The organism is Ulvibacterium sp. (assembly GCF_965248315.1).
Lineage (GTDB): Bacteria > Bacteroidota > Bacteroidia > Flavobacteriales > Flavobacteriaceae > Ulvibacterium.
On sequence record NZ_CBDFIX010000002.1, the window covers coordinates 4,342,852 to 4,400,522 of the forward strand.

Genomic DNA, 57,671 nt, shown 5'->3' on the forward strand with positions numbered 1-57,671 from the left:
TCGGGATAGGCCGAGTTCACCCCGTCGTTGGAGGCATAGGTCGCCGCGTCGTCGTCATTGGGGGCGATATAGCCGTCGGTGGTCTGGGCCTCCACGTTATCCGGGATGCCGTCGTCGTCCGAGTCGATGTCCAAGTGGTCCGGGTAACCGTCCGAGTCGCTGTCGAGAGGATCGGTCAGCGGGTCGCCGTCGCCGTCAAGGTCGGGATCCTCGGTCGTGTCAAGGATGCCGTCGTTATCGTCGTCAAGGTCGACGCTGTCGGGTACCCCGTCGCCATCGGTGTCCGGGCCGCCGTCCGGATCAAGATAGTCCGGGGTACCGTCGTTGTCCGTGTCGTCGTCGGTGGGATCCCCGTCGTTGTCCGCGTCCTCGTCCGGCGTATCTATACCGTCGCCGTCGTCGTCAAGGTCCCTGTAGTTCACATCCTCCGTGCCGTCCGTGTCCGGTAGGTCGTTGGCGGGGTCGTCGATCTCGTCGTTCACGTCGAAGCCGTCATTGACGTCGCTACCCTCGTAACCGTCGTCAAGACCATCGCCGTCCGTATCGGTGCCCGTATACGCCTGGTCGGGAACACCGTCGAAGTCGAAGTCGTTGCCCTCGTTGTTGTCCGGTACAAGGTCGTTGTCCGTGTCCATGTCAAGGTAGTCCGGCTCGTCGGTGCCGTCGGTGTTCACCGGCGTCAGGCCGTCGGGATAGGCCGAGTTCACCCCGTCGTTGGAGGCATAGGTCGCCGCGTCGTCGTCGTTGGGCGCGATATAGCCGTCGGTGGTCTGGGCCTCGACGTTATCCGGGATGCCGTCGTCGTCCGAGTCGATGTCCAAGTGGTCCGGGTAACCGTCCGAGTCGCTGTCGAGAGGATCGGTCAGCGGGTCGCCGTCGCCGTCAAGGTCGGGATCCTCGGTCGTGTCAAGGATGCCGTCGTTATCGTCGTCAAGGTCGACGCTGTCGGGTACCCCGTCACCATCCGTGTCGGGACAAGCTATAGGTTGTAAATTTAGCCAAATGCCATTTTGAAAATTTTCAGAGGTAGTAAAAAACTCAATAGTAGAGACCGCAGATTGTGAAACCCAAGTAATTCTCTCGGGAGCTTGAATATCACCACCTGTAACATTTTCTACAAAAAAGTCATCGCCGACATTACCACTTATCAAACCTACTGCCAAGGGTGTTGTTTGCTCATACTGTGTGCCATCCAGAGCCTTAATACCATCTCTTTTCATAGCCTGGACTGTAAATGAGTGACTAGCTATAACGTTAACAGGGATAGTGCCGGAAAAAGTAAAAGTCATCGGGAGACCATTTAGTACCGAAAAGGCCGAACCTACGGAAACTGTGCTCCCCCCCGTAAAACTGATAAGAATGCTTCCCGCAGGAAGACCCCATTTAGAACTGATATCGATGTTAGTTGCTGAAAGGCTTCCATCAATGACACCTCCTGGAAATCCAAAATCCGAAGGGGATACTACCTTGAATTCAGGATTGGAGCATCCTGAAATATTAGCAATATCATAATTGTTAGAATCTACAGAAGTATAACCCGTAGTAAAATTCCCTTCACGATCTTCAAAGTTTTTTCCATTGTTGCTTTCCTTATCTTTATCGGAATAGGTGACTAAAACCTCACTATTTGAATCGGACTTTGCAAAAGACAACGTTGGTGGTGCCAAAAGGAGGATAATGGCCAGGTTAAGAGCAAAAGCAAAACCATTTCCTTTTTTTAAGAACGTAGTATTTTCCATAAATGATAGTTTTCTAATTTAAACTAATCACCATGGCTGTAGGAATTAAAAACGTAAGATGTTCGGGGCCGTTTTTAAATAAAATATCTATGCAAGATATATCTAAAAATTCGTTCAACAAATTCTTTGGGAAGCATTCAAGGCATAATATCTTTTAATAACATGTTTATTCGGTAAAACGCAAAAACCAATATTTTTAATTGTTATCTAAATACGTTGAATCTTAAACAAAAGATTACTTTTTTTATCAAAATCGATTAATTGAGTATTTCAGCGATTAAAAATGTATTTGGTATTCGATTTCTATTTGAACCGTTTAATAATTGGATTCCATAAAAAGATGGAATGACGAATAACCTATAATTTTAACTTACTTTTGCCGAAATTTTTCAAATGAGTTTTAAGACCCAAATCCAAAAGCGACGGACTTTTGGGATAATATCACATCCGGATGCCGGAAAAACCACCTTAACGGAAAAGCTTTTACTTTTCGGTGGTGCCATCCAAGAAGCAGGTGCTGTAAAGAGTAACAAGATAAAGAAATCCGCTACTAGCGATTTCATGGAGATTGAACGGCAACGTGGAATTTCTGTGGCTACCTCGGTATTGGCCTTTTTATATAAAGACAAGAAGATAAACATATTGGATACGCCTGGCCACAAGGACTTTGCCGAGGATACTTTTAGGACACTTACCGCAGTGGACAGTGTCATAGTTGTAATAGATGTGGCTAAAGGTGTAGAGGAACAGACCGAAAAATTAGTGGAAGTATGTAGAATGCGGAATATTCCAATTATTGTCTTTATCAATAAATTGGACAGGGAGGGAAAAGACGCCTTCGACCTTTTGGATGAACTTGAACTAAAATTAGGTTTGTCCGTAACCCCACTTAGTTTTCCCATAGGCATGGGTTATGATTTCAAGGGTATTTATAATATTTATGAAAAGAATATTAATCTCTTTAGCGGTGACAATAAGAAGAATATTGAGGATACTATAGCCTTCAATGATATCACAAATCCCGAACTGGAGACTATTATAGGCAGTGAAGCAGCCAAAACCTTACGGGATAATTTGGAACTGGTAGAGGGTGTTTATCCTAACTTTGACAAGGAAAAATATCTGGAAGGCAAGCAGCAACCCGTATTTTTTGGGTCTGCTTTGAATAATTTTGGAGTTCGGGAGCTATTGGATTGTTTTATAGAAATTGCACCTCCTCCAAGGGCCAAAATGGCTGAGGAACGTTTAGTGGACGCCCTTGAACCGGATATGACCGGATTTGTGTTTAAAATTCATGCCAATATGGATCCAAAACACCGGGATCGCTTGGCCTTCATAAAAATTGTTTCGGGCACATTTGAACGCAATAGACCTTATTTGCATGTGCGCAATGGCAAAAAGTTAAAATTCTCTAGCCCAAATGCCTTTTTCGCAGAGAAAAAGGAAATAGTAGACATTTCTTATCCTGGGGATATCGTTGGCTTACATGATACTGGAAATTTCAAAATAGGTGACACCTTAACAGAAGGTGAGAATTTACACTACAAAGGAATTCCAAGTTTTTCACCAGAGCATTTCAGATACATAAACAATGCCGATCCCATGAAAGCCAAGCAATTAAATAAAGGTATCGATCAGTTGATGGATGAAGGGGTAGCACAGTTGTTCACACTTGAAATCAACAATCGTAAGGTAATCGGTACCGTAGGGGCACTTCAATTTGAGGTTATTCAGTATCGTCTGGAACATGAATATGGGGCCAAGTGCACTTACGAAAACTTTCCGGTTCACAAGGCTTGTTGGATTGATCCAAAAAACTCAAAAAGCGAAGAGTTCAAGGAGTTCAGTAGGGTAAAGCAAAAGTTTTTAGCGAAGGACAAAAGAGGTCAACTGGTATTCTTGGCGGATTCCCCATTTTCCTTACAGATGGCCCAACAGAAGTACCCTTCCGTAAAATTACATTTTACTTCAGAGTTTGATTGAAACAAAAAAATCTATGCCTCGCCTGTAGGCCCAAAATTGATGGGAATTGGAGGCTGTTCATAGTCCTTTATAGTCCCATGAGCTTTTTCAAAACGGTTTACATTGTCATTCAGGGCTTTGAGAAATTTCTTTGCATGCTGTGGTGTTAATATAATTCTACTCTTAACTTTTGCTTTGGGCGCCCCCGGCATCATACTTATGAAATCGACCACAAATTCAGAAATCGAATGATTGATTATAGCCAGATTTGAGTAAGTCCCCTCTGCCATTTTTTCGTCCAGCTCTATATTGATCTGTTTTTGCTTTTGCTCTTTTTCGTCCATAACGATAAAAAAATAAACCCCCGATAAAAATGTATCGGGGGTCTTTGGTTTTAGAATTTCAAGGCTTCTTTTCGTGCCATAATTTCATCGTATTCCTCTTTAGAGCCCACGATGATGTTCTCGTAATCTCGCATTCCCGTTCCTGCCGGAATCTTATGTCCAACAATTACATTTTCCTTCAATCCTTCCAAAGTATCTACCTTACCACTTACAGCGGCTTCGTTCAACACTTTTGTGGTTTCCTGGAAAGAAGCCGCAGAAATGAAAGATTTGGTCTGCAAGGATGCACGTGTAATTCCTTGGAGAATCGGGGTAGCGGTGGCAGCAACTGCATCTCGCGCTTCTACCAAGGTCTTGTCAGCTCGCCTTAGAATGCTATTTTCATCCCTCATTTCACGAGCCGTAATTATCTGTCCGGCTTTTAGATTTTCAGATTCTCCAGCATCTACAATCACTTTTTTACCGAAAATGTCATCGTTCTCTTTAATAAAATCTGACTTGTGAACTAACTGGTTCTCCAAGAAGATAGTATCTCCCGGATCTTCGATCCGAACTTTTCGCATCATCTGCCGTACCACTACTTCAAAATGCTTATCGTTGATCTTAACTCCTTGTAAGCGGTATACTTCTTGAACTTCGTTTACCAAGTATTGCTGTACCGCAGAAGGTCCTTTTATAGCCAGAATATCCTCTGGCGTAATAGACCCATCGGATAAAGGCATGCCTGCACGGACATAATCGTTTTCCTGTACCAAAATCTGATTGGACAACTTGACCAAGTATTTCTTGATCTCACCCAATTTAGATTCTATGATAATTTCCCGGTTACCTCTTTTAATCTTACCAAAGGAAACCACACCATCAATCTCGGATACAACTGCCGGATTAGAAGGGTTTCTTGCTTCAAACAATTCGGTTACCCTTGGAAGTCCACCGGTAATATCCCCGGCTTTGGCCGACTTACGTGGTATCTTAACCAAAATCTTACCCTCTTGAATCTTATCCCCATCATCTACCATAATATGGGAACCAACAGGTAGGTTGTACGAACGTAAAACCTCATCCTTATCGTTCTTGATCAACAAAGTGGGAATCAATTTTTTGTTTCTGGATTCGGAAATAACCTTCTCTTGGAAACCGGTTTGTTCATCGATTTCGACTTGATAGGTAACGCCTTGTTCAATATTCTCGTAGGCAATCTTTCCCGGAAATTCCGAGACAATAACACCATTATAAGGATCCCACTGGCAAACAACATCTCCTTTTTTGATATTTGCCCCATTTTTTATGAATAGTTGAGAACCATAAGGAATGTTATTATTACTCAAGGTTATTCCTGTCTTAGCGTCTACTATCTTTATTTCAGAAGTCCTAGAAATCACAATCTCAGCGGCATTGCCATCACTATCCTGACCTTTGACAGTCCTTAGATCCTCAATTTCCGCTGTACCATCAAACTTCGCCATTAATTTATTGTCCTCGGATATGTTTCCGGCAATACCTCCCACGTGGAAAGTACGCAAAGTAAGCTGTGTACCCGGTTCACCAATGGACTGGGCCGCCACTACACCAACAGCCTCCCCACGCTGTACCATTTTATTGGTAGAAAGATTTCTTCCGTAACATTTGGCACAAATTCCTTGGGGAGCCTCACAAGTTAAGGCAGAACGTACCTCTACTTTTTCAACTGGAGATTCTTCAATTTTCTTAATATCGGATTCCATAATTTCCTGACCGGCTTCCAGTAACAACTCTTCGGTCAGCGGGTTATAAACGTCATGTAAGGATACCCTTCCTAAAATACGTTCACCCAAGGATTCTACAACCTCCTCGTTCTTTTTCAAAGCTTCTACTTCAACGCCACGAAGTGTTCCACAATCCTCGATATTGATAATCACATCTTGGGAAACGTCTACCAAACGCCTTGTCAAATATCCGGCATCTGCAGTTTTTAAGGCTGTATCCGCCAACCCTTTACGGGCACCGTGAGTGGATATAAAGTACTCCAATATGGAGAGACCTTCCTTAAAGTTAGAAAGGATGGGGTTCTCGATAATCTCACCACCTCCGGCAGTCGACTTCTTTGGTTTTGCCATTAATCCACGCATTCCGGTAAGCTGGCGTATCTGTTCTTTTGAACCCCTAGCACCGGAATCGAGCATCATGTATACCGAATTAAATCCTTGCTGATCCTCACGGATACGTTTCATGGCCAATTCGGTCAGCATGGCATTCGTGGATGTCCAAACATCAATTACTTGGTTATAACGCTCGTTATTGGTTATAAGCCCCATATTGTAGTTGGCCATAATGGCATCTACCTGACCATTGGCATCGTCGATCATTCCATGTTTTTCCTGTGGGATAATTATATCTCCCAAACTAAAGGAAAGCCCACCCTTAAAGGCAAACTCATATCCCATAGTCTTAATCTTGTCCAGGAATTCAGCCGTTGTAGGAACATCGGTTACGGCAAGAATCTTTCCGATGATGTCCCTCAGTGCCTTTTTGTTCAAAACACTATTTACATATCCGGCCTGCTCAGGTACTTCCATATTAAATAGTACCCTACCTACAGTAGTTTCCACTATTTGATTGACCAATTCCCCTTCTTCATTAAAATCCTTGGTCCTCACCTTTATACCCGCGTTAAGGTCTACCATGCCTTCATTAAAAGCGATTTCAACCTCTTCATCCGAATAAAAAGTGAGTCCTTCTCCTTTTACAGGAACTTCTGGTGTGGACTTTCTCTCCTTGGTCATATAATATAGACCTAATACCATATCCTGGGAAGGCACGGTAATCGGTGAACCATTCGCAGGGTTTAGAATATTATGTGAAGCCAACATTAATAGCTGGGCTTCCAATATGGCCTCTGGGCCCAATGGCAAGTGAACGGCCATTTGGTCTCCATCAAAATCCGCATTAAAGGCCGTACATACCAAGGGGTGAAGACGGATTGCCTTACCCTCAATCAGTTTTGGTTGAAATGCCTGAATACCCAAACGGTGTAAAGTAGGGGCCCTGTTCAATAGCACAGGATGTCCTTTCAATACATTTTCAAGGATATCCCAAACTACGGGTTCTTTTTTATCGATAATCTTTTTAGCAGATTTAACGGTCTTAACTATTCCCCTTTCTATCAATTTACGAATGACAAAGGGCTTGTACAATTCGGCCGCCATATCCTTAGGAAGACCACATTCGTACAATTTCATTTCAGGCCCAACTACGATTACCGAACGTGCGGAGTAATCCACCCGTTTTCCCAAAAGGTTTTGACGGAAACGACCCTGTTTCCCTTTAAGGGAATCCGATAGGGATTTCAATGGTCTATTAGATTCCGTCTTAACCGCGGAAGCCTTTCTTGTATTATCAAAGAGTGAATCAACGGCTTCCTGAAGCATACGCTTCTCATTTCTCAAAATCACCTCAGGGGCCTTGATTTCCACCAACCGCTTCAAACGGTTGTTTCGTATAATTACCCTTCTATAGAGATCATTCAAATCCGAAGTGGCGAAACGACCTCCATCCAATGGTACCAATGGACGTAATTCGGGCGGAATTACCGGAATCACTTTCATTATCATCCACTCCGGCTTATTTTCCCTATTATCCTGGGATTCCCTCAATGCCTCAACGACCTGAAGCCTTTTTAGTGCCTCGGTTTTACGTTGTTTCGATGTTTCGGTATTGGCCTTATGGCGAAGTTCAAAGGATAGCTCCCTTAAATCTATACGCGCCAAAAGGTCAATTAAGCACTCCGCTCCCATTTTTGCAATAAACTTATTGGGATCGGAATCCTCCAAATACTGATTTTCTTGTGGGAGCTCCTCCACAATATTCAAATATTCTTCCTCGGTCAAGAAATCCATTTTTTTGATTTCCTCTCCTTCAGGTCCTTTTGCAATACCAGGTTGTATTACTACGTACCTTTCGTAATAGATAATCATATCTAACTTCTTCGATGGAAGTCCTAGCAGATATCCTATCTTATTAGGCAGGGAACGAAAATACCAGATATGGGCCACAGGCACAACCAAATTGATATGCCCTACCCTGTCTCGGCGAACTTTTTTCTCAGTAACTTCCACACCACAACGGTCACAAACAATACCACGATAGCGGATGCGTTTGTACTTACCGCAGGCACATTCATAGTCTTTTACAGGTCCAAAAATACGCTCACAGAATAGCCCGTCACGTTCTGGTTTGTGCGTTCTGTAGTTAATGGTTTCAGGTTTGAGGACTTCTCCCCTGGATTCAGATAAAATTGCCTCTGGAGAAGCCAAGCCGATTGAAATCTTGTCAAACCTTTTTATTGGATTATTATCTTTTATTCTAGCCATGATATATGGTGATACTTAATTAAAATGTGTGTTCTTAAATCGTTAAATCGATTTGTTTATTCCTCTAATCTTATATCTAGACCCAAACCTTTCAGCTCGTGCATTAATACGTTAAAGGATTCTGGTAAACCAGGTTCTGGCATAGTCTCGCCTTTTACGATAGATTCGTAGGTTTTTGCCCTACCAATTACGTCATCGGATTTGACCGTTAATATCTCCCGCAAGGTGGCTGAAGCACCATACGCCTCTAGGGCCCAAACTTCCATCTCCCCGAAACGCTGACCTCCAAATTGAGCTTTACCGCCCAAAGGTTGCTGCGTAATCAAGGAATAGGGTCCTATTGATCTAGCGTGCATCTTGTCGTCTACCATATGCCCTAATTTCAACATATAGATTACCCCAACGGTAGCCGGTTGATCAAATCGTTGTCCGGTACCTCCATCGTAAAGATATGTATGGCCAAATCTAGGGATACCTGCCTCATCGGTATAACCGTTGATTTCATCCAATGTAGCTCCATCAAAAATAGCAGTGGCGTATTTTTTGCCCAATTTAAGACCGGCCCATCCAAGAACGGTTTCATAGATTTGCCCAATATTCATACGTGATGGTACACCCAGTGGATTCAATACGATGTCCACGGGGGTTCCATCCTCCAAGAAAGGCATATCTTCTTGACGCACTATTCTCGAAACGATACCCTTGTTACCATGACGTCCGGCCATTTTATCCCCAACTTTAAGCTTTCGCTTTTTGGCGATGTATACCTTGGCCAACTTCATAATACCGGCTGGTAATTCGTCCCCAACAGAAATCGTGAATTTATCCCTTCTAAGATTACCTTGAAGATCGTTCAACTTAATCTTATAGTTATGGAGTAAATCCGCAACAGAAGCATTGGTTTCCTTATCCGTGGTCCAGCTTCCTCCAACCAAATGCGCAAAGTCATCTACTGCATTCAACATCTTCATGGTGTATTTCTTCCCCTTTGGAAGAACTTCTTCTCCTAAATCGTTCAAAACACCTTGTGATGTTTTTCCACTAATTAAAGAGAACAGTTTCTCCACCAAAATGTCCTTTAGCTGCTGGAATTTCACTTCATATTCCATTTCTAAATTGGAAATGGCCTCTTTGTCTTCCGAACGTTTACGCTTGTCCTTTATAGAACGTGAGAACAACTTCTTATCGATGACCACCCCGGTCAAAGATGGTGAGGCCTTCAACGACGCATCCTTTACATCACCGGCCTTATCCCCAAAAATAGCACGAAGTAACTTTTCTTCAGGAGTTGGATCGGATTCTCCTTTAGGGGTGATTTTACCAATAAGAATATCTCCAGGCTTTACCTCTGCACCGATACGGATCATCCCATTTTCGTCCAAGTCCTTTGTAGCTTCCTCAGAAACATTGGGTATATCATGGGTTAATTCCTCAGCACCCAACTTGGTGTCCCGTACTTCCAGGGCATACTCATCAACATGGATGGAAGTAAATATGTCCTCCCGTACCACTTTTTCTGAAATTACAATGGCATCTTCAAAGTTATATCCCTTCCAGGGCATAAAGGCAACGGTTAAATTTCGCCCTAGGGCCAATTCCCCGTTTTCCGTGGCATAGCCTTCACAAAGGACCTGCCCCTTTTTGACCTTATCACCTTTGCTTACTATAGGTTTCAGATTAATGCTGGTACCTTGATTGGTCTTTCTAAATTTGACCAATTCGTAGGTCTTTTCATCCTCCGCAAAACTTACCAACCTTTCAGCGTCCGTCCTATTGTATTTAATGGTTATTTTCTGGGCATCTACATATTCTATTACTCCATCCCCTTCAGCATTGATCAAGACCCTGGAGTCCGAAGCCACTTGACGTTCCAATCCTGTACCAACAATGGGAGATTGCGGTTTCAAAAGGGGTACGGCCTGTCGCATCATGTTAGATCCCATTAATGCCCGGTTGGCATCATCATGCTCCAAAAACGGAATCAATGATGCTGAAATTGATGCAATTTGATTGGGCGCAACATCCGTGTAATTCACTTCTGAAGGATCTACCACTGGGAAATCTCCCTCTTCGCGGGCAATGACCTTATCGCTATCTATAGTTCCATTTTCCTTCATGGGAATGTTAGCTTGTGCTATTTTCATTCCTTCTTCTTCTTCCGCACTTAAGTACGTGTACTCCTTGGTATTTACCTTACCGCCTTCAACCTTGCGGTACGGAGTTTCCAAAAAGCCCATTGGATTAACCTTGGCAAAAACTGAAAGTGAAGATATCAAACCAATATTGGGTCCTTCAGGAGTTTCGATAGGGCACAATCTTCCATAGTGAGTGTAGTGTACATCACGTACCTCAAATCCTGCTCTTTCCCTGGAAAGACCTCCTGGTCCCAAAGCGGACAATCTTCTTTTATGCGTTATCTCCGCCAATGGATTTGTTTGATCCATAAATTGGGACAACTGGTTTGTACCAAAGAATGAATTGATAACGGAGGACAACGTTTTTGCATTGATCAAATCAATAGGTGTAAACACTTCATTGTCCCGCACGTTCATCCGCTCTCTAATGGTCCTCGCCATACGAGCAAGACCAACTCCAAATTGGGAAGACAACTGTTCTCCCACGGTGCGGACGCGACGATTGGACAAGTGGTCTATATCATCGATCTCTGCTTTGGAATTGATAAGTTCTATCAGATATTTTATAATGGTAATAATGTCGTCCTTGGTCAAAACCTGTTTGTCCATTCCGATATCAAGACCCAACTTTTTGTTCATTCGGTAACGACCAACCTCTCCTAGGTTATAACGTTGGTCGGAGAAGAACAATTTGTCAATTATACCACGCGCCGTTTCCTCATCGGGCGGCTCCGCGTTACGCAATTGACGGTAAATATGCTCTACGGCTTCCTTTTCGGAGTTAGTAGGGTCCTTTTGCAGCGTATTGTGGATGATGGCGTAATCCGACTGTGCATTGTTCTCTTTATGCAGCAAAATCGTTTTTACGTCGGTATCCAGAATCTCATCTATATGTTCTTTCTCAAGAATGGTATCCCGATCTAAAACAATTTCGTTCCGTTCGATGGAAACCACCTCTCCAGTATCCTCGTCAACGAAATCCTCATGCCAAGTGTTCAATACCCTTGCCGCCAATTTACGGCCCAGAATTTTCTTCAATCCTGCTTTGGAAACCTTAACCTCCTCAGAAAGGTCAAAAATCTCCAGGATATCCTTGTCACGCTCAAATCCAATAGCCCTGAAAAGGGTAGTAACCGGCAATTTTTTCTTTCTATCGATATAGGCATACATAACACCATTGATGTCCGTCGCAAATTCGATCCAAGAACCTTTAAAAGGAATTACCCTTGCCGAGTACAGTTTGGTTCCATTGGCATGGAAAGACTGTCCGAAGAAGACTCCAGGCGAACGGTGAAGCTGTGAAACTACAACTCTTTCCGCACCATTGATCACGAAAGTACCGCTGGGCGTCATATAAGGAATGGTCCCTAAATACACATCTTGTACAATGGTCTCAAAATCCTCGTGTTCCGGATCGGTACAGTATAGTTTTAATCTAGCCTTTAACGGTACGCTATAGGTAAGCCCTCTTTCAATACACTCTTGTATGGAGTATCTTGGGGGATCTATGAAGTAATCCAAAAATTCCAGAACGAACTGGTTTCTGGTGTCCGTTATCGGGAAATTTTCCATAAAGGTGTTATACAGACCTTCGTTACCCCTTTCATCCGATTTGGTCTCAAGTTGAAAAAAATCTTGAAAAGATTTTATCTGGATGTCCAAGAAATCCGGATACTCCGGCGTGTTCTTAGCGGATGCAAAATTTATTCTTTCAGTTTGTTGTGTGAACATCTATGGACAGTATTTGATCGTGAATGATAAATAGGTAGTATATGCCTTCATATACGCCATGTGCATTATGTATAAAAAGGCTTAGGTCTAACCCCGCAAAAGCGGGAAAAGACCTAAACCAATGTGCTATAGTCGCTGCTATTATTTAAGCTCAACTTCCGCTCCTGCTTCTTCCAATGATTTTTTGATTCCTTCGGCTTCGTCTTTGCTAACACCTTCCTTAACGGCTTTAGGTGCGCTATCAACAATATCCTTGGCATCTTTTAATCCTAATCCTGTCAATTCCTTGACCAATTTTACAACGGCAAGCTTAGATCCTCCCGGAGCTTTCAAAATTACATCGAATTCCGTTTTTTCCTCAGCGGCTTCGGCTTCTCCACCTCCAGCACCGGCACCTCCGGCTACAGCTACGGCTGCCGCTGCAGGCTCTATGCCATACTCTTCTTTTAATATATCAGCCAACTCGTTTACCTCTTTTACGGTAAGGTTAACCAACTGTTCTGCGAAATCTTTTAAATCTGCCATTTTTCTATCGTTTAATAAAATTTTAAAATATACTTAGTTTAGTGTGTGCTTACTCTTTTTCGGAAAGTGTCTTAAGGATACCTGCCAACTTACCTCCACCTGACTTAAGGCCAGAAATAACGTTCTTGGCTGGTGACTGTAACAATCCAATGATATCCCCAATAATCTCTTCCTTGGATTTGATGCTCACAAGGGTATCCAACTTATCGTCCCCTATAAAAATAGCCTCTTCAATAAAGGCTCCTTTTAACAAGGGTCGGTCTGATTTCTTCCTGAAGTTTTTAATCAATTTTGCCGGACCGTTTCCAGTCTCGGAAAACATCAAAGAGGTATTCCCCTTTAAAACTTCCGGAAGTTCACCAAATTCCTTATCGGACGCCTCCATTGCCTTGGCAAGCAAGGTGTTCTTAACAACCGACAGCTTTACATTGGCCTTAAAACAAGCCCTACGCAAATCTGAAGTTGTTGAGGCGTTCAATCCTGATATATCCGCCAAGTAAATGGTAGAATTATCGGATAGCTGAGCAGTTAAATCCTGTATTACGTTTGCTTTTTCTTCTCTTGTCATCCTATTAAATTTTAACTCCCAGCTGGATTAAACGGTTTTTGGATCTAATTGTACGCTAGGACTCATAGTACTGGACATATAAATGCTCTTCATATAGACTCCTTTGGCCGCAGCGGGCTTTAGCTTTAACAAGGTATCCAATAATTCCTTGGCATTACCTGCTATTTTATCGGCCGAAAAAGAGGCTTTTCCAATAGCGGCATGAACAATACCGGTCTTATCTACCTTGAAGTCAATTTTACCGGCCTTTACATCAGATACAGCTTTACCAACATCCATAGTGACCGTACCTGTTTTTGGGTTGGGCATTAAACCTCTCGGACCTAAAACCCGTCCTAAAGGGCCTAATTTACCCATAACGCTGGGCATGGTGATGATTACATCGACATCTGTCCAACCACCTTTGATTTTATCCAAATATTCGTTCAATCCCACATAATCTGCTCCTGCCTCCTTGGCGTCTGCTTCCTTATCCGGGGTAACCAACGCCAAAACCTTAACGTCCTTACCGGTACCATGAGGTAGGGTAACCACCCCACGTACCATTTGATTTGCCTTTCTAGGGTCTACCCCTAATCGGACCGCCAAATCTACGGATGCATCAAATTTTGTTTTGGTTATTTCTTTTACCAAAGCGGAGGCCTCTTCCACGGAATAGAGTTTATCCTTATCTATTTTGGCGTGGGCTTCTTTCTGCTTTTTTGTCAACTTTGCCATTTCAATTTCTTTTTAAGATTCAAAAAGGTCTTTTTCCTGATACTTTCATACCCATTGACCGTGCTGTACCGGCAACCATACTCATTGCGGACTCCACGGTAAAGGCATTAAGGTCTACCATTTTGTCTTCGGCGATAGCCTTAACTTGGTCCCAGGTAACACTCCCTAATTTTACTCGGTTAGGTTCGCCAGATCCTTTTTTAATCTTAGCTGCTTCCATCAATTGAACTGCCGCTGGTGGTGTTTTTACGACAAAATCGAACGATTTGTCCTTGTAAACGGTGATAACAACGGGCAATACTTTGCCTGGTTTGTCCTGCGTCCTCGCATTGAACTGCTTACAGAACTCCATGATGTTAACGCCGGCAGCACCTAAGGCGGGTCCAACCGGTGGCGATGGATTCGCAGCACCTCCCCTAACTTGTAGTTTAACTACTTTACCTACTTCTTTTGCCATTGTTTAAAATTAAATTGAAAGCGTGTTCATTGGAAGCAACACAACTTTGAAATATGTAACAATTTTCTTTATATCTTTTCAACTTGCATATAACTGAGTTCCAGTGGGGTTTTTCTTCCGAAAATCTTTACCATAACCTCTAGTTTACGCTTTTCTTCGTTTATTTTTTCTACGGTTCCATTAAATCCGTTAAAAGGACCATCAATAACCTTAACGGTTTCCCCATGGACAAAAGGTATGGCCACACTATCCGTATTTACAGCTAGCTCATCTACCTTACCGAGCATTCTGTTTACCTCGGACTTTCGCAATGGAACAGGATCACCTCCTTTTGTCTCCCCCAAAAACCCTATCACATTGGTGATGGAGCGAATAATATGTATCATCTCCCCGCCTAAGTTGGCCTTAATCATTATGTAGCCCGGAAAATATACCCTTTCCTTATTTATTTTTTTCCCGTTGCGAATTTGGATAACTTTTTCGGTCGGCACGAGAACATCTTCCAGATAGTCGGAAAATCCATGACGCTCTACTTCGCTTTCAATATAGCCTTTGATCTTGTTTTCCTGGCCACTTACCGCCCTAACTACATACCACTTTTTTTCCAGCACTTCCGACATAGCGACCAAATTAGTTTAGAATATTATTGAAATACAATTGAATCAATTTACTAAAGACGGTGTCCACCCCCCAAGTGGCCAAAGCAAAAAGAATGGAAAAAACGGCAACCACCACCATCAAATTAGAAGACTCCGCCCTAGAAGGCAAGGTAACGTTGTTCCTTAGCTCTTCAATCGATTCTTTAATATATGTCAACATACTTCTTCTTTTATCCTGAACGGAAGGAGAGGCTCCCTTCGACTTCGCTCAGGGCAGGCTTCTCGCCTCGTTAATTTTCTGTTTTGACTCTGCACGGGAGGAGAGGCTCGAACTCCCGACACCTGGTTTTGGAGACCAGTGCTCTACCAACTGAGCTACACCCGTTTATAATTGCAGGGAAAGGTGTCCCGCTAAACGCAGAACACCCTTTACCTACACTATAAATTATCTAAAAATTAATCCAATATCTTGGTTACCTGTCCGGCACCTACGGTTCTACCCCCTTCGCGAATGGCGAAACGAAGACCTACGCTCAAAGCGATAGTCTGAATCAATTCAACCGTTATTGTTAGGTTATCGCCAGGCATTACCATTTCTACTCCATCAGGAAGGGCAATGTTACCAGTAACATCCGTTGTTCTTACATAGAATTGTGGACGATAGTTGTTATGGAATGGGGTATGACGCCCACCTTCTTCCTTCTTAAGGATATAGACTTCGGCCTCAAACTTGGCATGTGGTTTAACGGAACCTGGTTTGCAGATTACCATACCACGACTAATTTGGGACTTTTCGATACCTCTTAAAAGGATACCTACATTATCGCCAGCTTCTCCTCTATCCAATATTTTACGGAACATTTCAACACCTGTGATAGTAGAAGTCAGCTTTTCAGCACCCATTCCGATAATCTCAACGGCATCACCGGTATTTGCTATACCAGTCTCTATACGACCTGTAGCAACTGTACCACGACCTGTAATTGTAAATACATCTTCAACAGGCATCAAGAAATCCTTGTCAACATCCCTTTTTGGCAATTCGATCCAAGTATCTACCGCTTCCATCAATTCCATTACGGTGTCTACCCATTTTTGCTCACCATTTAAAGCACCCAAAGCAGAACCTGCAATTACAGGTCCATTATCACCATCGTACTCATAGAAAGAAAGTAATTCCCTTACTTCCATCTCAACCAATTCTATAAGTTCGTCATCATCTACCATATCCACTTTGTTCATGAAAACCACAATCCTTGGAATACCTACCTGACGTCCTAAAAGAATGTGCTCACGAGTTTGCGGCATAGGCCCATCAGTAGCGGCAACAACCAATATGGCTCCATCCATTTGGGCTGCACCTGTAACCATGTTCTTTACATAATCCGCGTGACCTGGACAGTCCACATGTGCATAGTGACGGTTAGCCGTTTGATATTCCACGTGGGATGTATTGATAGTAATACCCCTTTCTTTCTCCTCAGGAGCGTTATCGATAGAATCGAAACTTCTAATTTCAGAAAGTCCTGCGTTTGCCAATACGGTTGTAATAGCGGCAGTCAATGTAGTTTTACCGTGATCTACGTGTCCAATAGTACCTATATTTAAGTGCGGTTTGGAACGATCAAAAGTTTCCTTTGCCATTTTTAATGAATTTAATCTTAGTTATATATTAGTGTACAATTAATATTTTATTGAGCCAACGACGAGATTTGAACTCGTGACCTCTTCCTTACCAAGGAAACGCTCTACCCCTGAGCTACGCCGGCTTATAGGGTTTCTGGCCCGCCTGACCGTCGGGCAGGTTCAAAGTTATAAGTTTCGGGTCTAAAACCACCAACGTTAACTCAGTCTTTCTGTGAGCGGGAGACCGGGTTCGAACCGGCGACATTCAGCTTGGAAGGCTGACGCTCTACCAACTGAGCTACTCCCGCAATATTGTTTCAATCCAAAATTTCAACTCGTTGTTCCCGTTTCCGGACAACGATAGCATCAAAAATAAGCCTCTTATGCCAATTTGGTGGGGAGAGCAGGATTCGAACCTGCGAAGACATAGTCAGCAGATTTACAGTCTGCCCTCGTTGGCCGCTTGAGTATCTCCCCCTATCAATGTTTTAAGACCTTTTGAGCCGATGGAGGGACTCGAACCCACGACCTGCTGATTACAAATCAGCTGCTCTAGCCAGCTGAGCTACATCGGCCTTTTACCCCCTTTTTGCGCATAAAAAAGTCCGCTATTTCTAACGGACTGCAAATGTATATATTTATTTGTTTAATCAAAACAAATTTTGGAAAATTTTAATCAGGCATGAACCCGCAGTTTTTCCTTCCTTTTTTTTAGTTTTCTCTCCAGCGAACTACAGGCAGAATCTACTGCTTCCTCAAAGGATTTACACTGTTTTTTTATCATGAATTTATCCTTTGGCACATGCAGTATTATTTCTGCTATTTTGTTCTCCTTAGTACTTGTATTCTCCACTTTTAAATAAACATCCGAATGTATCACCTTATCGTAAAAAGTATCCAATTTGTTCATTCGGTTTTGAATGAAATCCATTAATTCTCCGTTGGCATTAAAATTTACTGATTGCGTGTTTACTTTCATCTGTTCAAATTTTGTTGTTTTTTATAATTTTTAAACCTGTCCGATCCGTTTTGGCGCGTATAGTTTGCCATTGAACATTTCGGCCAACATCAAGATTTGTAATGACTTACTTCATAGGCATATTATTTTAAGATTGTATATTGATTTATGTTATTTCTTTCCTCTTGGATGAGCTGAAGCATGCACTTGCTTAAGTTCAGCAATACTATTGTGAGTATATACTTGTGTAGATGCCAAACTTGAATGACCCAAAAGCTCTTTTACCGAGTTTAAATCCGCACCTTTGTTCAATAAATGGGTCGCAAAGGTATGCCTTAAGATATGTGGACTCTTTTTTACCTTAGAGGACACCTTACTAAAATATCTATTTATTATTCTATAAACAAGGGTTTCATATATTTTGTTGCCTGTTTTCGATAAAAAGACATAATCCTTGTCCATAATGGTATTCAGTGAATTCCTTTCATGAAAATAGGCAACAAACTGCTGCTTTGTTGAGGGGAGCAATGGAATAATGCGTTCTTTATTCCTTTTGCCTAAAACTTTAAGCGTATTTCCATCCAGGTCCAAATCTTCTATTTTCAGATGAATCAGTTCCGTTCTCCTTATGCCCGAAGTATATAATAATTCAATTATTAATTTGTCCCGGATTCCTTCAAACCCCTCATCAAAAGGAATTTGCATCAACACTTTTATCATTTCATCCTCGGAAAAGGGAACCTCAACTTTTTTAGAAGTTTTCAAAGCCTTATGTTTGGCCAAAGGGTTGGTATCGATATTTCCAGTTCTTTGTAGGAATTTGAAATATGCCTTCAAAGAGGCTACCTTTCTATTAATAGATCGGTTTGAAGTACCCAAATCTACTAAGCTTACTATCCAACCCCTGATCTCTTTATAGTCAACATTGTCACTGTCTTTTAGTCCATACTCGGACATACAAAATGAATTGAACGACTTGATGTCCCTTTCATAGGCGAGGACCGTATGATCGGAGTAGTTCTTTTCCAAATAGAGATAATCAACGAAAGATTGGACGGACATGGAACAAAGTTACTAATTCAACACCGATAGTAGCAAAAACAAAAAATCCCATTAAAAAATGGGATTTTCTTATATTGTACAATAGGGTTAAAAGTTTAGATATCTTCCTTATCCCTGAGGCCTTGTATGTATTGTGCCTTTTGAATCTGCTGCCTCCTTTCTACGGATGGCTTTGTAAATTGCTGTCGCTTACGCAACTGCCTCATTGTACCTGTCTTATCAAACTTACGCTTAAATCGCTTTAGCGCCCTATCTATATTTTCTCCTTCTTTTACTGGTATTATTAACATTGGCTACAACCTCCTTTCTTTAAAGTTTAGGATTGCAAATATAAAGGGAATAGTTGAGTTGTAACAAAACTATTTCAAAATATTTTTTGCTATGACCACTTTCTGTATCTCGGTAGTACCTTCTCCTATGGTACAAAGTTTGGCATCCCTATAAAACTTTTCTACAGGAAAGTCCTTGGTATAGCCATATCCACCATGTATCTGAAGGGCCTCATTGGCTACCTTAACGCACATCTCCGAGGCATACATCTTGGACATGGCACTCCACTGGGTCATTTCCCGACCCTCATTTTTTAGGAATGCGGCCTTATGAAGCAGTAGTTCCGAAGCTTCTATTTCAGTGACCATTTCGGCCAATTTGAAAGATATACCTTGAAATTGGCTTATGGGCTTGCCAAACTGGACTCTTTCTTTGGAATATTTCAGAGCGGCCTCGTAGGCCCCTTTTGCTATTCCTAAGGATAAGGCACCAATGGAAATTCTTCCGCCGTCCAATATCTTCATGGACTGGACAAACCCTGCTCCTACTTCTCCCAATCTATTATCATCCGAGATAATGCAATTATCGAAAATTAGTTCAGCGGTCTCGCTTGCCCGCATCCCCAATTTGTTCTCCTTTTTTCCACTTGAAAAACCGGGTGTACCCTTTTCAACAAAAAAAGCGGTCATTCCTTGGCTATCCCCTTTTTCACCTGTTCTCGCTACTACTACTGCAATATCACCACTTATTCCGTGTGTGATAAAATTTTTTGCGCCGTTCAAAATCCAAGAATCCTTATCCTTTACCGCAGTAGTGGCCATTCCTGCCGCATCAGAGCCTGTGTTGTGTTCGGTAAGGCCCCAGGCCCCTATCCACTCTGCAGTAGCCAATCTAGGTAACCATCTTTGTTTTTGTTCCTCATTTCCGAAGGAAAGGATATGGTTGGTGCATAGCGAATTATGAGCGGCCACGGATAATCCTATTGAAGGGTCCACTTTGGAAATTTCCTCAATAATCGCTACATACTCATGATAGCCCAATCCAGAACCACCATATTGTTCAGGTACCAAAACTCCCATGAAACCCATTTCCCCTGCTTTCTTAAAAACTTCTAAAGGAAAGGTTTGGGACTCGTCCCAATCCATAACATAGGGACGTATGTGTTGCTCGGCAAATTCCTTTGCCGAGGCCGCCACCATTCGCTGGGTTTCCGAAAAATCAAAACCTAAGGTAGACATTGTATCCGTAATCATTCTAGCAATTTTTTATAGCGTCAAATATAATTTAATTCTGTCAATCTTGTCCGATGGAAAATCTTCAATTTTGGTCAATTCGTCAAGAGAACCAATACCTCCGTTCATATTCCTATATTCTACTATATGGAGGGCAACCTTCTTTCTAAGATACACCAATTGAACCATCTCTTCTACGGAGGCCGTATTGATATTTATTTTCTTAATATCAGGTTTCTCTATGACCCTAAAACTTTTTAGGGCGATTTTGGCCACATGGGAATCCAGTCCATATACATCAAATAATTGCTCATCTACCAAAAAGCCACCCAAACGATTTCTGAACTTTACTATGCGTTGCGATAGCTTATCTCCTATTCCATGTACGGATTTTAAGTCTTCAACGGTTGCCTTGTTCAAGTCTTTTATTGTAATTGTATTTTGTTCCTTTTCGGAGTTTTTTGGATTCTTGTTCCTTTCAACAGATTTATAATTGTTATTCTGTGTCCATTCCGGAAATCTAAAGTAAGATGAAATTATTGCCAGCAAGGAATCCGACACCAAAGTTACTTGCTGAAATTCTTCTGATGAGTTTACATATAGGTTTTGCTTTCGAAAAACGTGCAGTCGGTTTATTTCATCCACTGACATTCCCAAAGTATAACCCTTATAATCATTTATAAAATTAGGATTAAAAGGGTACACTTTTACCGAATCCCCTTGCAATGCCTTTTCTTTTAAAACATCAACTTTTGACTGTAACCCGATGTCCGCTGAAAATGTACTTCTAGGTTTAGGTATGGGAAGATGCAGGAATAGTACGTACCCTGCTTGAAGAAGCAGTATAATGAGTAGCAAAAAGAAAACCCCGCTTCGCTCCCTTTTGTTGAACCTGAAGTGGGATTTAAAATCTTTCAATGGGCGGTCTTTATTTTCCTAGTGCTTTTATGGCGTTGAGGTAGGTATTCAATTCTTCCCTTACCCTTGGGGCAAGAAGTACCAATCCAATCATATTTGGCACCATCATTGCAAAAATCATGGCATCTGAAAAACCGATGACCGACCCCAAACTTGCAGCAGCTCCGATGATTACAAAAATACAGAAGATTATCTTATAGGTATACTCGGTTCTCTTGCTTCTTCCAAAAAGATAGGCCCAACCCTGAAAACCATAATAAGACCATGAAATCATAGTACTGAAGGCAAATAGGACCACGGCAATTGTCAGCACATATGGGAACCAGGAAATAACGGATTCAAAAGCTCCGGAAGTCAGTAATATGGCTTGGGAATCGTTTAAGGTTGCATTTGCGGCAGTAACATTTCCGGTAATTATCAAAACCAACGCCGTCATTGTACATACCACCACCGTATCCACGAATGGTTCCAATAAGGCCACCATGCCCTCTGAAGCAGGATATTTTGTTTTTACCGCGGAGTGGGCAATGGAAGCAGATCCCACACCAGCCTCGTTGGAAAATGCGGCACGCCGGAATCCCTGCACCAATACACCCACGGCTCCGCCAAGAACGCCCGTAGGACTGAATGCGCCATTGATAATTTGCATAAACGCGTCTCCGATCATATCGTACTTGGATATTAACACAAATAGGGAAGCTCCCACATAAATGACCACCATAAATGGAACAATTTTATCGGTGACTTTGGCTATCTTTTTGATACCTCCAATAATCACTATACCGACCAATATGGCCATCACTATACCGAACAACCACCCTTTTCCATACCAAAAGGATTGGTCCCCCCCCGTAATATTCTCTACCAATTGGAAAGCCTGGTTTACTTGAAACATGTTTCCCCCACCGAAGGAACCACCTATTACGAAAACTGCGAACAAACCGGCTAAAACTTTTCCAAGTCCCTCTAGCCCCTTAGATTTTAAACCTTTCCGTAAATAATACATGGGACCTCCGTAGACCGTGCCATCAGATTCAATATCCCTATACTTTACACCTAGGGTGCATTCCACAAATTTTGAGGCCATGCCAAGGAGTCCGGCCACGATCATCCAAAAGGTAGCGCCAGCGCCACCAATAGATACGGCTATAGCTACCCCGGCAATATTTCCTAAACCAACGGTTGCTGAAAGTGCTGCGGTGAGTGCCTGAAAATGGGAGACTTCACCACTATGCCCTTCGACTGCCATGGTTTGCAGAACATCATCTCCCGGGGTGGGGTCTCCGGCCATGGAAAGAGGTTCATGATGATCCATCTCATCATATTTTCCCCGGACAATATTTATTGAGGTGAAAAAACCTCTGAAATTGATAAGTTTGAAGTAAAAAGTGAAATAGGTCGCTCCGATTATCAAGGGAAACAAAACCCAATATACCTGTATCTCATCACTAAAGGGAATTCGATAAAAAACAAAGTTCACGAACCAGCCTGTAGCACTCCCAAAAGCTTCATCTATTTTTTGATCTAATCCTTTCTCAACGGTTTCCTGCGCTAACGAAAATAAGGGCAATAAAAAAGCAATCAAGGAAATCGGCCGGTACTTCATAATGCGTATTTTTGGTGAGTTACTTTAACGTAAAGCCAGCAATATCTTAAAAATAATCAACCCAGTCAAATTAATGTCTGTATTGTACTAACGGTCAACCAGGCATTTTCTTACCATTGTATAATTATCCAAGGTCTTTCCTGGTTCAGAGATCAGGCTTATTTTGCTAAAATCGGATGGAAAACTTCTTGGTTAGCATACTAGGACGCTTCTATATGAAACATCTCGTTCAATTTTTGAATCTGTTCCGGCCTTCCCAATACAATCACCTTACTTTTAGGTTGCAGTTGCATATCCGCCTCTGGATTAATTATATATTTCCCATCCGGGTCTATATATCCTATAATGGTACAGCCTGTTTTTCTTCTTAGGTCCAAGTCCCTAAGGGAATTGCAATCCACTTGATCGGCAAAATCCTCTATGGCAACCTCTTCAAGGTTGGTAGTATGCCGGCCTTCCATGGAGAGCTTATCCATAAAAGTGATAAGGTCTGGCATTACTACTAACGAGGCCATATGATCTCCACCGATCTTGTCCGGCATAATGACTTTATTCGCCCCGCCGAGGGTTAACTTTTTTTGTGAAGCCACCTGCGAAGCCCTACTGATTATAAACAAATCCTTATTTAACTGACGTGCGCTAAGCACAACGAAGAGATTGGCCGCATCATCTGGTAAGGCCGCTATTAAATATTGTGCTCGCTCAATGCCTGCCTGATTCAATACTTCATCCTCATTGGCATCCCCTTCAACGAAAAGGACTTCATCTTCATGTTTTTCAATAATTTCCTTATTCCTCTCAATGACCACAAAAGGGCGATTATAGGCTTTTAAACGTTCGGCAGCCTGCATACCATTGCGTCCAAAGCCACAAACAATAACATGATCTTTAAGGCTCTTGATCGTATTTCTCACTTTTTTCTTTTTTAGAATTTGCAACGAATTTCTGCTCAGTATATATTCCGTTATAACGGATAGTCCAAATGCAAATATGAAAACACTGGATACAATTAAAATTACGGTAAAAATCTTTCCTTCGATATCCATGGGCCGTACCTCCGAAAAACCAACCGTTGTTATGGTTATAATGGTCATGTAAAAGGCGTCTATCCAGGAATAATCGGAAACATACCTGTATCCCAAAATACCGAAGAGCAATACCGAGACCATTAGGAAGAGCGACAGATATATTTTGGAACGAAAAAGCTTTATCATAATCAAAGGTCGAAAACCGAAGTTCTTTTAGTATGTACAAGATCCTTTATTCTAAGCCAAAAGGCCACAAAAAGATACAGGGCAAATCCAAAGCCCAGGGTAACAAAAGTAAGGTAGATAAAGGAAGTGCGGACCACTCTAGCGCGGATGCCCAACCTATCGGCGATACGTCTACATACTTCAAAACCTCGCTTTTGAAAATAGTAGAGTATTTGGTAGAACAATTTCATTGGCCTAAAATTAAATATTTCTATTTAATATGGTTGCACCCACCACACAGTCCAGACATTTGTTTTTGGTACAATATTCATTATATAACTGCAATAAGGCCTGACTTTCCAAGGCGTTCCGAGCCTCTATCCCATGGCCGCCAAAGCTTTTGACAATGGTATTTTCCTCCTTTTTCAGTTGTGATGCCAGCACAGTGATTTCTTCATTCACCTCCTTTCCCGTATGTTTTGCATAGCAGAATTTTAGCGGAATTATGGTATTAATGATCAGGAGGTCCACAAATATCTTGGTCAATTTTTTCGTACTCCGTTTTGATTCCTTTCCAAACGTAAAATGAGTATCCCAGTAATCACTTGCAGATATGGTAAAAATGGAATAGATATCCGTTATGCTGCCCGCTTCCATGACCTTACTAAATAGATTGGGATGTTTACCATATAAATTTGCTAGTTGGGACAGGCGTATGGTAGGAAAGTTGGCAGGACGGAGTTTAAAGAATTCTGGCCGCTGAACGCCTTCGTCGTTCAGTTGATATTTCGTTTTTAGATAACCGTACTCTTTGGCTAAATTGGTGTAATGGATGTCCGTAATTGAATCATTTTTCAATAAACCGGCCAAGCCAAAAAAAACACTTTCCAGTTTGAAGGGGTCATTTTGAATTTTTCTAATAACGGAAAAATCCAACACTCTACCTAAACTTAAAAATGACTCGCCATTAATTTTGGATCCAAAGTTTTTGAGCAATAAAGCAAAAAGTACATGCTCCCAGTTGTTCCTTGAATCTTTTAATAAATCTTCTACCAGGATCGATTTATTTTCCAATCGTTCAAAATAAAGCCGATCTAACCAATTCTGGAAAGCAAAAGGCTCGATTTGGTCAATATCCTTTTCACAATTAATAAAACGCTTATGCCTTTTTTTAAAGAGGCCTTGGTAGTTGTTTAAAAGATAAGCAGGAATGGATTGCCTAAGTTCCAAGGTGGGGATTTCACTTTCGTCACTTCGAAAAACGGTAGCGTCGTCTTCCCAAACTACATGAAGGATTACCGTGTTATAGTTGGGATCCCTTTCATGACCATGAACGTACCAGTCGGATGATTTTACATGTATCTCTACATTTCCGGCCCAGAGTTGCCCGCCTATATGAATCTTTGCGTTAAAGAAATCGGGACCTGCCAAATGATTGTGTATCCCAACCTCAAGAATCTCAACTTCCTGATCATTTGAAGTAAGGAGGCCCTTCTTAGGGAGTTTCCTGTACTTCCAAATAAAATGAAGCAAATCTTCTCGCATGGATTCTCATTGATTATGGCTTGAATCTAAAAGCAGCTACGATTGCCGATAATTGGTTATTCTGTCAAATCACCTTCCCATTCCAAAATTCCACCTTCCAAGTTATAGGCATTTTCAATACCGATACTGTTCAGTATGGCACAGGCCTGTCTACTACGATTACCACTTCTACAATACACATAATAGTTCTTTTCCTTGTCCAATTTCTCCAATTCGTCAACGAATTCCTGTCCCAAATAAATATCGATGTTCACTGCGTTTGGGATATAACCTTCTTCTACCTCCTCTGGAGTACGTACATCCAATATAAAGGCATTGTCATCATTTTCAAGTTGTTCTTCCCATTCTTCTTGCGATAGATCCATAGTTCAATTACGTTTTAGATTTTTCAAAAGTAGTTCTTTATCTTAAAAAACGTGTTGCGCTTTTTAACAAAAATTTAGCTTGTCATCCTCTAGAAGGTTGAAAAAAACATATACATTTGTATATACAATTGTTGTAGTGGCATGAATGTAGAAGAAATCATAAAGACCGATCGATCAATCGCATTAAATAGCAGGACGATTATTCACTTTATGCTGGTGAACAATAAAATTAACGAAGAAATATCCATGGCATTAAAACCCTACGATGTTTCGCTTCAGCAATTTAATGTATTGCGTATTTTAAGGGGGCAAAAAGGAAAACCTGCCAACCTTTCCACCTTAAATGAACGTATGGTAACAAAAATGAGTAATACGACACGATTGGTGGACAAATTGTTGTCCAAAGGTTATGCCAACCGCAAAACATGTCGGTCAAATCGGCGTAAAGTAGAGATTACCATAACTAAAAAGGGAGAAGAGGAATTAAAAAAAATGGATTTAGCCATGAATAAAGCCGAAAGAAAGATTCTCCAAAATTTCAACCAAAGGGAATTGGAACAATTAAACACATTATTCAATAAATTTTAACTAAAAGTAGAACACTATTAAAACCAAGATCATGAAAAAAAATGTATTAAGTTTAGCATTGGCTATAGTTTTTGGAGCGTCCGCAACCGCTAGTACTCCCATAGATGGAGAAAAAAAGGAAGTGAAGACCAAGGAAAGTAAAGTTACCTGGAAGGCCTACAAAGTAACCGGATCGCACACGGGAACGGTAGATTTAAAGCAAGGTGCCCTAATGTTCGATGGGGATAAATTAACAGGAGGCGAGTTTGTGGTAAATATGGTTTCTTTGATTTCCACGGACTTGGAAGGGGAATACAAGGGTAAATTGGAAGGCCACTTGAAATCAGACGATTTTTTTGGAGTTGAAACTCACCCTACTTCAAAACTTGTCTTTACCAAGGTGAAGTCCTCCGGTAAAAATTCCTATGAAGTAACAGGCGACCTGACCATTAAGGGAATCACTAAACCTGTAACTTTCGATGTCTCCATTTATGGAAACAAAGCCACCGCTACCCTTAAAGTAGATCGCGCAGAATATGATGTACGTTATGGTTCTGGCAGTTTTTTTGATAACTTAGGGGACAAAACCATTTATGATGAATTCGACCTGGTCGTAGATTTGGAATTTTAATAAACTTGACCTCACATTGAAAACCCGCCTAGGCGGGTTTTTTTATTGTACGATTTGATTTGCAGTTTTAAAAATGATTTTTATATTTGACGCTTAATGAAAAATGTGAACGTAAATACTTGGTGGTGGAACAACTTACGACAACGAGCGTGAGCTGAGCATCATTGTAGTAAAAACTATATAAGGCTTGTCATCACGACAAGCCTTTTTTAATTGAGGAATTTTTGATTTCATTTTAATATAATATAACCCGTATGGAAAACTGAGCGTTCAAAGATTTTTCCACCTTATAGAGACAACATTACAATCGTTAAATCATGATATATTCACTCAAGACGTACAATAAAAAAATCCTGGCGGATACCATTACTCCGGTTAGCGTATACCTAAAGATAAGGGATCGGTTTCCTAATAGCATCCTTTTGGAAAGTAGTGACTACCACGCCAACGATAATAGTTTTTCCTATATCTGTTGCAATCCGATCGCCTCTATTGAGGTGGTCAATGAATTAGTGACAGAGCAATTTCCGGACGGGACCCAGACGAAAATTAAAATTGGTCCGGATACCGATGTGGTGGATATTGTTGATACCTTCAGCAAAAAATTTGAAGGAGAAAATAACAGTTTTAAATTCATCAATAACGGGCTCTTTGGTTATATGGCCTATGATGCCGTGCGCTACTACGAAGATATTGAAGTAACAAAAAAGCAGAACTCCATAGCCATTCCCGATATCTATTATGCCGTTTATCAAAATATAATCGCCATTAACCACTTCAAGAACGAAGCCTATATTTTTGCCCATTGCTACAATACCGAAGATAACACGGCCGAGCTTGAACAAATCCTTAATGTTAAAAATTTTGCATCCTACAATTTTTCCAGGGACGGCAAAGTAGTTTCCAACCTCAAGGACGAGGAGTACAAACAACACGTGGTTTTGGCCAAAAAACATTGCCAGCGCGGTGATGTCTTTCAGCTAGTGCTGTCACGAAGATTTTCACAGGGATTCAGAGGAGATGAATTTAATGTTTACCGGGCCCTGCGATCCGTAAACCCTTCGCCCTATTTGTTTTATTTTGATTATGGCGATTTCAAGATTTTCGGCAGTTCGCCGGAAGCACAGCTTGTTGTAAAAAATGGCAAAGCGGAAATCCATCCCATTGCGGGCACCTTTAAACGTACTGGCAATGATGAACAGGATGCTGTTTTGGCCAAAAAGCTTGTGGAGGATGACAAGGAAAACAGTGAGCATGTAATGTTGGTAGATCTGGCCCGAAACGACCTAAGCCGTAACGGTAACATGGTAAGTGTGGAAAATTATCGCGAGGTACAATACTTCTCCCATGTTATCCACTTGGTTTCCAAAGTGACCGGACAAAAGAAAAACGATATTCCTACCATGAAAGTGGTAGCGGATACCTTTCCTGCCGGAACCCTGAGCGGAGCGCCCAAGCACATGGCCATGCAACTTATAGAAAAATATGAAAAAACGAGTAGGGGTTATTATGGCGGAGCCATTGGTTTTATGGATTTCAACGGAAACTTTAATCACGCCATCATGATTCGGACTTTTTTAAGCAAAAACCATCAATTGCACTTTCAGGCCGGAGCCGGATTGGTGGCTGCATCAGACCCGGATAATGAACTTCAGGAAACCTACAACAAACTCGGTGCTTTGAATAAAGCCCTTGAAATTGCAGAAACTATCTAACTATGGAGAAGATTTTGGTAATAGATAACTACGATAGTTTCACTTACAACCTGGTGCACTATTTAGAGGACCTGGATTGTGAGGTAGTCGTAAAACGAAACGATCAATTAACTTTGGATGAGGTAGAGGCTTTCAAAAAAATAGTTCTATCCCCAGGTCCAGGTATTCCGGATGAAGCTGGACTTTTAAAGGAAGTCATTGCGACCTATGCCCCTACCAAAAGAATTTTCGGAGTTTGCTTGGGACAACAGGCCATTGGAGAAGTTTTTGGCGGTACCCTGGTAAATTTGGAGAAGGTGTATCATGGAGTGGCCACTACAATACAAATTGTTGGGGATGATGCTTTGTTCAGAGGCATTCCCAAAGAAATTGAAGTAGGCAGATATCACTCTTGGGTGGTCCATCCCGATTTACCGGAAAATCTGAAGGCAACTTCCTTCGATGAAAATGGGCAGATCATGTCCCTTCGTCATAAGGAATTCGATGTTTGTGCCGTACAGTTTCATCCAGAATCAGTATTGACCCCCCATGGAAAACAAATTTTAGGAAATTGGCTAAATAGTAACCATAAAACCGCAAGATGAAGGAAATACTAAATAGATTGATAAACCATGACGTTCTTTCAAAGAAGGATGCCAAACAGGTTTTGGTCAACATTGCCAAGGGCGATTATAATACCAGTCAGATAGCGGCATTCTTAACCGTGTACATGATGCGGAGTATAACTATAGAGGAACTGGAAGGTTTTCGGGATGCCCTCCTAGAACTTTGTTTAGCAGTGGATCTATCCGATTACAACCCTATTGATCTTTGCGGTACGGGGGGTGATGGCAAGGACACTTTCAATATCTCTACTTTGGCCTCGTTTGTTACTGCAGGTGCGGGCATAAAAGTTACCAAACATGGTAACTATGGGGTGTCCTCAAAATGCGGTAGCAGCAACGTAATGGAATTTTTGGGTATTCGGTTTAGCAATGAAAAGGATTTTTTGGAAAAGTCCATTGCCGATACCGGTATCTGTGTACTGCATGCACCATTGTTCCATCCGGCCATGAAAAATGTGGCACCGATTCGAAGGGAGTTGGCCGTAAAGACCTTTTTTAATATGTTGGGGCCCATGGTGAACCCCGCTTTCCCTAAAAACCAAATGGTGGGGGTATTTAATCTGGAGCTGGCCCGAATGTACGGATACCTTTATCAGAATACCGATAAAAGATTTACGGTATTGCATGCTTTGGATGGTTATGATGAGATTTCGCTTACGGGTAATACAAAAACCATTTCCAATGGCTCCGAGGGTGTGCTAAGACCTGAGGATTTTGGAGTAAATCCTATAGCATCATCGGAAATTGTAGGAGGAGATAGTGTAGAAGAGTCGGCACAAATATTCATGGATATTTTAAAAGGACAGGGCACCGAAGCCCAAAACAATGTGGTCTGTGCCAATGCCGGTATTGCCATTGCCACGGTTGAAAAAAGTAGCCCTAAGGACGGATTTGAAAAGGCCAAGGAATCGCTTTTAAGCGGTAAGGGGCTAAATACCCTGAAAAAATTACAGGAATTGAGCAAAAATTAAAAATTCGGAAGGACTGACAAAAATGAACATACTTGACAAGATAGTGGCCGATAAAAGAAAAGAGGTCGATTTAAAAAGGACCATGGTCCCAATCTCACAATTGGAAAATAGCTTGCTCTTTGGCAGGGAAACCGATTCTTTGGCTTTGTCACTATCAAAAAGTGAAACGGGTATTATCGCAGAACATAAACGACGATCGCCTTCCAAATCGGTCATCAATCAAAAATTAAGCATTCAGGATGTGGCTCTTGGATATGAGAATGCCAGAGTCTGTGGCATGTCTGTCTTAACCGATGGCAAATATTTTGGAGGCTCCTTGGATGATTTAATTTTGGCTAGGTCCGTGGTAGGACTGCCATTATTGCGTAAGGAATTCATCATAGACGAATATCAAATTCTAGAGGCCAAAGCCTACGGTGCCGATGTCATATTATTGATTGCGGCCATTTTGACAAAGGAGGAAATACAGGCTCTTTCAAAATTTGCCAAAAGTCTTGGTTTGGATGTTCTTTTGGAAGTGCATAATGAAACTGAGCTGCAAAAGTCCCTTATGCCCAGTTTGGATATGTTGGGGGTAAACAATCGAAACCTAAAAACCTTTGAGGTAAGCTTGGACACCAGTAAATCGCTGTCAGAAAAGATTCCCGATGATTTTATAAAGGTTTCGGAAAGCGGCATAAGCAATGTGGAGGCCATTAAAGAGCTTAAAAAATACGGTTACCGAGGCTTTTTGATCGGGGAGAATTTTATGAAAACCGATGATCCGGGTAGGAGTGCCACTGAATTTATCACCAACCTAATTTGAAACTTGTACCCATGAAACTCAAAGTATGTGGAATGAAATATAACCCAGGGGAAGTCGCTGCCTTACGGCCGGACTATTTGGGTTTTATTTTTTGGAAGAAATCCCCCCGCTGCTTTGATGGGGAAATTCCGCAGCTACCGCAGGGTATGCAAAAGGTTGGGGTATTTGTTGATGCCAAGCTTGATGAAGTCGTAGAAAAAATCAAAAAATACCACTTAGAGGCAGTACAATTACACGGTAGTGAAAGTCCTGGATTCTGTAAGGAATTGCAACAACAGAATTTTAAGGAGCCCATCCAGATCATAAAGGTATTTTCTATAAAGAATGACTTCAATTTTGATGAATTAAGGCCCTACGAAAATGTATGCGATTACTATCTTTTTGATACCAAAGGAAAACTCCCCGGCGGCAATGGTTATACCTTTGATTGGAAAGTTTTGAAAAATTATCCCTCTACCAAACCTTATTTTTTAAGTGGTGGTATTGGCCTAGAGGAGGTAGAGTCCCTAAGGGAATTTATGAAACGGCCCGAAGCACAGCATTGCTATGCTATTGATGTCAATAGCAGGTTTGAACTGGAACCGGGACTTAAAAACATTCAGGAGTTGAAAGAATTTAAAAAAAAGATTGATGAAAGATGAAATAAATGCGTCCTCTTCTTTGGGGGAAAGGTCGGTCAATAGCGCCTATCATGCTAATGAAAAAGGATATTACGGAGAATTCGGAGGAGCTTTCATCCCCGAAATGCTCTATCCCAATACGGAAGAATTGCGCCAGAATTATATCCGGATCATGGAAGAACCTTCCTTTAAGCAGGAATTTGACCAGCTACTTAAGGATTACGTGGGCCGGCCTACCCCACTCTATTTTGCGGATAGACTTTCTAAAAAGTATGGTGCCAAAATCTATCTTAAACGAGAAGATCTCTGCCATACCGGTGCACATAAAGTAAACAATACCATTGGACAAATTTTGATGGCCAAAAAACTGGGTAAAAATAGGATCATTGCAGAAACCGGAGCGGGACAACATGGTGTGGCAACGGCAACGGTCTGCGCCCTTATGGGCATTGAATGCGTAGTATATATGGGAGAAATCGATATTGCCCGCCAGGCCCCCAATGTAGCCCGTATGAAGATGCTAGGGGCAAAGGTACGGCCCGCCCTTTCGGGAAGTAGAACGTTAAAGGATGCCACCAATGAGGCCATACGCGATTGGATAAACAATCCCGTGGATACGCATTATATCATTGGTTCCGTCGTTGGACCACATCCCTATCCGGATATGGTGGCTCGGTTCCAATCCGTTATTTCAGAGGAAATCAAATGGCAATTAAAGGAAAAGGAAGGCCGTGAAAATCCAGATTACGTCGTAGCCTGCGTGGGTGGAGGAAGTAATGCGGCCGGTGCCTTTTACCATTATTTGGATGTAAAGGATGTAGGGATCATCGCCGTAGAAGCAGCCGGCAAGGGAATCGATTCGGGTGAAAGTGCTGCTACATCCGCCCTGGGCAAGGTGGGTATTATTCATGGGAGTAAAACCTTGTTGATGCAGACCCAGGATGGACAGATTACTGAGCCCTATTCCATTTCGGCAGGTTTAGACTATCCCGGTGTTGGCCCAATGCACGCCCATTTATTTCGGTCGGGCCGTGGGGAGTTTATCTCCATCACGGATGATGAAGCCATGACAGCGGGTCTGGAGGTATCACAACTGGAAGGAATAATTCCTGCCATTGAGACCTCCCATGCCTTCGCTATTTTTGATTACAAAAAATTTAAGAAGGATGATGTGGTGGTAATCAATTTATCGGGCCGGGGGGACAAGGATTTGAGCACTTATATTGACTACTTTAGACTTTAGAAATTAGATACAAGATTTTCGATAGTATAGTCTTATTTCTTATATCTGAAATCTCTAATCTTGATTATGAACAGAATCAACAAAAAATTAAAAGAAGACGAAAAATTGCTATCCATCTATTTCACGGCCGGTTATCCCCATTTGGACGACACCGTGAAAATTATTGGCGCATTGGAAAAAAATGGGGTGGATATGGTCGAAATCGGTTTGCCCTTCAGCGACCCGTTGGCCGATGGGCCTACCATTCAAGAGAGTTCTACGGCTGCTCTCAAAAATGGCATGACTACTGAAATCCTTTTTGAACAGTTAAAGGACATTAGAGAAACCATTTCAATCCCACTAATCATCATGGGGTATTTTAATCCTGTTCTACAATATGGTGTGGAAGCCTTTTGCAAAAAATGCAGGGAAATAGGAATAGATGGACTTATTCTTCCCGACCTTCCCTTTGATGTGTACCAGGAGGAGTATGAGAACCTTTTTAAAAAATATGGGCTCCTTAATGCCTTTTTGATTACACCCCAGACCAGTGATGAGCGTATCTCCCAAATTGATGGCGCCTCGGAGGGGTTTATTTATATGGTCAGTTCTGCCAGTACCACGGGTGCCAAGCAAGGATTCGGTGCGGAGCAAAAGGACTATTTTGAACGCATTGCTTCCCTACATCTGAAAAACCCGCAGATCGTGGGCTTTGGTATTAGTAATGCAGAGACTTTTACACAGGCTACGGAAAAAGCAAAAGGTGCCATTATTGGTTCCGCCTTCATAAAGCATTTGACCCAAAATGGGATTGATTCCATTGCAGATTTTATAAAATCGATTCGGTGCTAAAGGACTTGATCAACCATTGGAAGATTGTTCTTTTACTATGTCTTACTTTGGGATTGGCTCCTTATTTTCCCGAACCCCACGTTGTAGGGAAAATTAAATGGTTGGCTGGCGGGGGCATCGGAATGGGGGTTATGGACTGGTTTGATGTCCTACTACATGGTTTTCCATTTATGCTTCTATTCAGATGGATTATTTTAAGGTTGAAAAATTGAAGAATGTCCTAGATTTGTAAACGAATTTTCTACTTTTAGAATTCCAATTCACACAAATATTCCATGAAAAAAACAACACTGTTTTTTGTCTTTTTGTCCACCCTATCTATTTTTTCCCAGGATACCCTACAACTTAAATCACAGGTTGGTCACAGCATTGATGAGCTTCGAGAATTTATAGCTATTCCCAATGATGCATTGGACCATGCGGACATTAATCGCAATCTCACTTGGTTGACCAAAGCATTCAATACAAGAGGCTTCAATTCCTCCATTCTTCCTACTGAAGGTGAGTCGTTGTTCTTTGCCGCTCTTCCTATGGAAGACGAAAAACCGACTATCTTGTTCTATATGCATTTTGATGGACAGTCCGTGGACCGGACCAAATGGGATCAACCTGATCCTTACAGAACCGTGCTAAAATCCAAAACTGAAGATGGGTGGCAAACTGAATCCTTTGAAGATCTAAACGAAGACCTCAATTATGATTGGCGATTGTTCGGTAGATCTACTTCGGATGATAAAGGGCCTATTGTAATGCTTTTGAACGCCATAGATCTGTTACAAAAAAACGACGTGGAAATCCTGTTTAATATTAAAGTCATTTTAGATGGTGAAGAGGAGAAGAGTAGCAAGCCGCTGCCCAAGGCGGTAAAGGAATATAGGGAACTCTTGGAAGCGGATTTTTTAGTCATCGCCGATGGACCGGTACATGTTTCGGAAAAGCCGACCTTGGTCTACGGCTGTCGTGGAATTACTACAATGACCTTGACAACCCATGGTCCCATAAAACCACAACATAGCGGACATTATGGCAACTATGCCCCAAATCCCGGCTTTTTGTTAGCAGAACTTCTTGCCAGTATGAAAGATGAAAATGGGAAGGTCTCCATAGCTGGCTATTATGATGGAATTTCTTTGGACGACCCTACGTTGGAGGTCCTAAAAAGCGTCCCGGACATCGCGGAAACTATTAATTCCAATCTGGCCATTAGAACTCCCGAAAAAGTTGGAAGTTTTTATCAGGAATCCCTGCAATACCCTTCCTTAAACATTAGGGGATTGGGATCAGGATGGATCGGGGACAAGGCAAGGACCATTGTGCCCGCCGCCGCCACGGCAGAATTGGACCTGCGACTGGTACCGGAAACCGATGGCAATCGCCTAAAAGATCTCGTCAAAAAACACATTGAACAACAAGGATTCTTTATCACTGACACCGTTCCCTCCAAAAAGCAGCGCGCGGAATACGATAAAATAATGACGGTTCGGGAGGGTTCGGTAACGGATGCATTTCGTACGGACCTTGATAATCCATATGGGACTTTCTTAGCAAACACATTAAAAAATGCTTTTGAGGAGGATGTTGTACAGATTCGCATTATGGGCGGTACGGTGCCCATCGCACCTTTTATCAATGAATTGCAGATCCCGGCCTTTATCGTTCCAATGGTGAACCCTGATAACAATCAGCACAGTCCCAATGAGAACTTGAAAATTGGTCAGCTGGCATACGGTATCAAGGCGTTTTATCAAATATTGAGCACCTCACCTAATTGAACAAGATTCTAGGGCGATTTAACTGCCAGTCATTTTGGTAAGGGAAACTTACGGACCATATCGTTTTAAAATAAAATCGAGTTAATTCATATTACAAAAGTGTTATCGCCCAAAACTAGAAGAAATATTGCGCGCATTATCCCTTTTGGGGTTATTTGGTTGATTTTGGGATTGGTTTTCATAACTGTTGAACAGGTTATAATTGACAGTTCGGGCACTTCTTCTTCCAGTGGTATCCGAGTGGATTTCGAAATTCTTGTTTTCGGTTGCCTGGCCGTAACCGGGGTGGGACTTCTGGTAGGAGCCATTGAACTCTTGTTTTTAAACAAGCTATTTGCAAAAAAGAGCTTTCTAAAAAAAATCCTCTATAAACTTATCATTTACTTTGCATTCTCGTTCCTTGTAATCCTGATATTATTCCCAATCGCTGCCGCTATTGAGCTTAACACCCATGTCCTGGATAACCAAGTATGGAAAAAATATCACGGTTTCCTTAATAGTACTGAGTATTTAAGTACATTATTGCAAATAATGGTTTCCTTGGGTGTCTCACTCATGTATGCCGAAATAAGTGATAATATTGGTCATGGGGTTTTGATCAATTTCTTTACGGGAAAATATCATACGCCCAAGGAAGAGGAAAGAATATTCATGTTCGCCGATATGAAATCGTCCACAGCAATTGCGGAAACGTTGGGCCACATAAAATACTTTGAATTGCTAAAGACCTATTACTATGATCTTTCAAGTGCCATAGTCAATAGTTTTGGAGAGGTATATCAATATGTAGGTGATGAGATTGTAGTGTCTTGGAAATTTGAAAAAGGAATACAAAATAACCATTGTATCCAATGCTTTTTCAATATGAAAAGAGATCTCAAGAAAAAATCGGATTGGTACCAAAAGCATTTCGGCATTTCCCCGGATTTTAAAGCCGGCTTTCATTTTGGAAAAGTAACCACAGGTGAAATAGGTGCGCTTAAGAAAGAAATCATTTTTACTGGTGATGTCATGAATACAACGGCCAGAATACAATCCTTGTGCAATGAGCATGAGATTGATATCATTGTTTCAGACCATCTATTAAGCCATCTGAACCTCGGAAAAGGATTTAAGATCAAATCATTGGGAGAGCATATATTAAAGGGGAAGGAGAAAAAAATTAGGATCAGCGCAGTACATCAAAATACGATATCCTAAATGGTAATCGCTTTTTTAAAATTTAAAGGCAGGCGTTCTTAAAGTTATCGTATCGGGTGAAAGAAAAAAAGCCCCGGTTTCCTTACTCTAGTAATACCCTATTCTGCATTTCTAACAAAAATATTCTCAAAGTATCACAGAAAATTGATGGCTTTGTGAGCTTCCTGTTACGCCATAATCTGATTTTTAGGCAAACTTAAAAACAGAGAAAATGAAAAAGATTTATGTATTACCAATTTTAGCACTACTGCTCTTCACAGCAAGTTGTGAGGATGACGACGAAGCCGTTGCTCCAGAGGAGGAGGTTGAGGTAGTACCGGCAGCGGGTACTATCTCCGGAGGACCTTTTTACTTTTGTGTAGATGGTACTTCGGATTTTGTAAGCGACATTACAATTGACAATACGGATGCCGTTGGTGCCAATAGCACTTGGGTCATTACAGATGATGAAGGGAATATCCTTGGCCTTCCACCGACGTTGGATGATGTAGGCGGCGTTGATTTTGATGGTGCCGGACCCGGGATTTGCTTTATCTGGTACCTGCGCTACGAAGATGGCCTTACAGGTGCGGAGATGGGCATGAATGTGCATAACCTGGAAGGAACCTTTGATCTTTCCAATTCTATAGAAGTAACTCGTAGTCAACCCAATGCGGGAACACTTTCCGGAGGCCCCTATGAATTTACAGTTGACGGCACACCAGATTTTGTAACAGAATTATCCCTGGACGATACGGATGTGGCCGGTACCAATAGTACTTGGGTCATTACAGATGACGAAGGGAATATCCTTGGGCTACCACCTACTCTGGAAGCCGTTAAGGGAGTAGATTTTGATGGAGCCGGGGCCGGAGTTTGTCTTATCTGGTACTTACGCTATGAAGATGGCCTTGTGGGCACAGAAATGGGTATGAATGCCAATGATTTGGAAGGATGCTTTAGCCTTTCCAATTCGATACAAGTAACACGGCTAATGGGTGCCAATGCAGGTGAAATTGCAGGAGGCCCGTATGATTTCTGTGTTGACGGAACCCCTGATTTTGTAGATGGAATTACACTGGATAGCTCTGAGGCGTATGGAAGCGAGAGCTCTTGGGTCATTACAGATGATGAAGGAAACATTCTAGGATTACCACCTACTCTTGAAGCTGTTAAAGGTGTAGATTTTGACGGTGCAGGTCCAGGGGTTTGCCTTATCTGGTATTTACGTTATGAAGGGGAATTGGACGGAGCCGAAGTAGGCATGAACGCCAATGATTTAAAAGGAAACTTTGATCTCTCAAATGCTTTGACCGTGAACCGAAGGAAAACGGAAGCTGGAACCCTTTCCGGTGGCCCCTTTACCTTTAAGGTAGATGGTACTCCTGATATGGTAAGTGGAATTACCTTGGATAACCCTGAAGCTTCAGGAACCAACAGCACTTGGGTAATTACCGATGATACAGGCAAAATTTTAGGTCTTCCACCAACTCTTGAAGCAGTTGAAGGTGTAAACTTTGACGATGCAGGTGTTGGCGTATGCTTTATCTGGTATCTGCGTTATGAAGATGGTTTAAAAGGTGCTGAAATGGGTATGAACGCCAACGATTTGGAAGGATGCTTTGACCTATCCAATTATATTAAAGTAACCCGAGAATTGCCTCACTAAAAACAAGCAAAACAAAATGTTATAAGAAACCCCGCAAATGCTATTTATTTACGGGGTTTCTATGTTTTTGCATTATAAGTAAAAAGAACTAAGCAGAGTTTCTACTTGCATTAATATTTCCATACAGTGATCGGGTCACTATTTTCTCATACAAATCCTTATGGTCCGCATTCTGTCCGATTTTTTGGAGCGCATATTGCTGAATTACCAACAAGGGCAATACGATGTTTTCTCTAATCTTAACGGATTCCCTGGACAATTCTTCGTCCTGCATCAAAATGGTATATCCAGAAATGAGCAGTAACATTTCCTTGGATAGTTTATACTCCTCATGTAGAATATTCCAAAAATCGCGATAAGCCTCATCTTCCTTCATATAACTGGTAAGCTCAAAATAGCATTTGGATAAAGACATCATACTATTGAGCATCAAGGCTTTAAAAAATGGAACTTCCTTATATAGTCTTTTAACCTCACTGATCCTACCATCATCCTTAAGTGTTTTAATTGCCGTTCCCAAACCGAAATAACCCGGTACGTTCTGTTTCAACTGGCTCCAAGAACCTACAAAGGATATGGCCCTAAGATCGGTAAGTTCCAGTTTTTTCTTATTGCCTCTTTTTCCAGGCCTACTCCCAATGTTGGCCTTGGTATAGTATTTTAGGGTACTTCGGTTCTCCAGATATGGGATGAACATCTCATGGTTCTTCAAAGCATCATATTTGGCAAAACTCAATTCCGACAATTCTTCTATCAATTTCCTGGATGCCCTTGAAATAACGTGCTCTTTTCCAAACAGATTATTGGACAATCCAGCAGTAAGCAACTGTTCGGAGTTATGCATAAACTGTTCCTTGTTCCCGTATGTACTTGTAATGGTCTGACCTTGTATGGTAAGCTGTATCTCATGATTGGCAACATCCTTGGTCTGTGCCGCGTAAAACCGGTGGGTCTTGCCCCCTCCCCTTGCCGGAGGGCCCCCACGTCCATCAAAGAAAATGGCTTTGACCCCATTCTTCTTACAAACTTTGGACAAGGTTTCCTTTGTCTTTAAAATGGACCAATTGGCTTTTAAATAACCTCCATCCTTGGTACCATCGGAAAAACCCAACATCATGGTGTGGGTACTGTTCCTGTGCTCTAAATGTGCCCTGTACTGTGGCAAATCAAAAAGCGATTGCATTACGGCCTCAGAATTTTCCATGCCCTTCATAGTCTCAAAAAGGGGAACAATATCAAAATTGATTTTATCCGCGTCCCAACCACACCATCTGAATAATCCATAAACAAACAATACCGAAAAAATGTCCTCCGAATTACTTATGATGTAACGGTTGCAACCTTCCTCCCCATTTTTTTTCTGGATATCGCTCAACTGTGCGATGTTCTGGATAGTATCCTTAACGATTCCGTCGTCAAAGTCGGTAGGTTTCAAAGTCCATTTTTCTTTCAAAAGGATACGTGTAAGTTGTTTCTCCGTAAGCTCATCCAATTCCTCTTTGATCAATCCCTTTTGCTTGAGTACATTTTCCACCACCAGTTTATGCTTGCTATGGTCTTGACGAATATCCAGTGTGGCGAAGTGGGTCTTAAAAATCCGTACTTTATCTATAAAATGGTCCAATTCTTTTACATAGAGGGAATGGTAGTCGTTTATCAAAATTTCACGGATATTAAGTAACGGGCCAATGATATCACCATAGTCTACAGATCTTTGGGAATCGAACATAGCAATGTAAAGATTGTCCCTAAGACTGTTCAACAGCGACCGTAAGCTTTTAAAGCTTAGTTTCTTGCGCAATCGCTTCAAATCATTATAATAGCACTTCATCAACGTAAGGCGAAGTTCATCCGCTACGGCTTTGGTAATATCGGCCGTAACAAAAGGATTACCATCACGATCTCCTCCTGGCCAAAAACCCAATTTCATGATGTTGTAATTGTCAAAATAATCATCTTTAATATTGTTTTTGATATAGGCAAAAAGTTCTCCCATCGCATCATAATACACGTTTCTAAGGATATAAATGATATTCTTGGCCTCATCCAGGGGTGTAGGTTTTTGGGCATTGATCAGTGAAGTAAGCCCCAATTGTTGTAGGGTCAAATCAATATCATTAATACGATCTTCAAGAATTAAGGTGCGTAACTCTTCCATAATATCCAGAACGGCCGGGGTATAGAATTGGGTGGGGTGTGCGGTAAGTACTATCCGCGCACTAAACGTAGATAATTTCTTTGCAATCTTATCCCAGCTTTTATTCTCGTTTACCAATTGAAAATAATCCTTTATGGACAAGGATGTCGTATGTTGGTGCAACTTGGGGAAAGCCGCGTCCTCAACACTGTCATAAAGCACCACTTGTCTTTCTACATATTGGATGATTCGAAACATGAAGTCTATCCTATCCTTTTCGGATTCAACATTGGCATAGTTCTGAAAGAAGGCATCCAGTATTTCCTGTGGTTTTTTTCCGGATTTCAACCCCTTTTCGCATTGTTCAAATAGCAAGGGAATCAACATACCGACGTTTTCAATATTTCGATAGGGAAGATTAAGGAACAGGCTGTTGTAAACATTAAACCTATTGGTGACCGATTTCTTGAACTCCTCTAATTTTTCTGATCGTTGCATAAAATGAATAAATATTGAATTTTGGGTGGTTTACTCATAAAACCAAGACGGTAAATATCAACATTATTGGGCAATTCCCCTTGGATTTCCAATCAAAATAACAAAATAGAACACGGACACCACAAAATGAACAAGGCTGCTTATCAATTGTCAAAAATAGTAACCTAAAAAAATGCCTTGTACTGCAATATTCTAAAATCCAAGGTGTTGAAATCGGGGTTTTCCCTTTTTCTTTGTTTATAGGCCTCCAAACTCCCAACCGCCCGGTTTGCCGCTCCCGAAGGTGCGGTAAGGGATACTGTTTTTATGGTTCTTTGCGTAAGGGGCAACGTAAAGGAATGGATTCTAGGAATCTCATTGGAAATTAGGTTCAATTCCAAATTGAACGTTTTTAGGTGTTTCCGAAAAAAGTATTCCGGTCCATTTTTACTATTACCTCCAGTAAATAAAAGCGTGTTAACATTGGGCAATTCCTTCAAATACCCTATTATATTTCTAAGCTTTATGTTGCTCATCCCTAAGTCCGAGGCATCCAATTTTGCCCTTTCCGCACTTTCAACGATGTCACAAATACCGATTTTTTTATACTTTAAAAAATCCATCCGCTGTTTTATAGCTTCATCCGTAGTCTCGAATTTTAAATCAAGGTGAAAAATGCGATCAAGTATGGGCCAAAGCTGTCCATCCCTACTACCATAGCAAAAATCCACGTCACCTTTCTTTAGATTCCCCATAGTAAATCTAGGAGGTGGCAATGTTCCTACAATGAGCTTTGTGGCCTCTGGGAAAAGGAAAGGTTTATAAGGGTGAGTGTGCAAAAACATGGGTATATCTTAAAAACGAAATGGTTTTTTGTAGGGTCAACTCCCTTGGACAGAGGATTGCATTTATTATCACAATTTCGTAATTTAAGACATAAATTCTTAAAATAGAACTAAATGGGGAAAGGAGATATAAAAACCAGAAGAGGAAAAATAGCGAACCGGTCTCATGGGGCGAGAAGGCCCAGGAAAATCAAAAAACGATTAACGGTGGAGGAAAAAATAGCAGTAACCAAAAAGAAATGACCTAATAATCTATTATAAAGCTAAGGTCTACATTTCCATCCTCGGTAATATCAAGTTCGTAGGTATAGAATCCTATGGGTAAAGGAGTCTCCCCCACAAAATCAATAGGCTGTAGTGTGAAGGTATCTTCACCTGACCTAATTTGGATGAATGCATATTGAAAGGCCGTTTCAAACTCCAAATATCCGGAATAGTCCCCAGCTGACACGTTTTCATAAACTTCTTCTGCATCCGAAACCTGAACTTCATCAAAAGTTATATTGCTGGTATTCCTTATACGGATGTTTACGGCATCAACACCATCATCCCGATCTGTGCAGCTCAAAACTAATAGAGATAATGTTAAAATAAAAAACTGTTTCATCCTTATTTTTTAAAGAGATGTTATAAAGATAAAACGGTTGCTTTGGAAAAATATTCTATCGGACGAACACTGGCTGATCTTCCCTTAAAGTATGCTCCTTGCTATATAGATAATCATCATAATCAAACCCTTTGATATCGTCCAATGTTTTGGCATCCGTATCCGAGATATAGCGGACCATGGAACCGCGGGCCTTTTTTGCAAAAAAGCTGATAACCTTAAGCTTGTCGTTTTTCCAATCTTTAAAAATGGGGGTAACGACAGGAACTTTTAAGGCCCTCTCATCAATAGCCCCAAAATATTCATTGCTGGCCAGGTTGAGGAAGAGTTCGTCATTTTCCATTTTGGAATTAAGGTGAGCGGTCAAGTCCTTTTTCCAGAACTCGTACAAATTCTTTCTTCGGTTTACCCTCAACTGGGTACCCATTTCCAATCTATAGGGCTGTATAAGATCCAAAGGCCTTAGGATACCATATAACCCGGATAGGATACGTAACGTATCCTGTAACTTCTCCAATTTCTCCTCGGGAATGGTATAGGCATCCAACCCTTGATATACATCACCATTAAAGGCATACATCGCAGGACGCGCGTTCTCAGGCGAAAATGGGATTGTGAACTTCTGATTGCGTTCCCAATTCAATTGGGCTAGATTGTCCGAAATATTCATTAGTTTGGACAATGCCCTAGGTCTTTTCTTTTGCAAAACTTTATTAAGCCTTTTGGATTGTTCCAGAAACTGGGGCTCGGTATATCTTTGGCTAGGCAATTTGCTTTCAAAGTCTAGCGATTTAGCGGGGGAAATGACAACTTTCATCTTTTTATATGTTTAGGCACCCTAAAAATAACAATGATTTTTGGGATATTGGCACCTTGTATGTAAAGAGTTTTCGATAGCTCCATTTGGAAAAACAATACTACTACACCTTGAAAAAATATGATAAAAAGAGTGCCCCCGTCAAAGCCAACCCATAAGTATTTATGCTAAACCTCTACTCTGCTTGGAATACCCTTTCCACTTTTCGATACATTGTAACATATCTTCCGGAATTTCGGAATCGAAGCGCATTTGCTTTCCTGTAACCGGGTGCAAAAAGCCCAAGGTCTTGGCATGGAGTGCTTGGCGCGGTAGAACCTTGAAACAATTTTCCACAAACTGTCGATATTTTGTGAACACCGTGCCCTTTAGAATTCGTTCCCCACCATACCTGGCATCGTTGAACAGTGTGTGGCCTATGTGTTTCATATGGACCCTTATCTGATGTGTACGGCCTGTCTCCAATCTACAGGAAACCAAGGTAACATATCCCAAACGTTCCAGCACCTTGTAGTGCGTGACAGCTTCCTTACCTTGATCGCCATCAGGAAATACCTGCATTTGCAATCGATTTTTAGGGTTTCGGCCTATATGACCCTCAATTGTTCCCGTATCATTCTCTACATTGCCCCAAACCAAAGCTATGTACTCCCGCTCGGAGGTTTTATCAAAAAATTGTTTAGCCAGGTGGGTCATGGCCGTTTCAGTCTTGGCCACCACTAGTAGTCCGGAGGTATCCTTGTCTATACGATGCACCAACCCGGGCCGTTCGTTGCTATTTATCGGGAGGTTATCAAAATGATGTATAAGCCCATTGATCAAAGTTCCCGAATAGTTTCCGTGACCTGGGTGGACCACCATTCCAGGAGGCTTGTTCACAACCAATAAAGTCTCATCTTCATAAACAATATTCAGTGGAATATCTTCCGGGACCAAAAGGAATTCATGTGGAGGATGCTCAAAAAGTACTTTTACCACATCTCCGGCCTTTACCTTATAATTCTGCTTTACAATGGACTCGTTTACCCAAATGTTTCCTGTTTTGGCGGCTTGCTGAATTTTGTTTCGTGTGGCATTTTCTATGAAATTCATCAAAAATTTATCCACGCGTAAAGGTTCTTGTCCTTTTGAAGCTACAAATTTATAATGTTCAAATAGTTCGTCCCCTTCAGGTTCGCGGGTACCCTGTTCCTCCATAACTTTTAGTTGGACTCGGCTTGAACCCGCGCACTTTCCGGAATAGTCCCATTTCCGCAGACCAGCTCTATTTTAGAAGTTTTCGGCAATTTATCGCCAGGCTTTATGTCCTTTCCCTTGTGCTTTATGTAGTATACCATATCCTTTCCCAACTGATCAATGTATGTAACCCGTTGCACATCCAAACCTACTGCACGCAGCATAGAAGAAGCGTTTCTTTGTGTTACTTGAATAATATTGGGTACGGTTACCTTTTTGTACCCGGAAGGGTTAACGGTAAAATAAATCTTTCTGTTTTCCTTCACCTTGCTACCTGCTGATGGGTCTTGCTCTATAATGGAAAACCTAGGGTATTCTGGGCTATAGTTCGCAGAATCCAATACTTCATAGCGCAAACCTGATTCTTCCACGGCTTGCCGCATATCCATTACCGACATTTTGGAAAAATCCGGTACAACAACGAATTCCCCATGGTTGGTAGTACTGTTCAACCAACGAAGGCACAAAAAAATTAAGCCTATCAAAACTACCAAGGATAAGCCTATCTGTACCAAAAAGGTTCTACTCCTTAAAAAATCGAAAAAACTTCTCATGGCCAAACAATCGTCGGACAAAGATAGGAAATGAGCCAAAACAAATGGTTTTAACCTTTCAAAAGTTAATGTATTATACATTAAGTATCTTAAAAAACAATCCCGGGCTATGCCATGGAATTGTTTTTTAGTTATTTTGGGTTTTGGAAAACTTGGCCTTTTAAACTTGCATTTGAATTGTATTATGAAAAAGAACATAGCCATTATCATGGGCGGGTATTCGAGCGAGTACCAGATTTCCCTTAAAAGTGGAAATGTAGTTTACGAATATCTGGACAAGACTAAATTTGATGCTTATCGAATCCATATTTTTAAGGATAAGTGGGTCTATGTTGATCATACCGGTAATGAGCTGCCCGTAAACCGGCATGATTTTTCAGTTACAGTGGACAAGGGTCATATTCATTTTGACTGTGTTTTTAACGCTATCCATGGCTCGCCCGGAGAGGATGGCCTTATGCAAGCTTACTTTGAGTTATTGGGTATTCCCCAAACATCTTGCAATCAATACCAATCCGCCTTAACCTTTAACAAACGTGACCTTTTGAGTGTTTTGAAGCCCTACGGCATAAAATCAGCGGCTTCCTTTTACCTGAATTTTGGAGACCCTATAAATGAGGACGTAATTATTCAACGAGTGTCCTTGCCCTGCTTTGTGAAAGCCAACCGTGCGGGAAGTAGCTTTGGTATGTCCAAAGTCTATAAGAAGGAAGATTTAAGACCGGCAATTGAGAAGGCTTATCAAGAAGATGATGAAATTCTTATTGAGGCTTTTTTGGATGGAACAGAGGTTTCCGTGGGTGTGATTACCTATAATGGAAAGACAAAGGTATTGCCTATAACCGAAATAACTACCGAGAATGACTTTTTCGATTATGAGGCCAAGTATGAAGGAAAGTCTCAAGAAATCACACCGGCCAGAATATCCAATGATCAAGAAAAAAGGGTTGTAGAATTGGCCAAGCGCGCCTACGAAGTAATTAATATGAAGGGATTTTCTAGGAGCGAGTTCATTTTTGTGGATGATGAACCCTATATGTTGGAAATGAATACGACCCCCGGACTTACAAAGGAAAGTATTCTTCCAGAGCAAGCTCGCGTTGCAGGAATATCCCTTTCCGCGCTTTTTGAGAGTGCCATAACCGAGGCTTTACGGGAAAATACCTAACTTTAGGCTATGAGACGCGCCATATTTCCGGGATCTTTTGATCCGCTTACTTTGGGCCATTACGATATTATAAAACGGGGCATCACTCTTTTTGACGAAATAATCATTGCCATAGGCATCAACGCAGAAAAGCAATATATGTTCCCTTTGGAACGACGAATGCAGTTTGTCCAAAAAGCCTTTGAAAAAGAATCAAAGATCAGAGTGCATACCTATGAAGGGCTTACCGTAGAGTTCTGTAAAAAGATGAAAGCGGATTTTATTCTAAGAGGGCTTCGCAATCCGGCCGATTTTGAATTTGAAAAGGCTATTGCACATACCAATCGGAAGCTTTCCGAAATTGAGACCGTTTTTCTATTGACCTCATCTGGAAAGTCCTATATAAGTTCTTCTATAGTCCGGGATGTTATCAGAAATAACGGGGATTATACGGGACTAGTACCTGATTCCGTAAGAATCCCGTAGTTTACTTCTTACCTTACATGAGTATATGTATTTATTTTTCTTTAAAAAAGAGATTACTTTCCAAAATATTTTTATGAATTAACAAGAAAATTCTTCATTTTATTATTAATTTTAATTCTCACCCCACCCAAATATTGAATCACAACGCGTTTGGGGGTGTTCACAACAAACCTTTATCAGAATTGGAAAATCGTTCTACTTTAGTAAGAAATTACGACTACATGTTGAAGGGATCCCAAACCTTATCTAGTAATTATTTGATTAAACAGCTGCCCAAAGCTACCGTTTTTGTAGACAAAAGGTTACAAATAGTTCATGCTTCGGATTCTTGGATTACCCACTTTAACTTCAGTAACGATACTGTTTTGGGGAAAAACATCTCCGAACTTTTTGGTGAAATAAGCAAGGATTGGAAAACCGTTTTGAAGGACTGTTTAAAAGGGAAGTCTTCCGAAGTAGGTATAGAACGCTTTTTGGATAATGAAAATGATGAAAAATGGTTTGAGTGGTCCAACATTCCTTGGTATGACGAGAACGAGAATATCGTAGGAGTTATAATTCAAACTGACGATGTTACTGAAAAAGTACATAATGAGTTAAAGCTCAAAAAACTTGAGGTCCTCTTACGTGAAAAGTCGGATATCGCCAAAATTGGGAGCTGGGAGTATGATATGTTAAAGGATGAAATTACTTGGTCCGATATGACGAAGGCTATTCACGAAGTTCCTAAAGACTATATCCCTACCATTGAAAAAGGAATTAACTTCTACAAACAAGGGTATTGCAGGAACACTATTTCCATGGCCGTGAACAAGGCTATAGAAAGTGGTACTTCTTGGAACGAAAAATTACAGATAATAACGGCCAAAGGTAATGAAAAGTGGGTGATAGCGGCTGGAAAACCTGTATTCAAAAATGAGAAGTTAATTGGATTGATAGGTACTTTCCAGGATGTCAACGACCAAGTATTATCTGAAATTAAGACCAAGGAAAACGAGCACCTTCTTAAAACCTTGATTGATCATTTACCCTTAAATGTTTTTATTAAGGACAAGGAATCAAGAAAAGTACTTGTAAATAGAGCGGAATGTGACTATTTAGATGTTAGTGGTCCCGAAGAAGTTCTGGGCAAAACCGATTATGATTTTTACGATGAGGAAACCGCAAATATTACCAGAGAGGATGACCTGCATGTTATGAACTCCAGGACCCCTATTTTGGGGGAGGAAAGGGGAAGTATTAAAAAGAATGGGGATGCCATAACCTTTTTAACTTCTAAGATACCCCTAATTGGAGATGACGGGACCGCCTACGGACTGGTAGGTATAAGTATGGACATTACCAATCTAAAACAAAAAGAGGAAGAGCTCCGGGATTTAATCAATGTAACCTCCTTGCAAAACAAAAAACTGGTCAATTTTGCCCACATCGTATCGCATAATCTAAGGTCGCACACGGCAAATTTCTCCATGTTACTGGACTTTTTGATCCATGAAAAAAGTGAAGAGGAAAAAAAGAATATTATCGGAATGCTGATCGATGCCTCTGATAATCTTTTGGAAACCTTGGAAAACCTAAATGAGGTTGTCGCCATAAGCACCAATACAAATTTGGAAAAGAAACCCATTAATCTTAACGAGAAGATAAAGGTAGTACAACAGAATCTTGCGGCCTTCTTATTGAATAACAATGCTAAAATTGTGAATTCCGTTTCGGATGATGTTTATATAAAAGCGGTACCGGCCTACATTGAAAGTATCTTAATGAATTTCATTACCAATGGCATAAAATATAAGGATCCGGAAAGAAACCCTATAATCAATTTAAGTGCCACCAGCAATAATGGCTATACCATATTGAGCATTGCAGATAACGGAATGGGCATAGATCTTAAAAAGTATGGGGACAAGTTATTTGGAATGTATAAGACATTTCATGACAAAAAGGATTCAAGAGGTATTGGGCTCTATATTACCAAAAATCAAATAGAGGCCATGAACGGAAAAGTAATTGCCTGTAGTGAAGTGGGAAAAGGAACTACGTTTAACATATATTTTAATGAAAAAGATTAACTCCATTTATATTGTAGATGATGATCCCATTACGGTATTTGGTATACGAAAAATGTTGGATTCCATCGCAATCTGTGATAATATCTCCTCCCATGCCAATGGGAAATTGGCTTTGGACGACATAAAAAAAACTCTTAAAAACAAAGGTCAAGTGCCAGAGATTATTTTTTTGGATATCAACATGCCCATAATGGACGGATGGCAGTTTTTGGAAGAGTTCATTTCCCTTCCTTTGGAAAAAAAAGTGCGAATAAATATCGTAACCTCCTCTATAGATCCCTTTGACCATAAAAATTGGGATCTTTACAAATCCAGGACAGATCATATGATCACTTTTAATAACAAACCCTTGAAGAGAGATCATCTAAAAGAGATTACCAAAGCAGCATGACCAGTAAAAAAGGTACTTTTTCCTTAATTTTGGTAAAGGACTTTCAGTTTGCGCCCTATGAAACTTTTTGGTGTATTATTACTGGTATTGGGCCTTATGGCCTGTGAAACCAAAAAAGAAGATGAAGAACCCAGGTTTCCAACCCCATTTGAGCAGTCTAATGGAGAGGAAACGGCCACCTACTTACAGGTAGTGGATTTTTATATTCAATTGGCCAAGCAATTCCCTGAAATCAACATCCAGACCATAGGACAAACGGATAGCGGATACCCCTTACATATTGTTACCTATAATCCTGAGGCTACCTTCAACTTTCAAAAAATAGCCGACCAAAAGACAATTCTCCTTATAAATAATGGCATACATCCCGGCGAAAGCGATGGTATTGACGCCACCATGCTATTGTACAGAGACTTGGCCATCGGGAAGATAAATCCCCCGACCAACACCGTATTGGTGACTATACCAGTATACAATGTGGGTGGGGCACTAAATAGGAACACTAGTACCAGGGCAAATCAAAATGGACCTAAATCCTACGGTTTCCGAGGTAACGCATTAAACTATGACCTCAATAGGGATTTTATAAAAGGGGATACAAAGAATTCAAGAACCTTTGCCGAAATTTTTCATTTGGTAAGACCTAATGTTTTCATAGATACGCATGTAAGCAATGGAGCGGATTATCAATATACACTCACCCACCTATCTACACAGCACAATAAACTTGGCGGGGAATTAGGAGAATATCTTGATCGAGAAATGTTGCCGGCTTTGGAAAAATCGCTGAAAATGGAAAATTGGGATATTACGCCATATGTAAATGTATATAACAAGGCTCCCGAAGAAGGGTTTTCCCAGTTTATGGATCATCCGAGGTATTCCACCGGATATACCACACTCTGGAATACCTTGGGTCTTATGATAGAAACCCATATGCTAAAACCTTACGCACAACGTGTACATGGTACTTATCAGTTTTTAAGGACAATGTTGGCTATTACCAATAGGGATAGCGAACGAATAGAACAACTCGGTGAAAAAGCCCGTACAAGGCATAAAAACTGGAATTACTATCCCATAAAATGGGCGTTGGACACAACCAAAACCACAATACGGGACTTTAAGGGATATAAAGTGGATACGATCGTCAGTGAAGTAACAGGCTTTGATAGACTTTCCTATGATCGGGAAAGGCCATTTACCAAAAAAATGGAATATAAAAACTATTATAAACCGATTGATTCAATAAAAATTCCAGAAGCCTATATCCTTAAAAAAGGATGGACCTCCGTAATAGAGCTTTTGGATTTGAACAAAATAAGCTACGAAACTTTACAAAATGATTCCACTTTGACCGTTGAATCTTATAGGATAAAAGAATACAAAACTTTAGATTTCCCCTTTGAAGGGCATTACCTGCACTATGACACACAAATCTCCAAGGGTACGGTGAACCTCTTATTTTCCGAAGGAGATCTACTGATTCCTACGGATCAAGAGGGTATCCGCTATCTTCTGGAAACCCTGGAACCCCGCGCTGTGGATTCCTTTTTCAATTGGAATTTCTTTGATTCCATATTACAAAGAAAAGAAGGCTTTTCGCCCTATGTTTTTGAGGATTTTGCGACCGAAATGCTAGAAAATGATCAACAGCTCAAGGAGAACTTTGACAATAAGAAAAAAGCTGATTTGGAATTTGCGGATAACTGGTACGCACAATTGAATTGGTTATACCAAAAGTCGGAATTTTATGAACCTGCCCATATGCAGTATCCCGTTTACCGCATAGCTTCCGGCAAAGGTATGCCATAATCTATTCCCCGAAGAGTATTTTTATATTGGTATAGGAGTTTTCCAAGGCCTTTTGGATTTTTTTGGGGCCCTTCCATTTCACCTTTTCTATGCCCTCGTTCTTTTGACCCTTCAGTTTACCCTCATAATTGGTTCGCATAGCGTACCAATGTACTTCCTTTAGTTTATATTTTCCGTTCCTCTTAAAAACATGGTAGGTGGTTTGTAATACGTTTTCAATCTTTAATCCCTTAACACCGGTTTCCTCCTCTACCTCACGCAAGGCACATTCCTCCAAACCTTCATTCTTTTCCAGCTTTCCTTTAGGTAAATCCCACTTATCGTTCCTGTAGATGAAGAGCACCTTTCCTGCTTTATTCGTTACAACGCCTCCGGCGGCAACTTCCAATGGAATCTGTTTGCAGAACTTCTTAAGGATTTCTTCGTGATTAGGATGATAGATATAGGCCTCCTCCAACTTTTTCTTGGCCAGTGCGTCAATAGCCTCCTGTATAGCCTCCGCGTTAAGAGGGTAATATCTACTATTGGCAATTTCAGAAAGTTTGTTGGTTAAAATAAGAGGTGCCTCTTTGACAAAAACTTTATACATTTGCTCCATGATTTTGGACAAAAACACCGCCAAAAAAACAGCAGAGCTTCTGTTACAAATTAATGCAATAAAGTTGAGACCGGAAAATCCTTTTACATGGGCCTCCGGATGGAAATCCCCTATTTATTGTGACAATAGAATTATACTTTCCTACCCAATGATACGAAACTATATTAGGGAGGAAATGGCCAAGCAATTGGAGTCCCTTTACGGTAAACCTGATGTGATTGCAGGGGTCGCTACTGGGGCCATTGGAATTGGGATGTTGGTTGCAGATTATTTGGGCCTTCCCTTCATTTATGTTAGACCCGAGCCGAAATCCCATGGAAGAAGAAATCAGATAGAGGGTAGATTGGAAGCCAATCAGAATTTGGTAGTGGTAGAAGATCTCATAAGTACAGGGAAAAGTAGTTTAAACGCCGTAGAAGCACTCACTAATGAGGGTGCAAATGTAAAGGGAATGTTAGCTATTTTTAATTATGGCTTTGACGTTGCCCAAGAAAATTTTGAGACGAGGGACATGGAACTGCATACGTTGGGAGATTATGACCATCTCATCCAAGAGGCATCGGAAACCGGATATATTAAAGAAAATCAGTTGAACACATTGTTGGAATGGCGAAAAAGTCCTTCCACATGGCATCCTTAAAAAATGTATTTAGAAACACCAAAAAAAAATATTTCAAAAAGTCAGGAGCAGGTTTTCGACTTTCTTATCGAGCTTAAAAATTTTGAAAAGCTGATGCCTGATAGTATTGATAAGTTTGAACTCATTAATGAAGATCGATTTCTGTTTGCCTTAAAAGGCATGCCCGAAATTGTTCTCCAGCGCAAGGAACAACATCCCCACAACAAAATTGTCCTTGGTGCTGCGAGCGATAAACTACCTTTTACGCTCACAGCCGATATCTTGTCCATATCCAACAGTGAGACCCAAGTTACGTTAAATTTTCAAGGAGAATTTAATGCTATGATGGCCATGATGATCAAGACACCCATCACCAATTTCATGGGTACATTGTTAGAAAATCTTGAGGAAACCTTAGTATAAAAGTGTTACTTCCTTAAACCCGAATTCTTTTTTTATATCGTCCTCAAGCGCAATAATTAATTTACCTTCGAGAGAGATACCACGGATAAATCCCATGAATTTTATTCCATTGGAGTCCTCAAAGGTCGATGGCTTGTCCTTTCGAAACAAGTTTTCACTATAAACTTCCCATAATTTTTCAATTCCCGTTTTTTGAACATTTTGAAAAGTTGCTTTCAAACTATTCAAAAGCGCCTTTAAAAGCTCATCCAAATCAAACGTTTTGCCCAGCAACAATTTTAAGGAGGAAGCTTTAGGGACATTATGGAAAATCGTTTGGTTAGTGTTAAGGCCGATACCGATAATGGAGGCCTTTATTTTGTTTCCCGATATAATATTCTCTATAAGAATGCCACAAATTTTAGATGAGCCTGACAGAATGTCGTTAGGCCATTTGATCTTTAAATCAGGAACCTGAAGCCCCCTCAAACCATTAACAAGGGCCAATGACACTATGATATTCAACAAAAAAGAGTCATCTGTGGAAAGGTCTTTATTTTCCTTTAAAACACTAAATGTCAGGTTTTTACCTTCTTCGGATATCCAATGTGTTCCCATTTGCCCCCTACCTTTCAACTGGTTCTTGGCAACAACTACGGTGAAGTCTTGAGAGACGTTGGAAGCAATAAGTCTTTTTAAGTACGCATTTGTAGAGTCTGTGGCATCAAGTTTGATTATTGGCATGAGGCATCCTTTACATCCTATCTTTAATCAATTGTTAAAAACTAGAGGTAAAAGAACAAAAAAATAATAACTTTGCTTAAACTAAAATTTTTGAATGCAGAAAGGGAAAGCTAGCGTAGACGAGTTAATCACATTAATTTTACAGGGAATAGATGAAGTAAAAGGGAACGATGTTAGCTTGCTTGACTTAAGGGAAATTGAAAATACTGTTTGTGACTACTTTATAATTTGCAGTGGTACTTCCAACACTCACGTTAATGCTATAACGGGATCCATCCAAAAAACAGTTAGCAAAGCAATAAAAGACAAGCCTTGGCACGTAGAAGGCGAAGATAATGCCGAGTGGGTTCTAATGGATTACGTTAATGTGGTAGTCCATGTCTTCCAAAAACATATTCGGGAATTCTATGATATAGAAGGTCTTTGGGGTGATGCCAAGTTCACCGAAATCGAAAGTAGCATAAACCAAGCCTTGAAGTAATCCCTAATGCGTAATTACTAAAGGGGGCAAAAAATAAAATAATGGCAAAAGAAAGCAATACAAATCCTAAAAAACCCAGATTCAGTTCCTGGTGGATTTATGGATTGATAGCAGTTTTATTAATAGGGTTCCAGTTCTTTGGAAGTGGAAATCTTTCAAGCACCAAGAAAACTACTACTTCAGAGCTGCAGGAATATCTCAGAAATGGGGATATTGAAAAAATTCTGATCATCACCAATACAAGGCAGGCAAAAGTCTTTTTAACGAATGAGGCGCTCCAGAAGGATGTTCATAAAGATGTCAAGGACCAGCCTTTTGCTTTAAGCCCTTCCGCTTCACCCCAATATGTTTTGGATTATGGGGATCTTCAGAATTTTGAAAACGAGATAAAAGATCTAAAAACCGAGAACAATTTGGATACCATAGTGGACTATGATACGGAATCCAACTACCTCGGTGACTTTTTGATTGGGATTCTTCCTTTTGTTTTGATAATCGGCATCTGGATTTATTTAATGCGAAGAATGTCTGGAGGCGGAGGCGGAGGTGCCGGAGGTCAGATTTTCAATATCGGTAAATCCAAGGCCAAGCTTTTTGATGAAAAGACGGACACCCGTACATCGTTTAAGGATGTGGCCGGATTGGAAGGGGCCAAAGAAGAGGTTGAGGAAATCGTTGAGTTCTTAAAGAATCCCGATAAGTATACCTCTTTGGGAGGCAAGATTCCAAAAGGCGCCCTTCTTGTAGGTCCTCCTGGAACTGGAAAAACGCTATTGGCCAAAGCCGTTGCCGGGGAGGCTAAAGTACCCTTCTTCTCGCTTTCCGGTTCTGATTTTGTTGAAATGTTTGTTGGAGTGGGTGCTTCAAGGGTACGTGACCTTTTTAAGCAAGCCAAGGATAAATCTCCAGCCATAATTTTCATTGATGAAATTGACGCCATTGGTAGGGCAAGGGGAAAGAATAATTTCACAGGCTCAAACGATGAGCGCGAAAACACGCTGAATCAACTGCTTACCGAAATGGATGGTTTTGGCACCAATACCAATGTTATTGTACTTGCGGCGACCAACCGGGCAGATGTATTGGACAAAGCCTTAATGCGAGCCGGTAGATTTGATAGACAGATCTATGTTGACTTACCCGATATTAGGGAACGAAAGGAAATATTTGAAGTGCATTTGAGGCCCATTAAGACCGCAGAAACTTTGGACTTGGACTTTTTGGCAAGACAGACCCCTGGTTTTTCGGGTGCCGATATTGCCAATGTTTGCAACGAAGCCGCACTTATTGCTGCGCGCAAGGAGAAAAAGGCGGTTACCAAACAAGATTTTTTGGATGCTGTGGACCGTATTGTAGGCGGCCTTGAAAAAAAGAACAAAATTATTACCGCCGGCGAGAAAAAGACCATTGCCTATCATGAAGCAGGACATGCCACTGTTAGCTGGATGCTGGAACATGCCGCTCCTTTGGTAAAGGTAACTATTGTCCCAAGGGGACAATCACTGGGTGCCGCATGGTACTTGCCGGAAGAACGTCTCATAGTACGTCCGGAACAAATGAAGGACGAAATGTGCGCAACCTTAGGGGGGCGTGCCGCGGAAAAAGTGATTTTCGACAAAATCTCTACCGGTGCTTTGAGCGACTTGGAAAAAGTCACAAAACAGGCCCGGGCCATGGTGACCATTTATGGACTTAATGAAGAAATTGGCAACCTCACCTACTACGATTCTTCTGGACAAAGTGAATATGGCTTCACCAAACCTTACAGCGAAGAAACCGCGCAACGCATTGATACGGAAATCTCAAAAATAATTGAGGAACAGTATCAGAGAGCGGTGGAAGTACTCGAAACCAATAAAGACAAACTGATTACCTTGGCAGAGCGACTTCTGGAAAAGGAGGTCATCTTTAAGGAAGACCTCGAGAAAATATTTGGACAAAGGCCATTCGAAAAAGAATTCGATCAAAAAGGACAAGAAAATTTGAATGGAGAGAAAAAGGTAGAGGAGATTACCGTAGAAGAAAAAGAGGAAGAAGAAAAAAAAGAAAATAAATAATAAACTTGGACGTTCATCATTAATGACGGAATAGTATTAAGAAGTTTATGATGTAAAATGGGGCTATTTGACAAACTATTTGGAGGTGGCAAAAAAGTTTCCAAGGAGACTGTGGAGACCAGAGGAGTGCATATGCCAGATCTTAACATCCCCGTTGACGAAAAATTTACCATCCACTTCAAAAAAAATGGTGGGAAATTCCTGTATTGCGATTCCTTTTCTGAAATTTCCGAGGCCTTAAAAAATATCGTTCAAGAAAATCACTGGCAGGAACATCAGTTCTTCGCAATGGACTCTAGATTGGAGGAAAGGTTCTCCAAAGAAGGAATTTCTTTTACCACGGACAATAAGAACAGTGAGGTATTTTTTACCACATGCGAACATCTAATTGCCCAAAATGGCTCCATATTGGTCTGCTCCAATCAACTAAATGAAAAAAAGCTTCATGAGCTTCCCTCCAATGTCATTGTTTTTGCAACTACGAGTCAGTTAGTAGAATCCATCGGGGAAGGTCTAAAAACTATTAAAAAGAAATACGGTCACAGTATTCCGGCAAACATAACCACCTTAAAACACTTTCAAGCGACCGATCAAAACTCAAATGATTTTTTAACTTACGGAAGCAGTTCCAAAAATCTGTATCTTTTACTTCTGGAAGACCTTTAGTATGAGAGAGATTTTTAGACGCGCCCTTACCGGAGCTGTTTACATTATATTGTTATTATCCGCTGTTTTTCTGAGCTCCGATGCCTTTGACTTTCTTTTTATGACATTTGGACTTGCATGTCTCTATGAGTATAAACGGCTTGTACAATTACGCGGATACCATATTTTTCTCGCTTATTTGGCACTTTGGTGGGCATATATCTATTTGGTACATGACCTTTCATTGATATATGTTCTATTGTTTCTTACGATTACAGTAGATTTTATACTTCTTTTTTTCCTATTCTCAAAAAACAAAAATTTATTCAGCACTTTTAGAAAATTCGTCGTTGGACTTTTTTACATAGGGGGTGGATGTATTTTTTTGACCATGATTCCTTACAAGGACGATGATTTTGCCAAACTGCTCATAATGGGCATTTTTATTCTTATTTGGGTGAATGATACTTTTGCGTATTTGGTAGGTAGTCTTTTAGGACGTACAAAATTATATCCTTCAATTTCTCCAAAAAAAACCGTGGAAGGTACGGTCGGCGGTTTTATCTTTGCCATGGGTGCCGCCTATATCATCGGAAAGTATGAACCAATTATCGGCCCGATGCAGTGGATGATTTTGGCTATAGTCATTGTTATTTTTGGTAGCCTTGGAGATTTATTGGAATCGAAACTGAAACGCACCGCAGGCGTAAAGGACAGTGGAGCTATTCTGCCCGGTCACGGTGGTATGTTAGATCGTTTGGATAGTCTCATATTTGCGGCACCGTTCGCGTATGTAACCTTAATTATTTTTGCTTATGTTTCATAGGGAAGGTCAAAAAATTATTCTTACAACTTTCTTTATAGTCTGTACCGCAGTATTACTATCCCAATTTTATATTAATACGGTTTGGCTACGGTTTGGGCTTCAAATCATTGCTTTGGTGTTTTTGATTCTGATACTTCAGTTCTTTCGAAACCCAAAACGTAAAGTCCCAAAAAACTTCGATGAGATTTTGGCACCTGTAGACGGAA

56 protein-coding genes and 5 tRNA genes (2 of these 61 only partly in view) are annotated in these 57,671 nt (G+C 41.0%); 27 read left to right on the forward strand and 34 right to left on the reverse strand.

The annotated features are described in order from the left end of the window. A protein-coding gene (locus ACP2AF_RS20130; protein WP_425237930.1) for a gliding motility-associated C-terminal domain-containing protein crosses the window boundary here: on the reverse strand, positions 1-1,220 show its 5' end (the start). It extends 1,390 nt beyond the left edge of the window; 1,220 of the gene's 2,610 nt are visible here — the first part of the coding sequence; it begins with the start codon at positions 1,218-1,220; its stop codon lies off the left edge, out of view. A 46-nt stretch (positions 1,221-1,266) separates the two neighbouring features. Between ACP2AF_RS20130 and ACP2AF_RS20135 the strand changes: the two genes are divergently transcribed. Both ACP2AF_RS20135 and ACP2AF_RS20140 read left to right on the forward strand, forming a co-directional pair. Then, positions 1,267-1,512, forward strand: coding sequence for a hypothetical protein (locus tag ACP2AF_RS20135; protein WP_425237931.1), 246 nt, complete (start codon positions 1,267-1,269; stop codon positions 1,510-1,512). Positions 1,513-2,132: 620 nt separating this feature from the next. Continuing rightward, entirely contained in the window at positions 2,133-3,722 is a 1,590-nt protein-coding gene (locus tag ACP2AF_RS20140) for a peptide chain release factor 3 (RefSeq protein ID WP_425237932.1), read from the forward strand. An 11-nt stretch (positions 3,723-3,733) separates the two neighbouring features. Here ACP2AF_RS20140 and ACP2AF_RS20145 read toward each other — a convergent pair whose 3' ends face one another. The 25 genes from ACP2AF_RS20145 to ACP2AF_RS20265 all read right to left on the reverse strand — a co-directional run bounded on the left by ACP2AF_RS20145 (position 3,734) and on the right by ACP2AF_RS20265 (position 25,901). Then, the gene (locus ACP2AF_RS20145) at positions 3,734-4,045 is read right to left on the reverse strand and encodes a DUF3467 domain-containing protein (RefSeq protein WP_120713232.1); all 312 of its coding nucleotides are present in this window, start codon (positions 4,043-4,045) and stop codon (positions 3,734-3,736) included. 50 nt (positions 4,046-4,095) lie between these two features. Next, the gene (gene rpoC / locus ACP2AF_RS20150) at positions 4,096-8,394 is read right to left on the reverse strand and encodes a DNA-directed RNA polymerase subunit beta' (RefSeq protein ID WP_425237933.1); all 4,299 of its coding nucleotides are present in this window, start codon (positions 8,392-8,394) and stop codon (positions 4,096-4,098) included. Between the two features lie 56 nt (positions 8,395-8,450). After that, a complete protein-coding gene (rpoB, locus tag ACP2AF_RS20155; protein WP_282163039.1) occupies positions 8,451-12,260 on the reverse strand; it encodes a DNA-directed RNA polymerase subunit beta in 3,810 nt (1,269 codons plus the stop codon). 141 nt (positions 12,261-12,401) lie between these two features. Further along, positions 12,402-12,806, reverse strand: a complete 405-nt coding sequence (gene rplL, locus ACP2AF_RS20160) for a 50S ribosomal protein L7/L12 (protein WP_345741630.1) — start codon at positions 12,804-12,806, stop codon at positions 12,402-12,404. Positions 12,807-12,834: 28 nt separating this feature from the next. Beyond that, the gene (rplJ, locus tag ACP2AF_RS20165) at positions 12,835-13,353 is read right to left on the reverse strand and encodes a 50S ribosomal protein L10 (RefSeq protein WP_425237934.1); all 519 of its coding nucleotides are present in this window, start codon (positions 13,351-13,353) and stop codon (positions 12,835-12,837) included. 27 nt (positions 13,354-13,380) lie between these two features. Further along, the gene (gene rplA, locus ACP2AF_RS20170; RefSeq protein WP_425237935.1) at positions 13,381-14,070 is read right to left on the reverse strand and encodes a 50S ribosomal protein L1; all 690 of its coding nucleotides are present in this window, start codon (positions 14,068-14,070) and stop codon (positions 13,381-13,383) included. Positions 14,071-14,089: 19 nt separating this feature from the next. Continuing rightward, a complete protein-coding gene (rplK, locus tag ACP2AF_RS20175; protein ID WP_425237936.1) occupies positions 14,090-14,527 on the reverse strand; it encodes a 50S ribosomal protein L11 in 438 nt (145 codons plus the stop codon). Positions 14,528-14,595: 68 nt separating this feature from the next. After that, a complete protein-coding gene (nusG, locus tag ACP2AF_RS20180) occupies positions 14,596-15,147 on the reverse strand; it encodes a transcription termination/antitermination protein NusG (RefSeq protein ID WP_120713239.1) in 552 nt (183 codons plus the stop codon). A 10-nt stretch (positions 15,148-15,157) separates the two neighbouring features. Then, the gene (gene secE, locus ACP2AF_RS20185; RefSeq protein WP_120713674.1) at positions 15,158-15,346 is read right to left on the reverse strand and encodes a preprotein translocase subunit SecE; all 189 of its coding nucleotides are present in this window, start codon (positions 15,344-15,346) and stop codon (positions 15,158-15,160) included. A gap of 92 nt (positions 15,347-15,438) precedes the next feature. Then, positions 15,439-15,511: transfer RNA gene (locus ACP2AF_RS20190), tRNA-Trp, on the reverse strand. 71 nt (positions 15,512-15,582) lie between these two features. Next, positions 15,583-16,770: an elongation factor Tu gene (tuf, locus tag ACP2AF_RS20195; RefSeq protein ID WP_120713240.1), complete on the reverse strand. Its 1,188-nt coding sequence runs from the start codon at positions 16,768-16,770 to the stop codon at positions 15,583-15,585. Positions 16,771-16,823: 53 nt separating this feature from the next. Continuing rightward, positions 16,824-16,895 (reverse strand) — tRNA-Thr (locus tag ACP2AF_RS20200). Positions 16,896-16,987: 92 nt separating this feature from the next. Beyond that, positions 16,988-17,060, reverse strand: a tRNA-Gly gene (locus tag ACP2AF_RS20205). 84 nt (positions 17,061-17,144) lie between these two features. After that, a tRNA-Tyr gene (locus tag ACP2AF_RS20210) sits at positions 17,145-17,229 on the reverse strand. Positions 17,230-17,253: 24 nt separating this feature from the next. After that, positions 17,254-17,327, reverse strand: a tRNA-Thr gene (locus ACP2AF_RS20215). 101 nt (positions 17,328-17,428) lie between these two features. After that, positions 17,429-17,731 carry a ribosome hibernation-promoting factor, HPF/YfiA family gene (gene hpf, locus ACP2AF_RS20220; RefSeq protein ID WP_425237937.1) on the reverse strand — a complete coding sequence of 101 codons (303 nt, stop codon included), beginning with the start codon at positions 17,729-17,731 and terminating at the stop codon, positions 17,429-17,431. 150 nt (positions 17,732-17,881) lie between these two features. After that, positions 17,882-18,772: a tyrosine-type recombinase/integrase gene (locus ACP2AF_RS20225; protein ID WP_425237938.1), complete on the reverse strand. Its 891-nt coding sequence runs from the start codon at positions 18,770-18,772 to the stop codon at positions 17,882-17,884. A gap of 95 nt (positions 18,773-18,867) precedes the next feature. Further along, a complete protein-coding gene (gene rpsU / locus ACP2AF_RS20230; protein ID WP_120713244.1) occupies positions 18,868-19,062 on the reverse strand; it encodes a 30S ribosomal protein S21 in 195 nt (64 codons plus the stop codon). A gap of 69 nt (positions 19,063-19,131) precedes the next feature. Then, positions 19,132-20,295 (reverse strand): acyl-CoA dehydrogenase family protein, encoded by a 1,164-nt coding sequence (locus ACP2AF_RS20235; protein WP_425237939.1) that lies wholly within the window; start codon positions 20,293-20,295, stop codon positions 19,132-19,134. Between the two features lie 12 nt (positions 20,296-20,307). After that, complete coding sequence (locus ACP2AF_RS20240) at positions 20,308-21,192, reverse strand: ComEA family DNA-binding protein (RefSeq protein ID WP_425237940.1); 885 nt, start codon at positions 21,190-21,192, stop codon at positions 20,308-20,310. 10 nt (positions 21,193-21,202) lie between these two features. After that, positions 21,203-22,798 carry an alanine/glycine:cation symporter family protein gene (locus ACP2AF_RS20245; protein ID WP_425237941.1) on the reverse strand — a complete coding sequence of 532 codons (1,596 nt, stop codon included), beginning with the start codon at positions 22,796-22,798 and terminating at the stop codon, positions 21,203-21,205. Between the two features lie 200 nt (positions 22,799-22,998). Next, positions 22,999-24,012 carry a potassium channel family protein gene (locus ACP2AF_RS20250; RefSeq protein WP_425237942.1) on the reverse strand — a complete coding sequence of 338 codons (1,014 nt, stop codon included), beginning with the start codon at positions 24,010-24,012 and terminating at the stop codon, positions 22,999-23,001. 2 nt (positions 24,013-24,014) lie between these two features. Further along, positions 24,015-24,242 (reverse strand): PspC domain-containing protein, encoded by a 228-nt coding sequence (locus tag ACP2AF_RS20255; RefSeq protein WP_425237943.1) that lies wholly within the window; start codon positions 24,240-24,242, stop codon positions 24,015-24,017. 10 nt (positions 24,243-24,252) lie between these two features. Continuing rightward, entirely contained in the window at positions 24,253-25,536 is a 1,284-nt protein-coding gene (locus ACP2AF_RS20260) for a DUF2851 family protein (RefSeq protein WP_425237944.1), read from the reverse strand. Positions 25,537-25,592: 56 nt separating this feature from the next. Beyond that, complete coding sequence (locus ACP2AF_RS20265) at positions 25,593-25,901, reverse strand: rhodanese-like domain-containing protein (protein ID WP_425237945.1); 309 nt, start codon at positions 25,899-25,901, stop codon at positions 25,593-25,595. Positions 25,902-26,042: 141 nt separating this feature from the next. Here ACP2AF_RS20265 and ACP2AF_RS20270 point away from each other — a divergent pair, with 141 nt between their 5' ends. The 12 genes from ACP2AF_RS20270 (at position 26,043) to ACP2AF_RS20325 (ending at position 38,509) form a co-directional block, all read left to right on the forward strand. Beyond that, positions 26,043-26,489, forward strand: a complete 447-nt coding sequence (locus ACP2AF_RS20270; protein ID WP_425237946.1) for a MarR family winged helix-turn-helix transcriptional regulator — start codon at positions 26,043-26,045, stop codon at positions 26,487-26,489. A gap of 31 nt (positions 26,490-26,520) precedes the next feature. Further along, positions 26,521-27,099 (forward strand): YceI family protein, encoded by a 579-nt coding sequence (locus tag ACP2AF_RS20275; protein WP_425237947.1) that lies wholly within the window; start codon positions 26,521-26,523, stop codon positions 27,097-27,099. A gap of 317 nt (positions 27,100-27,416) precedes the next feature. Beyond that, positions 27,417-28,814, forward strand: a complete 1,398-nt coding sequence (locus tag ACP2AF_RS20280) for an anthranilate synthase component I family protein (RefSeq protein WP_425237948.1) — start codon at positions 27,417-27,419, stop codon at positions 28,812-28,814. Positions 28,815-28,816: 2 nt separating this feature from the next. Next, positions 28,817-29,398: an anthranilate synthase component II gene (locus ACP2AF_RS20285; RefSeq protein ID WP_425237949.1), complete on the forward strand. Its 582-nt coding sequence runs from the start codon at positions 28,817-28,819 to the stop codon at positions 29,396-29,398. Further along, complete coding sequence (trpD, locus tag ACP2AF_RS20290; protein WP_425237950.1) at positions 29,395-30,390, forward strand: anthranilate phosphoribosyltransferase; 996 nt, start codon at positions 29,395-29,397, stop codon at positions 30,388-30,390. The genes ACP2AF_RS20285 and trpD overlap by 4 nt, the downstream gene beginning before the upstream one ends. Before the next feature lie 22 nt (positions 30,391-30,412). Then, on the forward strand, positions 30,413-31,195 hold the full coding sequence (gene trpC / locus ACP2AF_RS20295; RefSeq protein WP_425237951.1) for an indole-3-glycerol phosphate synthase TrpC: 783 nt from the start codon (positions 30,413-30,415) through the stop codon (positions 31,193-31,195). A gap of 11 nt (positions 31,196-31,206) precedes the next feature. After that, entirely contained in the window at positions 31,207-31,836 is a 630-nt protein-coding gene (locus tag ACP2AF_RS20300) for a phosphoribosylanthranilate isomerase (RefSeq protein ID WP_425237952.1), read from the forward strand. Further along, positions 31,826-33,058: a tryptophan synthase subunit beta gene (trpB, locus tag ACP2AF_RS20305; protein ID WP_425237953.1), complete on the forward strand. Its 1,233-nt coding sequence runs from the start codon at positions 31,826-31,828 to the stop codon at positions 33,056-33,058. The genes ACP2AF_RS20300 and trpB overlap by 11 nt, the downstream gene beginning before the upstream one ends. 66 nt (positions 33,059-33,124) lie before the next feature. Further along, positions 33,125-33,889, forward strand: a complete 765-nt coding sequence (gene trpA / locus ACP2AF_RS20310; RefSeq protein ID WP_425237954.1) for a tryptophan synthase subunit alpha — start codon at positions 33,125-33,127, stop codon at positions 33,887-33,889. Between the two features lie 275 nt (positions 33,890-34,164). Further along, entirely contained in the window at positions 34,165-35,661 is a 1,497-nt protein-coding gene (locus tag ACP2AF_RS20315; protein WP_425237955.1) for a M20/M25/M40 family metallo-hydrolase, read from the forward strand. Positions 35,662-35,760: 99 nt separating this feature from the next. After that, on the forward strand, positions 35,761-36,861 hold the full coding sequence (locus ACP2AF_RS20320; RefSeq protein ID WP_425237956.1) for an adenylate/guanylate cyclase domain-containing protein: 1,101 nt from the start codon (positions 35,761-35,763) through the stop codon (positions 36,859-36,861). Between the two features lie 211 nt (positions 36,862-37,072). Continuing rightward, positions 37,073-38,509 (forward strand): hypothetical protein, encoded by a 1,437-nt coding sequence (locus ACP2AF_RS20325; RefSeq protein WP_425237957.1) that lies wholly within the window; start codon positions 37,073-37,075, stop codon positions 38,507-38,509. 88 nt (positions 38,510-38,597) lie between these two features. Here the strand turns inward: ACP2AF_RS20325 and ACP2AF_RS20330 are convergent, their stop codons facing one another. Both ACP2AF_RS20330 and ACP2AF_RS20335 read right to left on the reverse strand, forming a co-directional pair. Beyond that, positions 38,598-41,144, reverse strand: coding sequence for a phosphoenolpyruvate carboxylase (locus ACP2AF_RS20330; protein WP_425237958.1), 2,547 nt, complete (start codon positions 41,142-41,144; stop codon positions 38,598-38,600). 164 nt (positions 41,145-41,308) lie between these two features. Then, positions 41,309-41,968, reverse strand: a complete 660-nt coding sequence (locus tag ACP2AF_RS20335; protein WP_425237959.1) for a uracil-DNA glycosylase family protein — start codon at positions 41,966-41,968, stop codon at positions 41,309-41,311. A 114-nt stretch (positions 41,969-42,082) separates the two neighbouring features. On the opposite strand from ACP2AF_RS20335, the gene ACP2AF_RS20340 reads away from it, so the two are divergent. Then, entirely contained in the window at positions 42,083-42,211 is a 129-nt protein-coding gene (locus ACP2AF_RS20340; protein ID WP_120713267.1) for a 30S ribosomal protein THX, read from the forward strand. A gap of 1 nt (position 42,212) precedes the next feature. Here the strand turns inward: ACP2AF_RS20340 and ACP2AF_RS20345 are convergent, their stop codons facing one another. From ACP2AF_RS20345 to ACP2AF_RS20360, 4 genes are all read right to left on the reverse strand, one after another. Continuing rightward, complete coding sequence (locus ACP2AF_RS20345) at positions 42,213-42,575, reverse strand: hypothetical protein (RefSeq protein ID WP_425237960.1); 363 nt, start codon at positions 42,573-42,575, stop codon at positions 42,213-42,215. A 55-nt stretch (positions 42,576-42,630) separates the two neighbouring features. Further along, positions 42,631-43,392 (reverse strand): peroxide stress protein YaaA, encoded by a 762-nt coding sequence (gene yaaA / locus ACP2AF_RS20350; RefSeq protein ID WP_425237961.1) that lies wholly within the window; start codon positions 43,390-43,392, stop codon positions 42,631-42,633. Between the two features lie 162 nt (positions 43,393-43,554). After that, entirely contained in the window at positions 43,555-44,589 is a 1,035-nt protein-coding gene (locus ACP2AF_RS20355; protein WP_425237962.1) for an RluA family pseudouridine synthase, read from the reverse strand. A gap of 5 nt (positions 44,590-44,594) precedes the next feature. Further along, the gene (locus ACP2AF_RS20360; protein ID WP_425237963.1) at positions 44,595-45,182 is read right to left on the reverse strand and encodes a PASTA domain-containing protein; all 588 of its coding nucleotides are present in this window, start codon (positions 45,180-45,182) and stop codon (positions 44,595-44,597) included. Between the two features lie 184 nt (positions 45,183-45,366). Here ACP2AF_RS20360 and ACP2AF_RS20365 point away from each other — a divergent pair, with 184 nt between their 5' ends. From ACP2AF_RS20365 to ACP2AF_RS20385, 5 genes are all read left to right on the forward strand, one after another. Further along, on the forward strand, positions 45,367-46,350 hold the full coding sequence (locus ACP2AF_RS20365; RefSeq protein ID WP_425237964.1) for a D-alanine--D-alanine ligase: 984 nt from the start codon (positions 45,367-45,369) through the stop codon (positions 46,348-46,350). A gap of 9 nt (positions 46,351-46,359) precedes the next feature. Further along, positions 46,360-46,815, forward strand: coding sequence for a pantetheine-phosphate adenylyltransferase (gene coaD / locus ACP2AF_RS20370; protein ID WP_425237965.1), 456 nt, complete (start codon positions 46,360-46,362; stop codon positions 46,813-46,815). A 221-nt stretch (positions 46,816-47,036) separates the two neighbouring features. Then, entirely contained in the window at positions 47,037-48,887 is a 1,851-nt protein-coding gene (locus tag ACP2AF_RS20375) for a PAS domain-containing protein (protein WP_425237966.1), read from the forward strand. Then, on the forward strand, positions 48,874-49,278 hold the full coding sequence (locus tag ACP2AF_RS20380; protein ID WP_425237967.1) for a response regulator transcription factor: 405 nt from the start codon (positions 48,874-48,876) through the stop codon (positions 49,276-49,278). Before ACP2AF_RS20375 ends, ACP2AF_RS20380 begins: the two co-directional genes overlap by 14 nt. A 57-nt stretch (positions 49,279-49,335) precedes the next feature. Further along, complete coding sequence (locus tag ACP2AF_RS20385; protein ID WP_425237968.1) at positions 49,336-51,093, forward strand: M14 family metallopeptidase; 1,758 nt, start codon at positions 49,336-49,338, stop codon at positions 51,091-51,093. A gap of 1 nt (position 51,094) precedes the next feature. Here ACP2AF_RS20385 and ACP2AF_RS20390 read toward each other — a convergent pair whose 3' ends face one another. Then, on the reverse strand, positions 51,095-51,682 hold the full coding sequence (locus ACP2AF_RS20390; RefSeq protein ID WP_120713678.1) for an NUDIX hydrolase: 588 nt from the start codon (positions 51,680-51,682) through the stop codon (positions 51,095-51,097). 7 nt (positions 51,683-51,689) lie between these two features. Here ACP2AF_RS20390 and pyrE point away from each other — a divergent pair, with 7 nt between their 5' ends. Beyond that, positions 51,690-52,331, forward strand: coding sequence for an orotate phosphoribosyltransferase (gene pyrE / locus ACP2AF_RS20395; RefSeq protein WP_425237969.1), 642 nt, complete (start codon positions 51,690-51,692; stop codon positions 52,329-52,331). A gap of 3 nt (positions 52,332-52,334) precedes the next feature. Beyond that, on the forward strand, positions 52,335-52,733 hold the full coding sequence (locus ACP2AF_RS20400) for an SRPBCC family protein (RefSeq protein ID WP_425237970.1): 399 nt from the start codon (positions 52,335-52,337) through the stop codon (positions 52,731-52,733). Here the strand turns inward: ACP2AF_RS20400 and ACP2AF_RS20405 are convergent. Then, positions 52,725-53,456: a biotin--[acetyl-CoA-carboxylase] ligase gene (locus ACP2AF_RS20405; RefSeq protein ID WP_425237971.1), complete on the reverse strand. Its 732-nt coding sequence runs from the start codon at positions 53,454-53,456 to the stop codon at positions 52,725-52,727. The genes ACP2AF_RS20400 and ACP2AF_RS20405 overlap by 9 nt on opposite strands. Positions 53,457-53,550: 94 nt before the next feature. Between ACP2AF_RS20405 and rsfS the strand changes: the two genes are divergently transcribed. The 5 genes in view from rsfS to ACP2AF_RS20430 are tightly spaced (at most 57 nt apart) and all read left to right on the forward strand, a layout consistent with a single transcriptional unit that may run on beyond the window. Then, positions 53,551-53,937: a ribosome silencing factor gene (rsfS, locus tag ACP2AF_RS20410; RefSeq protein ID WP_425237972.1), complete on the forward strand. Its 387-nt coding sequence runs from the start codon at positions 53,551-53,553 to the stop codon at positions 53,935-53,937. A 41-nt stretch (positions 53,938-53,978) separates the two neighbouring features. Next, a complete protein-coding gene (gene ftsH, locus ACP2AF_RS20415; protein WP_425237973.1) occupies positions 53,979-55,994 on the forward strand; it encodes an ATP-dependent zinc metalloprotease FtsH in 2,016 nt (671 codons plus the stop codon). Between the two features lie 57 nt (positions 55,995-56,051). After that, positions 56,052-56,660, forward strand: a complete 609-nt coding sequence (locus ACP2AF_RS20420; protein ID WP_425237974.1) for an LUD domain-containing protein — start codon at positions 56,052-56,054, stop codon at positions 56,658-56,660. 1 nt (position 56,661) lies between these two features. After that, the gene (locus ACP2AF_RS20425; RefSeq protein ID WP_425237975.1) at positions 56,662-57,465 is read left to right on the forward strand and encodes a phosphatidate cytidylyltransferase; all 804 of its coding nucleotides are present in this window, start codon (positions 56,662-56,664) and stop codon (positions 57,463-57,465) included. Beyond that, positions 57,455-57,671: the beginning of a phosphatidylserine decarboxylase family protein gene (locus tag ACP2AF_RS20430; RefSeq protein WP_425237976.1), read on the forward strand. 467 nt of this gene lie beyond the right edge of the window; only the first 217 of its 684 coding nucleotides appear in the window; it begins with the start codon at positions 57,455-57,457; its stop codon lies beyond the right edge, outside the window. Before ACP2AF_RS20425 ends, ACP2AF_RS20430 begins: the two co-directional genes overlap by 11 nt.

Excerpts from the sequence above, each read along its gene's own strand:
- ACP2AF_RS20140 (WP_425237932.1), top strand. The coding sequence starts at position 2,133 with ATGAGTTTTAAGACCCAAATCCAAAAGCGACGGACTTTTGGGATAATA.
- ACP2AF_RS20145 (WP_120713232.1), bottom strand. The coding sequence starts at position 4,045 with ATGGACGAAAAAGAGCAAAAGCAAAAACAGATCAATATAGAGCTGGAC.
- rpoC (WP_425237933.1), bottom strand. The coding sequence starts at position 8,394 with ATGGCTAGAATAAAAGATAATAATCCAATAAAAAGGTTTGACAAGATT.
- rpoB (WP_282163039.1), bottom strand. The coding sequence starts at position 12,260 with ATGTTCACACAACAAACTGAAAGAATAAATTTTGCATCCGCTAAGAAC.
- rplJ (WP_425237934.1), bottom strand. The coding sequence starts at position 13,353 with ATGACAAGAGAAGAAAAAGCAAACGTAATACAGGATTTAACTGCTCAG.
- rplA (WP_425237935.1), bottom strand. The coding sequence starts at position 14,070 with ATGGCAAAGTTGACAAAAAAGCAGAAAGAAGCCCACGCCAAAATAGAT.
- rplK (WP_425237936.1), bottom strand. The coding sequence starts at position 14,527 with ATGGCAAAAGAAGTAGGTAAAGTAGTTAAACTACAAGTTAGGGGAGGT.
- nusG (WP_120713239.1), bottom strand. The coding sequence starts at position 15,147 with ATGTCGGAAGTGCTGGAAAAAAAGTGGTATGTAGTTAGGGCGGTAAGT.
- secE (WP_120713674.1), bottom strand. The coding sequence starts at position 15,346 with ATGTTGACATATATTAAAGAATCGATTGAAGAGCTAAGGAACAACGTT.
- tuf (WP_120713240.1), bottom strand. The coding sequence starts at position 16,770 with ATGGCAAAGGAAACTTTTGATCGTTCCAAACCGCACTTAAATATAGGT.
- hpf (WP_425237937.1), bottom strand. The coding sequence starts at position 17,731 with ATGAAAGTAAACACGCAATCAGTAAATTTTAATGCCAACGGAGAATTA.
- ACP2AF_RS20225 (WP_425237938.1), bottom strand. The coding sequence starts at position 18,772 with ATGTCCGTCCAATCTTTCGTTGATTATCTCTATTTGGAAAAGAACTAC.
- rpsU (WP_120713244.1), bottom strand. The coding sequence starts at position 19,062 with ATGTTAATAATACCAGTAAAAGAAGGAGAAAATATAGATAGGGCGCTA.
- ACP2AF_RS20235 (WP_425237939.1), bottom strand. The coding sequence starts at position 20,295 with ATGATTACGGATACAATGTCTACCTTAGGTTTTGATTTTTCGGAAACC.
- ACP2AF_RS20245 (WP_425237941.1), bottom strand. The coding sequence starts at position 22,798 with ATGAAGTACCGGCCGATTTCCTTGATTGCTTTTTTATTGCCCTTATTT.
- ACP2AF_RS20250 (WP_425237942.1), bottom strand. The coding sequence starts at position 24,012 with ATGATAAAGCTTTTTCGTTCCAAAATATATCTGTCGCTCTTCCTAATG.
- ACP2AF_RS20255 (WP_425237943.1), bottom strand. The coding sequence starts at position 24,242 with ATGAAATTGTTCTACCAAATACTCTACTATTTTCAAAAGCGAGGTTTT.
- ACP2AF_RS20260 (WP_425237944.1), bottom strand. The coding sequence starts at position 25,536 with ATGCGAGAAGATTTGCTTCATTTTATTTGGAAGTACAGGAAACTCCCT.
- ACP2AF_RS20265 (WP_425237945.1), bottom strand. The coding sequence starts at position 25,901 with ATGGATCTATCGCAAGAAGAATGGGAAGAACAACTTGAAAATGATGAC.
- ACP2AF_RS20270 (WP_425237946.1), top strand. The coding sequence starts at position 26,043 with ATGAATGTAGAAGAAATCATAAAGACCGATCGATCAATCGCATTAAAT.
- ACP2AF_RS20275 (WP_425237947.1), top strand. The coding sequence starts at position 26,521 with ATGAAAAAAAATGTATTAAGTTTAGCATTGGCTATAGTTTTTGGAGCG.
- ACP2AF_RS20280 (WP_425237948.1), top strand. The coding sequence starts at position 27,417 with ATGATATATTCACTCAAGACGTACAATAAAAAAATCCTGGCGGATACC.
- ACP2AF_RS20285 (WP_425237949.1), top strand. The coding sequence starts at position 28,817 with ATGGAGAAGATTTTGGTAATAGATAACTACGATAGTTTCACTTACAAC.
- trpD (WP_425237950.1), top strand. The coding sequence starts at position 29,395 with ATGAAGGAAATACTAAATAGATTGATAAACCATGACGTTCTTTCAAAG.
- trpC (WP_425237951.1), top strand. The coding sequence starts at position 30,413 with ATGAACATACTTGACAAGATAGTGGCCGATAAAAGAAAAGAGGTCGAT.
- ACP2AF_RS20300 (WP_425237952.1), top strand. The coding sequence starts at position 31,207 with ATGAAACTCAAAGTATGTGGAATGAAATATAACCCAGGGGAAGTCGCT.
- trpB (WP_425237953.1), top strand. The coding sequence starts at position 31,826 with ATGAAAGATGAAATAAATGCGTCCTCTTCTTTGGGGGAAAGGTCGGTC.
- trpA (WP_425237954.1), top strand. The coding sequence starts at position 33,125 with ATGAACAGAATCAACAAAAAATTAAAAGAAGACGAAAAATTGCTATCC.
- ACP2AF_RS20315 (WP_425237955.1), top strand. The coding sequence starts at position 34,165 with ATGAAAAAAACAACACTGTTTTTTGTCTTTTTGTCCACCCTATCTATT.
- ACP2AF_RS20325 (WP_425237957.1), top strand. The coding sequence starts at position 37,073 with ATGAAAAAGATTTATGTATTACCAATTTTAGCACTACTGCTCTTCACA.
- ACP2AF_RS20330 (WP_425237958.1), bottom strand. The coding sequence starts at position 41,144 with ATGCAACGATCAGAAAAATTAGAGGAGTTCAAGAAATCGGTCACCAAT.
- ACP2AF_RS20335 (WP_425237959.1), bottom strand. The coding sequence starts at position 41,968 with ATGTTTTTGCACACTCACCCTTATAAACCTTTCCTTTTCCCAGAGGCC.
- ACP2AF_RS20340 (WP_120713267.1), top strand. The coding sequence starts at position 42,083 with ATGGGGAAAGGAGATATAAAAACCAGAAGAGGAAAAATAGCGAACCGG.
- ACP2AF_RS20345 (WP_425237960.1), bottom strand. The coding sequence starts at position 42,575 with ATGAAACAGTTTTTTATTTTAACATTATCTCTATTAGTTTTGAGCTGC.
- yaaA (WP_425237961.1), bottom strand. The coding sequence starts at position 43,392 with ATGAAAGTTGTCATTTCCCCCGCTAAATCGCTAGACTTTGAAAGCAAA.
- ACP2AF_RS20355 (WP_425237962.1), bottom strand. The coding sequence starts at position 44,589 with ATGGAGGAACAGGGTACCCGCGAACCTGAAGGGGACGAACTATTTGAA.
- ACP2AF_RS20360 (WP_425237963.1), bottom strand. The coding sequence starts at position 45,182 with ATGAGAAGTTTTTTCGATTTTTTAAGGAGTAGAACCTTTTTGGTACAG.
- ACP2AF_RS20365 (WP_425237964.1), top strand. The coding sequence starts at position 45,367 with ATGAAAAAGAACATAGCCATTATCATGGGCGGGTATTCGAGCGAGTAC.
- coaD (WP_425237965.1), top strand. The coding sequence starts at position 46,360 with ATGAGACGCGCCATATTTCCGGGATCTTTTGATCCGCTTACTTTGGGC.
- ACP2AF_RS20375 (WP_425237966.1), top strand. The coding sequence starts at position 47,037 with ATGTTGAAGGGATCCCAAACCTTATCTAGTAATTATTTGATTAAACAG.
- ACP2AF_RS20380 (WP_425237967.1), top strand. The coding sequence starts at position 48,874 with ATGAAAAAGATTAACTCCATTTATATTGTAGATGATGATCCCATTACG.
- ACP2AF_RS20385 (WP_425237968.1), top strand. The coding sequence starts at position 49,336 with ATGAAACTTTTTGGTGTATTATTACTGGTATTGGGCCTTATGGCCTGT.
- ACP2AF_RS20390 (WP_120713678.1), bottom strand. The coding sequence starts at position 51,682 with ATGTATAAAGTTTTTGTCAAAGAGGCACCTCTTATTTTAACCAACAAA.
- pyrE (WP_425237969.1), top strand. The coding sequence starts at position 51,690 with ATGATTTTGGACAAAAACACCGCCAAAAAAACAGCAGAGCTTCTGTTA.
- ACP2AF_RS20400 (WP_425237970.1), top strand. The coding sequence starts at position 52,335 with ATGTATTTAGAAACACCAAAAAAAAATATTTCAAAAAGTCAGGAGCAG.
- ACP2AF_RS20405 (WP_425237971.1), bottom strand. The coding sequence starts at position 53,456 with ATGCCAATAATCAAACTTGATGCCACAGACTCTACAAATGCGTACTTA.
- rsfS (WP_425237972.1), top strand. The coding sequence starts at position 53,551 with ATGCAGAAAGGGAAAGCTAGCGTAGACGAGTTAATCACATTAATTTTA.
- ftsH (WP_425237973.1), top strand. The coding sequence starts at position 53,979 with ATGGCAAAAGAAAGCAATACAAATCCTAAAAAACCCAGATTCAGTTCC.
- ACP2AF_RS20420 (WP_425237974.1), top strand. The coding sequence starts at position 56,052 with ATGGGGCTATTTGACAAACTATTTGGAGGTGGCAAAAAAGTTTCCAAG.
- ACP2AF_RS20425 (WP_425237975.1), top strand. The coding sequence starts at position 56,662 with ATGAGAGAGATTTTTAGACGCGCCCTTACCGGAGCTGTTTACATTATA.